This is a genomic window from Thiohalorhabdus sp. Cl-TMA (assembly GCF_041821045.1).
GTDB classification, from domain to species: Bacteria; Pseudomonadota; Gammaproteobacteria; order Thiohalorhabdales; family Thiohalorhabdaceae; genus Thiohalorhabdus; species Thiohalorhabdus methylotropha.
This window is the reverse complement of record NZ_JBGUAW010000007.1, coordinates 1-56,007: the sequence shown is the minus strand read 5'-3', so window position 1 is coordinate 56,007 and position 56,007 is coordinate 1. Positions and strand designations below refer to the sequence as shown.

Annotated in this window: 48 protein-coding genes (1 of these 48 only partly in view); 22 read left to right on the top strand and 26 right to left on the bottom strand. The window is 69.9% G+C overall.

Going from position 1 to position 56,007, the window contains the following annotated elements:
• The 3 genes in view from ACERLL_RS10865 to ACERLL_RS10855 are tightly spaced (at most 32 nt apart) and all read left to right on the top strand, a layout consistent with a single transcriptional unit that may run on beyond the window.
• Positions 1–740 carry the 3' portion of a prolipoprotein diacylglyceryl transferase family protein gene (locus tag ACERLL_RS10865; protein ID WP_373656117.1) on the top strand. The gene continues 70 nt to the left of window position 1, outside the view, so 740 of the gene's 810 nt are visible here — the last part of the coding sequence; its start codon lies off the left edge, out of view; it ends in the stop codon at positions 738–740.
• 32 nt (positions 741–772) lie between these two features.
• Positions 773–1,609 (top strand): thiol:disulfide interchange protein DsbG, encoded by an 837-nt coding sequence (dsbG, locus tag ACERLL_RS10860; RefSeq protein ID WP_373656116.1) that lies wholly within the window; start codon positions 773–775, stop codon positions 1,607–1,609.
• Positions 1,610–1,619: 10 nt separating this feature from the next.
• Positions 1,620–2,216, top strand: coding sequence for a peptidylprolyl isomerase (locus ACERLL_RS10855; protein ID WP_373656115.1), 597 nt, complete (start codon positions 1,620–1,622; stop codon positions 2,214–2,216).
• Between the two features lie 190 nt (positions 2,217–2,406).
• On the opposite strand, the gene ACERLL_RS10850 is transcribed toward ACERLL_RS10855, so the two are convergent.
• From ACERLL_RS10850 to ACERLL_RS10825, 6 genes are all read right to left on the bottom strand, one after another.
• Positions 2,407–4,119 carry a potassium channel family protein gene (locus ACERLL_RS10850; protein ID WP_373656114.1) on the bottom strand — a complete coding sequence of 571 codons (1,713 nt, stop codon included), beginning with the start codon at positions 4,117–4,119 and terminating at the stop codon, positions 2,407–2,409.
• A gap of 34 nt (positions 4,120–4,153) precedes the next feature.
• Positions 4,154–4,537, bottom strand: coding sequence for a DUF6394 family protein (locus ACERLL_RS10845; RefSeq protein WP_373656113.1), 384 nt, complete (start codon positions 4,535–4,537; stop codon positions 4,154–4,156).
• Positions 4,538–4,679: 142 nt separating this feature from the next.
• Positions 4,680–5,492: an adenine nucleotide alpha hydrolase family protein gene (locus tag ACERLL_RS10840; protein ID WP_373656112.1), complete on the bottom strand. Its 813-nt coding sequence runs from the start codon at positions 5,490–5,492 to the stop codon at positions 4,680–4,682.
• Complete coding sequence (locus ACERLL_RS10835; protein ID WP_373656111.1) at positions 5,482–6,627, bottom strand: electron transfer flavoprotein subunit alpha/FixB family protein; 1,146 nt, start codon at positions 6,625–6,627, stop codon at positions 5,482–5,484. Before ACERLL_RS10835 ends, ACERLL_RS10840 begins: the two co-directional genes overlap by 11 nt.
• Positions 6,624–8,597: a DUF3483 domain-containing protein gene (locus ACERLL_RS10830; protein WP_373656110.1), complete on the bottom strand. Its 1,974-nt coding sequence runs from the start codon at positions 8,595–8,597 to the stop codon at positions 6,624–6,626. Before ACERLL_RS10830 ends, ACERLL_RS10835 begins: the two co-directional genes overlap by 4 nt.
• Positions 8,598–8,801: 204 nt before the next feature.
• Positions 8,802–10,853, bottom strand: a complete 2,052-nt coding sequence (locus tag ACERLL_RS10825) for an oxidoreductase (RefSeq protein ID WP_373656109.1) — start codon at positions 10,851–10,853, stop codon at positions 8,802–8,804.
• 446 nt (positions 10,854–11,299) lie between these two features.
• On the opposite strand from ACERLL_RS10825, the gene ACERLL_RS10820 reads away from it, so the two are divergent.
• The gene (locus ACERLL_RS10820; protein ID WP_373656108.1) at positions 11,300–12,406 is read left to right on the top strand and encodes a GlxA family transcriptional regulator; all 1,107 of its coding nucleotides are present in this window, start codon (positions 11,300–11,302) and stop codon (positions 12,404–12,406) included.
• Positions 12,407–12,448: 42 nt separating this feature from the next.
• Here ACERLL_RS10820 and ACERLL_RS10815 read toward each other — a convergent pair whose 3' ends face one another.
• The 3 genes from ACERLL_RS10815 to ACERLL_RS10805 form a co-directional block, all read right to left on the bottom strand.
• Positions 12,449–12,850, bottom strand: coding sequence for a nuclear transport factor 2 family protein (locus ACERLL_RS10815; RefSeq protein WP_373656107.1), 402 nt, complete (start codon positions 12,848–12,850; stop codon positions 12,449–12,451).
• Positions 12,851–12,962: 112 nt separating this feature from the next.
• Entirely contained in the window at positions 12,963–14,204 is a 1,242-nt protein-coding gene (locus tag ACERLL_RS10810) for a glycine cleavage T C-terminal barrel domain-containing protein (RefSeq protein ID WP_474104451.1), read from the bottom strand.
• Positions 14,205–14,406: 202 nt separating this feature from the next.
• Entirely contained in the window at positions 14,407–15,171 is a 765-nt protein-coding gene (locus tag ACERLL_RS10805; RefSeq protein ID WP_373656105.1) for a class I SAM-dependent methyltransferase, read from the bottom strand.
• A 226-nt stretch (positions 15,172–15,397) separates the two neighbouring features.
• Here ACERLL_RS10805 and ACERLL_RS10800 point away from each other — a divergent pair, with 226 nt between their 5' ends.
• The 3 genes from ACERLL_RS10800 (at position 15,398) to ACERLL_RS10790 (ending at position 20,534) form a co-directional block, all read left to right on the top strand.
• Positions 15,398–16,819: an aminotransferase-like domain-containing protein gene (locus ACERLL_RS10800; protein ID WP_373656104.1), complete on the top strand. Its 1,422-nt coding sequence runs from the start codon at positions 15,398–15,400 to the stop codon at positions 16,817–16,819.
• A 343-nt stretch (positions 16,820–17,162) separates the two neighbouring features.
• The gene (locus ACERLL_RS10795; RefSeq protein WP_373656103.1) at positions 17,163–20,177 is read left to right on the top strand and encodes a sensor domain-containing protein; all 3,015 of its coding nucleotides are present in this window, start codon (positions 17,163–17,165) and stop codon (positions 20,175–20,177) included.
• Between the two features lie 198 nt (positions 20,178–20,375).
• Positions 20,376–20,534: a hypothetical protein gene (locus tag ACERLL_RS10790; protein WP_373656102.1), complete on the top strand. Its 159-nt coding sequence runs from the start codon at positions 20,376–20,378 to the stop codon at positions 20,532–20,534.
• A gap of 9 nt (positions 20,535–20,543) precedes the next feature.
• Here ACERLL_RS10790 and ACERLL_RS10785 read toward each other — a convergent pair whose 3' ends face one another.
• A complete protein-coding gene (locus tag ACERLL_RS10785; protein ID WP_373656101.1) occupies positions 20,544–21,830 on the bottom strand; it encodes a two-component system sensor histidine kinase NtrB in 1,287 nt (428 codons plus the stop codon).
• Between the two features lie 202 nt (positions 21,831–22,032).
• Complete coding sequence (locus ACERLL_RS10780; protein ID WP_373656100.1) at positions 22,033–25,086, bottom strand: chemotaxis protein CheB; 3,054 nt, start codon at positions 25,084–25,086, stop codon at positions 22,033–22,035.
• 226 nt (positions 25,087–25,312) lie between these two features.
• Between ACERLL_RS10780 and ACERLL_RS10775 the strand changes: the two genes are divergently transcribed.
• Positions 25,313–25,720, top strand: a complete 408-nt coding sequence (locus tag ACERLL_RS10775; protein WP_373656099.1) for a phosphate-starvation-inducible PsiE family protein — start codon at positions 25,313–25,315, stop codon at positions 25,718–25,720.
• On the opposite strand, the gene wrbA is transcribed toward ACERLL_RS10775, so the two are convergent.
• The 3 genes from wrbA to ACERLL_RS10760 are packed head-to-tail and all read right to left on the bottom strand — an operon-like array spanning position 25,700 to position 28,209.
• The gene (gene wrbA / locus ACERLL_RS10770) at positions 25,700–26,314 is read right to left on the bottom strand and encodes an NAD(P)H:quinone oxidoreductase (RefSeq protein ID WP_373656098.1); all 615 of its coding nucleotides are present in this window, start codon (positions 26,312–26,314) and stop codon (positions 25,700–25,702) included. The two genes, ACERLL_RS10775 and wrbA, sit on opposite strands and share 21 nt — an antisense overlap.
• Before the next feature lie 50 nt (positions 26,315–26,364).
• A complete protein-coding gene (locus tag ACERLL_RS10765; RefSeq protein ID WP_373656097.1) occupies positions 26,365–27,405 on the bottom strand; it encodes a hypothetical protein in 1,041 nt (346 codons plus the stop codon).
• Between the two features lie 30 nt (positions 27,406–27,435).
• Positions 27,436–28,209, bottom strand: a complete 774-nt coding sequence (locus ACERLL_RS10760) for an AMP nucleosidase (protein WP_373656096.1) — start codon at positions 28,207–28,209, stop codon at positions 27,436–27,438.
• Between the two features lie 295 nt (positions 28,210–28,504).
• Between ACERLL_RS10760 and ACERLL_RS10755 the strand changes: the two genes are divergently transcribed.
• Positions 28,505–28,867: a PilZ domain-containing protein gene (locus ACERLL_RS10755; protein WP_373656095.1), complete on the top strand. Its 363-nt coding sequence runs from the start codon at positions 28,505–28,507 to the stop codon at positions 28,865–28,867.
• Positions 28,868–28,963: 96 nt separating this feature from the next.
• On the opposite strand, the gene ACERLL_RS10750 is transcribed toward ACERLL_RS10755, so the two are convergent.
• The 3 genes from ACERLL_RS10750 to hspQ all read right to left on the bottom strand — a co-directional run bounded on the left by ACERLL_RS10750 (position 28,964) and on the right by hspQ (position 31,700).
• On the bottom strand, positions 28,964–30,817 hold the full coding sequence (locus tag ACERLL_RS10750) for a cation:proton antiporter (RefSeq protein ID WP_373656093.1): 1,854 nt from the start codon (positions 30,815–30,817) through the stop codon (positions 28,964–28,966).
• Between the two features lie 79 nt (positions 30,818–30,896).
• Positions 30,897–31,352, bottom strand: a complete 456-nt coding sequence (locus ACERLL_RS10745) for a rhodanese-like domain-containing protein (protein WP_373656092.1) — start codon at positions 31,350–31,352, stop codon at positions 30,897–30,899.
• A 30-nt stretch (positions 31,353–31,382) separates the two neighbouring features.
• On the bottom strand, positions 31,383–31,700 hold the full coding sequence (gene hspQ / locus ACERLL_RS10740; RefSeq protein WP_373656091.1) for a heat shock protein HspQ: 318 nt from the start codon (positions 31,698–31,700) through the stop codon (positions 31,383–31,385).
• 208 nt (positions 31,701–31,908) lie between these two features.
• Between hspQ and fnr the strand changes: the two genes are divergently transcribed.
• Together fnr and ACERLL_RS10730 are read left to right on the top strand one after the other, a co-directional pair.
• Positions 31,909–32,652 (top strand): fumarate/nitrate reduction transcriptional regulator Fnr, encoded by a 744-nt coding sequence (gene fnr, locus ACERLL_RS10735; protein WP_373656090.1) that lies wholly within the window; start codon positions 31,909–31,911, stop codon positions 32,650–32,652.
• A 145-nt stretch (positions 32,653–32,797) separates the two neighbouring features.
• Complete coding sequence (locus ACERLL_RS10730) at positions 32,798–33,868, top strand: thioredoxin domain-containing protein (RefSeq protein WP_373656089.1); 1,071 nt, start codon at positions 32,798–32,800, stop codon at positions 33,866–33,868.
• Positions 33,869–33,893: 25 nt separating this feature from the next.
• On the opposite strand, the gene ACERLL_RS10725 is transcribed toward ACERLL_RS10730, so the two are convergent.
• From ACERLL_RS10725 to ACERLL_RS10715, 3 genes are all read right to left on the bottom strand, one after another.
• Positions 33,894–34,604, bottom strand: a complete 711-nt coding sequence (locus ACERLL_RS10725; protein ID WP_373656088.1) for an SPOR domain-containing protein — start codon at positions 34,602–34,604, stop codon at positions 33,894–33,896.
• Between the two features lie 4 nt (positions 34,605–34,608).
• On the bottom strand, positions 34,609–36,354 hold the full coding sequence (argS, locus tag ACERLL_RS10720) for an arginine--tRNA ligase (RefSeq protein WP_373656087.1): 1,746 nt from the start codon (positions 36,352–36,354) through the stop codon (positions 34,609–34,611).
• Positions 36,355–36,650: 296 nt separating this feature from the next.
• Positions 36,651–37,076 carry a hypothetical protein gene (locus ACERLL_RS10715; protein ID WP_373656086.1) on the bottom strand — a complete coding sequence of 142 codons (426 nt, stop codon included), beginning with the start codon at positions 37,074–37,076 and terminating at the stop codon, positions 36,651–36,653.
• Between the two features lie 99 nt (positions 37,077–37,175).
• Between ACERLL_RS10715 and ACERLL_RS10710 the strand changes: the two genes are divergently transcribed.
• The 3 genes from ACERLL_RS10710 to ACERLL_RS10700 are packed head-to-tail and all read left to right on the top strand — an operon-like array spanning position 37,176 to position 40,023.
• Positions 37,176–38,162 carry a calcium/sodium antiporter gene (locus ACERLL_RS10710; RefSeq protein WP_373656085.1) on the top strand — a complete coding sequence of 329 codons (987 nt, stop codon included), beginning with the start codon at positions 37,176–37,178 and terminating at the stop codon, positions 38,160–38,162.
• 12 nt (positions 38,163–38,174) lie between these two features.
• On the top strand, positions 38,175–38,963 hold the full coding sequence (locus tag ACERLL_RS10705; protein WP_373656084.1) for an HAD-IA family hydrolase: 789 nt from the start codon (positions 38,175–38,177) through the stop codon (positions 38,961–38,963).
• A 1-nt stretch (position 38,964) separates the two neighbouring features.
• Entirely contained in the window at positions 38,965–40,023 is a 1,059-nt protein-coding gene (locus ACERLL_RS10700) for a nitroreductase family protein (protein ID WP_373656083.1), read from the top strand.
• A gap of 274 nt (positions 40,024–40,297) precedes the next feature.
• Here the strand turns inward: ACERLL_RS10700 and ACERLL_RS10695 are convergent, their stop codons facing one another.
• Complete coding sequence (locus ACERLL_RS10695; protein WP_373656082.1) at positions 40,298–41,350, bottom strand: NADP(H)-dependent aldo-keto reductase; 1,053 nt, start codon at positions 41,348–41,350, stop codon at positions 40,298–40,300.
• A gap of 269 nt (positions 41,351–41,619) precedes the next feature.
• Here ACERLL_RS10695 and ACERLL_RS10690 point away from each other — a divergent pair, with 269 nt between their 5' ends.
• Positions 41,620–42,036 (top strand): DUF3579 domain-containing protein, encoded by a 417-nt coding sequence (locus tag ACERLL_RS10690; protein WP_373656081.1) that lies wholly within the window; start codon positions 41,620–41,622, stop codon positions 42,034–42,036.
• A 30-nt stretch (positions 42,037–42,066) separates the two neighbouring features.
• On the opposite strand, the gene ACERLL_RS10685 is transcribed toward ACERLL_RS10690, so the two are convergent.
• Positions 42,067–42,345, bottom strand: a complete 279-nt coding sequence (locus ACERLL_RS10685) for a cupin domain-containing protein (RefSeq protein WP_373656080.1) — start codon at positions 42,343–42,345, stop codon at positions 42,067–42,069.
• A gap of 80 nt (positions 42,346–42,425) precedes the next feature.
• On the opposite strand from ACERLL_RS10685, the gene hisC reads away from it, so the two are divergent.
• Positions 42,426–43,493 (top strand): histidinol-phosphate transaminase, encoded by a 1,068-nt coding sequence (hisC, locus tag ACERLL_RS10680; protein ID WP_373656079.1) that lies wholly within the window; start codon positions 42,426–42,428, stop codon positions 43,491–43,493.
• 221 nt (positions 43,494–43,714) lie between these two features.
• Positions 43,715–44,233 (top strand): outer membrane beta-barrel protein, encoded by a 519-nt coding sequence (locus tag ACERLL_RS10675; protein ID WP_373656078.1) that lies wholly within the window; start codon positions 43,715–43,717, stop codon positions 44,231–44,233.
• Positions 44,234–44,306: 73 nt separating this feature from the next.
• On the opposite strand, the gene ACERLL_RS10670 is transcribed toward ACERLL_RS10675, so the two are convergent.
• The 4 genes from ACERLL_RS10670 to ACERLL_RS10655 form a co-directional block, all read right to left on the bottom strand.
• A complete protein-coding gene (locus tag ACERLL_RS10670; protein ID WP_373656077.1) occupies positions 44,307–44,897 on the bottom strand; it encodes a hypothetical protein in 591 nt (196 codons plus the stop codon).
• A gap of 429 nt (positions 44,898–45,326) precedes the next feature.
• Positions 45,327–45,923, bottom strand: a complete 597-nt coding sequence (locus tag ACERLL_RS10665) for an SCO family protein (protein ID WP_373656076.1) — start codon at positions 45,921–45,923, stop codon at positions 45,327–45,329.
• Positions 45,907–47,385 carry a cbb3-type cytochrome c oxidase subunit I gene (locus tag ACERLL_RS10660; RefSeq protein WP_373656075.1) on the bottom strand — a complete coding sequence of 493 codons (1,479 nt, stop codon included), beginning with the start codon at positions 47,383–47,385 and terminating at the stop codon, positions 45,907–45,909. The genes ACERLL_RS10665 and ACERLL_RS10660 overlap by 17 nt, the downstream gene beginning before the upstream one ends.
• 15 nt (positions 47,386–47,400) lie before the next feature.
• Positions 47,401–47,937, bottom strand: a complete 537-nt coding sequence (locus ACERLL_RS10655) for a cupredoxin domain-containing protein (RefSeq protein WP_373656074.1) — start codon at positions 47,935–47,937, stop codon at positions 47,401–47,403.
• 163 nt (positions 47,938–48,100) lie between these two features.
• On the opposite strand from ACERLL_RS10655, the gene ACERLL_RS10650 reads away from it, so the two are divergent.
• From ACERLL_RS10650 to ACERLL_RS10630, 5 genes are all read left to right on the top strand, one after another.
• Positions 48,101–48,538 carry an Rrf2 family transcriptional regulator gene (locus ACERLL_RS10650; protein ID WP_373656073.1) on the top strand — a complete coding sequence of 146 codons (438 nt, stop codon included), beginning with the start codon at positions 48,101–48,103 and terminating at the stop codon, positions 48,536–48,538.
• 250 nt (positions 48,539–48,788) lie between these two features.
• Entirely contained in the window at positions 48,789–49,175 is a 387-nt protein-coding gene (locus ACERLL_RS10645) for a hypothetical protein (protein ID WP_373656072.1), read from the top strand.
• A 78-nt stretch (positions 49,176–49,253) separates the two neighbouring features.
• Entirely contained in the window at positions 49,254–50,531 is a 1,278-nt protein-coding gene (locus ACERLL_RS10640; protein ID WP_373656071.1) for a TolC family protein, read from the top strand.
• Positions 50,532–50,732: 201 nt separating this feature from the next.
• Positions 50,733–52,772, top strand: coding sequence for an efflux RND transporter periplasmic adaptor subunit (locus ACERLL_RS10635; protein WP_373656070.1), 2,040 nt, complete (start codon positions 50,733–50,735; stop codon positions 52,770–52,772).
• Positions 52,769–55,876, top strand: a complete 3,108-nt coding sequence (locus ACERLL_RS10630; protein ID WP_373656069.1) for an efflux RND transporter permease subunit — start codon at positions 52,769–52,771, stop codon at positions 55,874–55,876. The genes ACERLL_RS10635 and ACERLL_RS10630 overlap by 4 nt, the downstream gene beginning before the upstream one ends.
• Positions 55,877–56,007 lie beyond the last annotated feature (131 nt).

Sequence of the window (56,007 nt, the reverse complement as noted above, 5' to 3'; positions counted from 1 at the left end):
CGGTGCTGCTGGTGAGCGCCCTGCTGCGGCGCCGCGACCCGGGGCTGGGGGACTGGGGGATGCAGGCCATCCTGGTGGGCGGTGTGGCCGCACGGCTCGGGTATGTGCTCACCCACCTGGAGGCGTACGCCGCCGAGCCTTGGAGCGTCCTGTTCTTCTGGCAGGGCGGGTTCGCCCTGCCCTGGGGCGTTTTCGCGGCGGCGCTGTTCGCTTTGTGGCGGTTCCGCGGCACGCGGGAGCGGCAGGTTCGGGCCCAGATTCCGCTCGCCGCCGGGCTGGCCCTTTGGCTCTTGCTCACGGCCGCCCAGGACTGGATGGACGCCGGCTCCGCGCCGGAGCTGCCCCCGGAGCCCCTGCCCACCCTGGCGGGCGGCTCCCGGCCGCTGGGCGGTGCGGACGGGGGGCCGGTGGTGGTGAACCTTTGGGCAAGCTGGTGCCCGCCCTGCCGCCGCGAGATGCCACGTCTGGCCGATGCCGCCCGTGCCCGCGAGGAGGTGGCCTTCGCCTTCGTGAACCAGGGTGAGGCGCGGCGGAAAGTGGCGGATTTCATCGGGCGCTTCGAGCTGGCTCCGCGCGCCGTTTTCCTGGATCATGAGCGGCGCCTGGCCGCCCATTTCGGTGCCGCGGGCCTGCCCGCCACCCTGTTCTATAATGGGCGGGGCAAGCTGGTGGCCTCCCACGTGGGGGAGATCTCCCGGGCGGCCCTCCAGGACCAGCTGGACCGCATCACCGCACCCTGAGCCCCGGGCCCAGGTCATCAACGAGGTGCTTCATGCCTAGACGCTTTCGTTACGCTCGCGGCCCCGCCGTCATTGGCCGCGCCGCGCTTCTGCTCCTGGCCGGGGCGCTGGTATCGCCGGCCGCCGCCGAACCGCCGGGGGACCTGCCCCCCGCGGTCCAGGCCCTGAAGGACCAGGGGCTGCACATCGTCAACCGCTTCGACGCCCCGGGCAACCTGACCGGCTATGCCGCCCGGGCCGGCGGCCGCGAGGTGATCCTGTACGCCACGCCCGACGGTCAGCAGGTCCTGGCCGGCACCATGCTGGGGGCGGACGGCAGCAACCTGACCCAGAAGCACCTCGACGCGCACATGCCGAAGCCCGATTTCGGGGCGGCGTGGGGTAAGCTGGAGGAGGCCAGCTGGGTGGCCGCCGGCGCCGAGGATCCCGAGCGGGTGGTCTACGTCTTCACCGACCCCAACTGCCCCTATTGCCACGCCCTGTGGAAGGCCACGGTGCCCTACTACGAGGAGGGCCTCCAGGTGCGGTACCTGCCCGTGGCGGTGCTGCGGAGCTCCAGTCTCGGCAAGTCGGCCGCCATCCTCCGCGCGGAGGATTCCGCCGCCGCCATCCGCCGCCACGAGCAGGCCTTCGACCAGGGCGGTATCGAGCCCCTGGAAAGCACCGATGGGCCGGCTGCGGAGAAGGTTCGCGCCAACACGGAGCTCATGCAGGAGCTCGGCGTGCAGGGCACGCCAACCACCTTCTACAAGACCGAGGCCGGCGCGGTGAAGACCGCCAACGGCATGCCCAGCCTGGACCGGCTGGCCGAGATCTATCGGCTGCCCAAGCAGGACACTGGGGACCCGGCCCTGAGCCGCTTCCGTTGAGGATCTGGATATGACGAAAAAGCTGGGAACGGGCCTGCTGGCCCTGGCCGTGATGCTCGCGGCGCCGGCGGGCGCCGCCGAGAAGGGGCCGCGGGTCCGCCTGGAAACCACCAAGGGCCCCGTCGTCCTCGCCCTGTACCCGGAACGGGCGCCGAAGACGGTGGACAATTTCCTGGGCTACGTCCGCGACGGCTTCTACGACGGCACCATCTTCCATCGCGTGGTGCCGGGCTTCGTAGTCCAGGGAGGCGGATTCACCAAGGACCTTCGCCACAAGCCCACGCGGGAGCCGATCCCCAACGAGGCGGACAACGGCCTGACCAACGAGGCGGGCACCATCTCCATGGCGCGCACCTCCGACCCGCATTCGGCCACTTCCCAGTTCTTCCTCAACCTAACCGACAATCCGCCGCTGAACCATCGCGCAAAGACCCAGCGGGGCTGGGGCTATGCGGTCTTCGGCGAGGTGGTGGCGGGCATGGAGACGGTGCGGGCCATGGGCAAGGTGCCCACCGGTCCCAAGGGCCGCTTCCCGCGCAGCGTTCCGCGTCAGCCCATCGTCATCGAGAAAGCGACGATAGTGGATGGCGAAGCGGGGGCGGGCTGACGGCGGCCCGCGCGCCAGCCGGACCCAGCGGCCGCCTCCTTCGGGAGGCGGCCGCTTTCGTCTGTAAACACCGCCCGAAGGGTTTGTAGGAAAACCCGGGATCGGGGGCGTTACCCGTGGCGGCGGCCTCCGGCCGCGACGCCGGAAGGGGCTCCCCGAGGGCCGCCGGGGGCGTCGGCGGTCGTCCTTGTCATGCCTCCCCGGCCCGTTCCCGGTTCCGCCGTTCCAGCCACTGCCAGAGCCAGCCGCCCGGCCGTTCCACCCCCGTGCGGACGTAGGCCAGCACGCTGTGGTCGGACAGGATGCGCTCCATGGGCCAGCGCAGCACGTCGCTTCCGCAAAACAGCAGGCGGTCGCCCGGCCGCAGGGGGGTATCCATGTCCGGGAGCAGCCAGCAGTCCGCCCCGCGGTAGAGCAGGAGCGGAACGGCCGGCAGCCACGACTCCCGGTCCCGGGGGTCGGTCAGGAGGTGGCGCAGGCGCAGATCCCGGTCCTCGGCCAGGGCATCCAGGGCGGCCGGGGCGGAATGGCGGGCGAGATCGAGGGTCCAGGTATCGGGTACGGTGTCCTCCATGACCGCGCTCATGCGGCTGATGAGCACATTGGCCCAGTCGTCGTCCTGCGCCGCGGCCAGGCGCAGGAAGTCCGACAGCAGGGGGGTGGTGATCAGGCCCAGCACCTCCCGGGTCAGGATGTTGCTCGCGTTCATCACCAGATCGAGGTTGGCGGCGTCGAAGATGGACTGGTTGTAGCCGCGGTTCTGCCGGGCCACCGTGAACAGCCCGGGATTCATCTGGCGCGCGGTGAGGATGATGGACAGGTTGTTGGCGTCGTTGTCGGTGCCGGCGATTATGCCGTCGGCCTCGTGGATCTTCGCCTTTTCCAGCGTCTCCGCCTCGGTACCCCGGCCGATCACGGTCCCCAGGGGCGCCCCGGTGCCCTCGGGATCCGCCTCCACCAGCACCGCATGCGCCCCCTCCCGGTGCAGCCGGTCCCGCATGGCCTTGCCGAACCGCCCGAAGCCGCACACCACCCAGGTCCCCCGGGGCGGGACCATGGGCTGGGCCACCGGCTGGTGCTCGATCCCGGTGAGCCAGGCGTAGACCAGGTACATGGCCGGCGAGCGCAGCGACATGGCGAAGCGCTCGGCGAAGGTGTCGAAGGGGTTGATGATGTGCTCGGTGCCGAAGGAGGCCAGGTTGGCCTCGGTATCCCGGTAGCGGGCGCGGCAGATCACGGGCACGCGCGGGGCGAGCAGCTTGCAGGCGATGGCGATGGACAGGTTGTCCTGCTCCGACTGGCTGACCGCGATCACGCCCGCGCATTCCCGCTTCTTCAGGCCGGCCATGACCAGCATCTCCGGGTCCGCGGCGTCCGCCTGGATGCCCGGAATCTCCAGGCCGAGCCCCTCCACCTTCAAGGTGTCGATGCGGTCCTGGTCGCGGTCCATCACCACCGGCTGGATGCCCTCGTCGGCGAGGGCCCGGACCAGCAGGGTGCCGCCCTCGCCGTAACCGCAGATGATGTAGAAGGGCTCGGCGAGGCGCCGCACGCTGCGCCGGAAGGTGCTGAAGCCCACCACCCGGCGGAAGGCAGGGTCCTGGAGGACGGCCAGCAGGGCGCCGATGGCGTAGAGCCAGGCGATGACGGTGGCGTAGATGGCGAACATCATCCACAGCCGCTGGGCGCCGGTGAACGCGTAGGGGATCTCGCCGAAGCCGATGGTGGGGCCCGTGTAGGTCACCACGTAGAAGGCATGGAAGAAGTCCATGTACCAGAGGTCGCCCGCATCATCCCGCCCGGGCACCAGGGTCAGTCCCAGGACCGCCACGGCGTAGGTGCCGATCAGAACCAGCAGGGGGGCGCGCATGCGCCGGAACAGCAGGAAGATCACCTCCTGCACGACGCGACCCTCCGCGGTCGGTCCGGCGCGGCCACTAGCGCCGCCCCATGCTGGTCTCCACCACCAGCAGCACCACCGAGACGATATTGGCCAGCAGGGCGCCGCCGGACAGGGAGACGATGGCGGCCATGATGTGCGGCGTCATGCCGTGCGCCGTGGCCTGCGCGGCCCAGCCCCAGACGATGGCGGCGAGGATGAGCTGGACGTCCGCCACCAGGCTGGTGGCCAGGAGCAGGGAGCCGATCTGGGTGCGCTCGCCGAGCTTCATCACCGTGGCGATGAGGCTCACCACCAGGGCGGCGTACAGCTCGTAGACGTTGTGGTGGATGGGGTTGTCGATATCGCCCAGAAAGAAGCCGTAATTGATGGTCAGGGCCAGAACGGTGATGAAGGCGAAGATCGTCTTTTCCAGGTTCATGGGCCTCGCTTTTCCGTATTCCTGGGAAGGGGCGACGATGGAAGCCCCATAGTAGGCCAGCTTTTTCCGCCGCCAAAGAGGGCGGCGGGAAAAGCCCACACCGGACAAAGGATTACGGCGGGTGAGGCCCGATAGGAGCGGCTCAAGGAGCCGCCCGATCCCGGCGCGCTGCTTCTTCCCGGGCCCCATCGGGGGCCGCTCGGAGCACGCCCGCGTCCAGGAGGAAGGCATGGATGGCCCGGGCCGCCTCCGGGGGGGAAGGGGTTTCAAGGGTCCGGCCGTTCCCGCCACCGCCGCCGCGCAGCGCGGCCTGGCGCTCGGCGGCCGTCCCCTCCGCGGCCCGCAGGCGTTTGGGGCGCCTGCGGGCCGGATGGGCTTCGGGCCGATCCGCCGTCGGGGGCGGGACGTCCGGCCGCTGTACGTGGATGGTCCCCCGCCGCGCCGGGCCGAAAGCGGACGGCCGGGGCGCCGGTGCGGCCCGGTCCACGGTGGCCACCACCGGGGACCGGGCCCGGAGGCTCCTCCGGCGGCCTCCGGGCAGGGCCTGCGCCAGGTAGAAGCCATCCGGCTCGCCGGGGGTGATGTCCAGGATGGCGGGGGCCAGGGCGGCCCCCAGGGCGCGGGCCACGGCGTAGGGCAGGTAGCCGGTGGCCGGGCCGTGCTCGGTGCGCTGGGCGGTGAGGATGAGCTCGGGTCGGTGCCCTTCCAGCGTTGCCGCCAGGCAGGGGATGGGATCGGATTCGTCGGGGCATTCCAGGACCGTCAGCGTCTCCACCCCCATGCCGAGATAATCCCGCAGTGCCGGCTCCTCGGGGTCGCCCGCGTGGAGGACCAGGGGGCGGGGCGTCAGGCGCAGCGCCAGCTCCACGGCCCGGGCATCGCCGGGGGCGCGGCGCGGCCGCCCGGAGGCCGGATGCCGCCCGGCGGAGACCAGAACCGCGATCTCAGGGTGCATGGCCTTCCTCCTCCATTAGGTGGAGCAATGCTTCCATCACCGCCTGCACGTCCCCGGCCACGGCGAGGTCGGCCCGCTTCATGATGGGGGCGTAGGGATCGGTGTTCACGGCGACCACCCGCGCGCAGTCCTCGATGCCCTGAAGGTGCTGGGGCGCGCCGGAGATCCCCAGGGCCAGGTAGCAGTGCGCCCCAACCAGGGCCCCGGAGATGCCCACCTGGCGTTCGCGGGGCAGCAGCCCGGCGTCGCATACCACCCGGGTGCCGCCCTCGGCGGCACCGAGCGCGGCGCTCAGGCGGTGGAAGGTGTCCCAGTCGCTGACCCCGTTGCCGGCGGAGAGGATGAAGTCCGCCTCCTCCAGGGGGAGGGACCGCGCATCCACCGGGATGGGGCCCTCATCCACGAGGGCCGTGCCGGGCGCGGCGGCGGGCCGGGGCAGCACCCGGCCTTCCCGAGGCGGCCCGCTGTACGGTTCCGCCCCCTCCGGGGCCAACAGTACGAAGCGGGGCGGGCGCAGGTGGTATTCCCGGCGGTCGCCGTCGCCCCGGCAGATCAGGCGGTCCGCTTCCAGACGCCGTACGTCGGCGGCCAGGCCCTCGCCGCGCTCGGCGGCCACCCGGCGGCCCAGGTCCCCGGCCCCGGGAATCGTGTCGGCAAGGACCACGTGCCAGGGGGTGAGCTCCTCCATGGCCGTCAGGAGCGCCGCGGCACGTGCTTCGGGGTCGTAGGCGTCCTCGGGGCCGGGGATGTGCAGGATCCGGTCGGCCCCGGCCGCGCCCAGCCCCGCTCCCGGAGCGCCGAACGCCACCGCCGCCACGCCGCCGCCGTGGGCGTCGGCGAGGGTTCGGGCTCCGCCGATCACGTCGCGGTCGTGGGCATTGAGCCGCCCCTCCGCCAGATCGGGAACCGCCAGCACCCAGCCGGCCGGAGCCTCCACCGCCAGCGGTCCTTCTTCAGCCCGCCTTACCGGGTCCGGAGCCCCGCTCCGGCGGCCCCGCCGGTTCCGGTCGCTGCGCGGATTCCGGCGTTGCCGACCCTCCGGGGCTCCGGGCTCCTCGGTCGCAGGTTGCCGGCCCCCCTGCGCCCGCCGGGCCCGTTCCGCACGCGGGTCGCGCCGGCGCGGTGTATCAGTCATGACGCCGCCTCCATGCTCTCTTCCTCAACGGCTTCCAGCAGTACCTCGGCGATGTCCGCCACCTCCGGGCCCGGCTCCACCACGCCCTCGAGCATGACCGCGCAGTTGGGGCAGGCCACCGCCACCGTCTCAGCGTCGGTGGCGCGGGCGTGATCCATGCGCACGTCCGGGATGCGCCGTTCGCCGGGGACGTCGGTAAAGGCGGCGCCGCCGCCCCAGCCGCAGCAGCTCGTTCGCAGGCCCGACTTCTCCATCTCCCGCACCTCCACGCCGATGCCTTCCAGCAAGTCCCGGGGGCTCTGGGTCTCGCCGTTGCCCCGGGCCAGGTAGCAGGGATCGTGGAACGTCACCGTGGTGCCGTCCGCACGACGGTTGGGTGCAAGGCGCCCCTCCGCAAGGAGCCGGGCCAGGAAGGTGCTGTGGTGCTCGATGGCGCAGCGCTCGGTGAGGCCGTCGTACTCGTTTGCCAGGGTGTGCAGGGCGTGCGGGTCGGGGGTGAGGATCCGGTTGAATCGGTACTGATCGAGGGTTTCCAGGTTCTTCTCCTTGAGATTCCGGAAGGCGGCCTCCTCGCCGAGTACCCGCGCTACATGGCCGCAATCGCGCTCCTCCGCACCCAGCACCGCGAAGTCCACGCCCGCCAGACGCAGGAGGCGCACCAGGGCGCGCAGGGTGCGCTGGCTGCGCATCTCGAAGGCGCCCTCGCCGGTCCACAGCAGCACGTCGCAGGCGCCCCGCTCGGCGAGCAGGGGCAGATTCAGGTCGGTGGCCCAGTGCAGCCGGCTCTCCCGCGGCCGGCCGTGGAGATTGTCGGTGGCGCGCAGCTCCTCCAGGACCTCGGCGCCCTTGCCGGGCGTGGCGCCCTCCTCGAGGGTCTGGTAGCGGCGCAGGTCCACCACCGCGTCCACATGGCCGATCATCATGGGGCACTCGTGGACGCAGGCCTGGCAGGTGGTGCAGGCCCACAGGGTGTCCGGGTGGATCATGGCCTCCTCGCCGATCAGGGGATGATCGGGGCCGCCCCGGGCCTGGCCGAGGGGGCGGCCCGGGTAGGGGCTGCCCTGGTAGGCGGCGTCGGTGCCGCCCCGCGCCTCTGCAGCCACCAGATCCTGGATGAGCTTCTTGGGGGAGAGCGGCAGGCCCGCCTCGTAGGCCGGGCAGGCCGCCTCGCAGCGGCCGCATTCCACGCAGGCGTCGAAGCCCAGCAGCTGGTTCCAGCGGAAGTCCCGGGGCTCCCGCACGCCCAGGCGCTCGGCCTCCAGGTCCAGGGGCCGGAGGGCCGCCGGGCTGCCGGAATCAGCGTCGGCCTCCCGGAACCGTTCCGGCCGGGGATGGAAGGCCAGGTGCAGGGCGCCATTCGCGGCGTGCTTCAGAGGTCCCCGGGCCAGTCCGCCGTAGAGGTCCAGGCTGCCGTAGAGGCCCACCGCCACCAGGGCCATGCCGAACGGGGAGCCCCACGCCAAAGGCCCGGAGACCCCGGCGAGCGGCAGGGTGGCGATGAAGAAGAAGGCCACGAAAGCCGCGAGTCCCAGGGGCAGCCGGTTGAATCCGCCGCCGGAGAGGCGGGGGGCGCGGTGCTCCGGGCGGCGCCGCCGGCCCACCAGGACGGTGCCCGCCGCCATAACCGTCAGCGCGCCTAGGAGCAGGGCCGCCAGCGGCGCGAAGGCCACGCCGAAAACGTGTACCACCAGGATCAAAACGGAGGCTGCCGTGAAGCCGCCGGCGGTGAGGATGTGCATGGTGGCGATGCGCTGCCCCGTATCGCCGCGCCCGGCCCCGCCCACCGGATCGCGGCTCACCGCCTCGTGGACGTCCACCAGGTAGCGGCGCGGCATCCGGGCCAGCCCCCGCAGGAAATCCACCCGGGCGGGCCGCCCGGTCAGCCAAAGCCGAGCGCGCCAGGCCAGCCCCGCCAGAGTGGCGGCCAGGCCGGCGAGCATGACCAGGGCGGGGATCCAGGGGGCGGTCATGGGTGCGCTCCTGTGGTGTTCTGTGGCCGGAAGGGTCTCGCGCCCAGGGCTGGGGTCCGGCGGAGCCAACGGGGCCTTGCAGGAGCGGCGTCTTCGCCGCGATCTGTTCGGAGAAGCGCAACCGGTCGCGGCCGGAGGCCGCTCCTACACTTACGATCAGCCCGATTCCTTCGCCTCTTTGGCGCCTCGGCGTTTTCTCGCGCCTCACAGGGCCTTGCACAGCCGCAGCGCGTCGTAGATGGCGCCGTGGATGTCGCGGCCCGACACGCAGTCGCCGAAGCGGTAGAGGGTGAAGTCTCCCGGACCCTCGGGCTCCGGCTGGGACTCGGCGGCGAACAAGGCGTGCAGGTCCACCTGGCCCCGGTTGCGGCTCTTGTCCTTGAGCGCGAAGTAGAGGTCATGGGCGGGGCGGGTGCCGTTGTCCACCACCACCTGGTCCACCGCCCGCTCCTCCTGGCTGCCGGTGTACTCGTTGGCGAGCACGGCAATGCGCTGGTCGCCCTCGGGGTAGACCTCCTGCAGGGTGTAGCTGGGGGTGAGCACCACGTCCTTCTCGTAGAGGCGCTGCAGGTAGACGGGCTGAGTGGTGCCGCCCACGTCGCTCCCCACCGCCGGGTCGGGGGAGACCAGCTCCACCAGGGCGCCCCGCTCGGCCAGGTGGTCGGCCACCGTCACCCCCGCGTAGCGGCCGGGCACGTCGTAGACCAGCACGTTCTTCTCCGGCGCCACCGCGCCACCCAGGATGTCGTGGACGCTCGCCACCATGCCCTCGGCGGCCCGCCAGCCGGGCTCGGCGTCCAGGTCCGGAACCCCGCCGGTGGCGAGCAGCACCAGATCGGGTCGGAGGTCGCGGATGCGGGGGGCGTCCGCCTCCGTATTAAGAGCGATCTCCACGTTAAGGCGCTTGAGCTCCAGCTCGAACCAGCGGGTGATCCCGGCCAGACTCTCGCGGGCCGGGGCGCGGGCCGCCAGGTCGAGCTGCCCGCCGAGCCGGGGGCCCTTCTCGAACAGCGTCACGTCGTGGCCCCGCTCGGCGCACACCCGGGCCGCCTCCATGCCGGCGGGACCGCCGCCCACCACGACCACCTGGCGGCGGATGGGCGCCTTGCGGACGGCGTGGGGCATGGTCTGCTCTCGGCCGGTGGCGGCGTTCTGGATGCAGAGCACGTCGAGGCCGTCGTACATGCGGTTGATGCAGTTGTTGGCGCCCACGCACTGCCGGATCCGGTCGGTCTGGCCGTCGCGCACCTTGTTGACGAAGTGCGGGTCGGCGATGTGGGCGCGGGTCATGCCCACCAGGTCCACGTGGCCCTCGTCGATGAGGCGGGCGGCGGAGGCGGGGTCCTTGATGTTCTGGGCGTGGATCACCGGCACGTCCACCTCGGCCTTGATGCCCGAGGCGAGATGGACGAAGGGCTGGGGCGGGAAGGCCATGCTCGGCACCACGTTGGGGATGGTGGCGTAGGTGTCGCCCGCCGAGCCCATGACGTTGAGGAAGTCCACCATGCCGGTGCCCGCGTAGCGCACGGCGATGGCGCGCAGGTCCGCCTGGTCCAGTCCGTCCGGGTGCAGCTCGTCGCCGGGCATGCGCATGCCCACCACGAAGTCGTTGCCCACCACCCGGCGGATCTCGGCAAAGACCTCCAGGCCGAAGCGCATGCGGTTCTCCAGGCTGCCGCCGTAGGCGTCGGTGCGCCGATTGGAGCGCGGCGACCAGAACTGGTCGATGAGGTGCTCATGGGCGGCGGAGATCTCCACGCCGTCGAAGCCGCCGTCCCGGGCGCGCCGCACCGCCTCCGCGTAGTCCCGAATCACCCGCTCGAAGTCCTCCGCCTCCATGGCCTTGCTGTCGGCCTTGTGCAGCGGCTCGGGGCCGCCGCTCGGCGAGAGGAGATGGGGCCAGTCGCCGCCGTCCCAGCGGTTGCGGCGGCCCTTGTGGGTGAGCTGGATCATCATGGCGGCGCCGTGGTCGTGAACGGCACCGGTGAGCTCCCGGAAATAGGGAATCACCCGGTCGCTGCTCACATCCACCGAGCTCCACCACTGACTGGGGTTGTCGATGGACACGGAGGAGGAGCCGCCGCACATGGTGAGGCCGATGCCGCCGCGGGCCTTTTCCACATGGTAGAGGCGGTAGCGCTCCCCGGGCATGCCGTCCTCGGCGTAGACCTCCGCGTGGGCCGTGCTCATGATCCGGTTGCGGATGGTCACGTTCTTGATGGTGAGCGGCTGAAAGAGGCTGTCGAACTGACCCATTGCATTTCTCCCGGAGATGGCTGGGTTGCGCGCGGCGCGGGATTTGCCGCCGGCGACAATTCAACCCTATCCCCGGAGCCCGCGGACCGACCGTCCTCAGGCGACGCGCCCTTGCCGAAATGCGTCACCCGTCGCGCACGTCCGCTTCGCCTGTGGTCCAAGCGGGAAAGGGGGGAAGAGCCGTATTTCCGCCCGGAACCGGGCGGCGGGGAAGGGGGCGGGAAAAACCGCGAAACGCTAGGGGATTGCGGCCATGGCGTGCACGGGCAAGGCCATGTCCCCCTGCCGACAGGGGAGGCGGCATTTTTCGGAAAAGAATGGGAGCTGCGGGGGAAAATGGGCCGGACAGGCGAAAGGCGCAGATTGCGGCTGCCGACCCCCCCGCCGTTTCCGGTCGGCTGAACGGATGAAAACCACCACCCGCGCCTGCGGCGCGACTTGCAAGGATGGCAGAGATGACGGCGTTGAGCGCTCCTTCTTCTTTCGGCTTTTTGGTGGTCCCCAACTTTTCCATGATCGCCTTCGCGGCGGCCGTGGACGCGCTGCGCATGGCCAACCAGCTCACCGGCCGATGCCTGTTCAACTGGTACGCGATCACCAGTGACGGGAGCGCCGTGGAGGCGAGCAACGGATTCCGTCTGATCCCCGAGTACAGCCTGGAGGATGCCCCCAATGTGCCCGTGGTGCTGGTATGCGGCGGCACGGGCATCGAGCGGGCCACCGACCGGCGCCTGACCTCCTGGCTGCGGCGCCTGGCCAGCGGCGGCACGGTTCTGGGAGGCATCTGCACGGGGAGCCATCTGCTGGCGGCGGCGGGCCTGCTGGACGGCTATCGGTGCACCGTGCACTGGGAGTACATCCCGGGCATGCGCGAGAACTTCCCCCGGGCGGACATCTCCCGTGAGGTGTTCGTGGTGGACCGCAACCGCATCACCTGCGCGGGCGGCAGCGCCCCCCTCGACCTGATGCTGCACCTGATCGCCAAGCGTCACGGCCGGGAGCTGGCGGCCTCCATCTCCGAGGAGTTCGTGGGCGAGCACATGCGGGGGCCGCAGCAGATGCAGCCCATCCCCATGCAGCAGCGGCTGGCCACCAGCCACCCCAAGCTGCTGGAGGCGGTGGCCCTGATGGAGACCAACATCGAGGAGCCCATCGATCTGGACGAGCTGGCCGGCTACGTGGGGCTCTCCCGGCGGCAGTTGGAGCGGCTGTCCCGCAAGTACCTGGGCTGCCCGCCCACCCGCTACTACCTGGAGCTGCGCCTGGCCCGGGCGCGCCGGCTGCTGGTCCAGACCGCGCTACCCATCCACGAGGTGGCCCTCGCCTGCGGTTTCGTTTCCGCCCCGCACTTCAGCAAGTGCTACCGGGATTTCTTCGGTCAGCCGCCGAGCGCCGACCGTCGGCGCCGGAACCCCGAGACCCGGCCGCGGTCGTCCGGGGAACCTCCCGAGGACACCGGGGAGCTGCCGGAGGGGCCGCTGGCCGAGTGGGAGCAGGCCGGGGCCGGGCGGAGCGGAGAGCCCAGGGCGGTGCTGACCCCGGACCGGGGATAGGCGGTCGGGTCGCCGCCTCCGATCGGCGGGGGCCCGGCGCGCTCAGGCCGCCTGTCCCCACAGCCCCCACCGTCCGCCGTAGCTGCTGATCCGGCCGATGCGCCCGTCGCGGACATCGAAGAAGGTCCCGGCACCCACCCGGTAGGTCTCCGCCGACGGCGCGGGCCGGTCACCCGGTTCCAGGAAGAAGCCCAGCACCTTGTATTCGGCCGCGGCATGGCGGCCGTCGCGGCTGACCAGGATCTCCAGGTCGTAGACATGCTCGTCGCAGCGGGCGTTCTTGGCGGCCAGGAAGCGGGCGAAGGCCTGCTTGCCGATCTCCCGCCGGCAGGTTTCCACGTCGTGCAGCAGGTCGTCGTGGACCAGGAGGAGCAGCTTCTCGATATCCCGCGCATTGTAGGCACGGAAGTAGCGGCCGAGTAGCTGACGGGTTGATTCGCGCATGGTTCCGGCTCCCCGCCGGGGCGGGACCGTTTCCGGTCGCGGCGTCCGGCCCAGATGGGTGGCGCCCCGCCCGGCGCCCGTTCGGCTTGGCGGGCGGGACCACGAATTCCGTTCAGCTGGCCTTGGGGATCTGTTTCAAGGGGTCCTTGAAGGGCACCTCCGCCACCGCGGCCCGCACGGGCTCGGGGTGCTCCGGCAGGCCCACACGCAGGGGAGTGCCGGGCTCCGCGTGGCTGGTGGGCACCATGGCCAGCCCGATGTTGCAGCCCAGGGAAGGGGATTGGAAGGCGCTGGTGACATAGCCGATGTCCCGGTCCGCCGCGGCTTCGTACACCGGATAGAAGTCCGCCGGGTACCAGCTTATGGGATCGCCTTCCATGGCCACGCCCACCAGCCTGCGGTCCACCCCGCGCCGGGCGATCTCCGCCAGGGCGCGCTTGCCGATGAAGTCTTCCTTGTCGAAGTCCACCTGCCAGCCCAGGCCCACCTCGAAGGGGCTGGTGGAGAGGTCCATGTCCTGCCCGTAGGAGAGGATCCCGGCCTCCAGGCGGCGAATGTGGCTGGGGGCGATGACCCGGATGTGGAGCTCGGCGCCCACCTCCATGAGGGCGCCCCAGACGGCCTCCGCGTGCCGGTCCGCCTCGGGCAGGTAGAGCTCGTAGCCGATCTCCCCGGAGAAGCCGGTACGCGAGACCACTACGTCGATGCCGTCGAAGCGCGTGTGGCACATGTGGTAATAGCGCAGCTCCAGGACCTCGGCGCCCATGCGGCCGAGGGCCACCAGTCGGTTCATGAGGTCCCTGGCCTTGGGGCCCTGGATCTGCAAAGGGGAAACGTCGATCTCGTCGATGGCGACGTTGTAGGAGCGCCCCATGGCGACCCCCCGGGCCCAGGTCAGGACGTCGGAGTCGGAGATGGATAGCCAGATCTCGTCCTCGGCCACCCGCAGGAGCACGGGGTCGTTGACGATGCCGCCGGACTCGTCGCAGAGGAGAACGTAGCGGCATTTCCCCGGTACCGGACATTTCCTGTGCAGGTCCCGGGTAACCAGGAGGTCGGCGAAGTCCAGGGCGTCGGGGCCCTTGATGCGGATCTGGCGCTCCACGGCCACGTTCCACAGTGTCACGTGGTTGGTGAGGTACTCGTATTCCTTGAGGAGACCGCCCTCTTCCAGGGGAATATAGGCGCGCGGATGGTACATGTGGTTGTAGACGGTGGCCGACCAGCAGCCGTGCTCCACGGAGAGATGCCAGAAGGGCGACTTGCGCACCCGCGTGTCTACAAGTAACCGGGTTCCGTTGCTTCCGGTCTGACGCAGGTTGACGGGGACATGACGCGGGGCTGTCTGTGCCATTGTTGCGCTCCTTGCTCCAAGGACGGTGTGGATTGCCGGCCGTCGGGGGCGCGGCGCCGGAGATCCGGGGGATTCCGGCGCTCGCGATGCTCCGGTGCATTCAACAATGGCTGAAGCGCCCGCCGGGAGCCGTTGCGCGGACGACGCCCGCTTGGCTCCTGGCGACACGCGCGTCGGTGACAGCCCCGCACAGGGGGGCGGGCTAGCCGCGCGGCTTGCGGCCCACCTGCTGGATGAGGCGCGCCGCGAGCCGATTGTAGGGCCGTTGGAAGTCACCGAAGCGCTCCACGTCCACGAAGCCCGCGTCCTCGAGCAGATGGGAAACGTAGTCCTGGCGGAGCGGGTACATGCTTCGCTGGAATCGGGCGCCGTCCCGGAAGCGGTACTCGAAGCGGGTCAGGTAGCGGTTGAGCGCCGTGGGCCAGGCCTCCACGTCCTGGCCGCTCTGATAGGGTCGGGAACCGGTCCCGGATTCCAGCAGGGCGTCGTAGTTGCGGTGGTCCAGGATGAGCAGGCCGCCGGGACGCACGGTCCGGTAAAAGGCCTCCACGGCGTCGCGGCGGGCCTCGCTCTCGAACAGGTGGCTGAAGGCGTCCCCCAGGCAGACCACCGCATCGAAGCGGTTCGCCCCCAGGTCGCGGTCCAGCCGCATCCAGTCCGCTACCCGGGCATCGGCCAGGGCCACCCCCTGCTCGTCCGCCGCCTCCCGGGTCTTTGCCACCATGTGCGGGGAGCCGTCGGCGGCGGTGACCGTCAGTCCCGACCGGGCCAGGCCCAGGGCGGTCACCCCGGTTCCGCAGGCAACGTCGGCCACGCTGCGGACATCCTGCCGGTGGAGGAGCCGCTCGAGGAAATCGCCCCCCGAAGCGGCCCGGGACTCCCAATCCACAAGCCGGTCGCGGTAGTCGGCGGACCGGAGGGTATGCTCGCCGGATTGCGGATCCATCTGCAGATTGCGAACGCTCATCGGGCTACTGCTCCTCATTTCCTCAGGGATGCACGGTCCGGTTCCCCGGCATGGAACGGTTGCCACGGACTGCGTATCATCACAGAGTCGGCTCGCTACGCGGAGAGACGGAACAGTTTCGGCGTAGGGCGGCCCGCTCCTGCGCCGGGACGGGCGCCGTGCTTGGCGATATGGGCCCCGGGCCGGCATGCGGCACCGGCCCATACCCTATTGGAGGAGTCTTCGGTTGGCCGGATTCCGCTATGAGGAAGTGGCCGGATCCATTGCCGGGCAGGTGGAAGCGGGTGTATACGGTCCGGGCGACCGCCTGCCCGGCGTGCGCAAGCTGGCCCGCCAGTTCGGCGTCAGCGTTTCCACGGTGGTGGCCGCCCAGCACCTCCTGGAGGACCGCGGGGTCATCGAGGCGCGGCCGCGCTCCGGCTACTACGTGCGCCTGCGCCCCCAGCGGCCCCCGCAGGCCCCGGAGCGGACCCGACCCGAGGGGCAGCCCACCCAGGTCACCGGGCAGGCCCTGGTGCTGCGGGTGGTGCAGGCGGCCAACGAGCCGGACACGGTCCAGCTTGGCGCGGCGGTTCCCCACGCGGAGTTCCTGCCCACCCACGGGCTGCAGCGGGCCTTCTCGGGGGTGCCGCGTCGCTACCCGGGTCGGGCCACGGATTATCTCTTCCCGCCGGGACCCGTGGAGCTGCGCCAGCAGATCGCCCGCCGCATGGCGGATGCCGGCTGCCGCCTCTCCCCCGAGGAGATCGTGGTCACCAACGGCGCGCAGGAGGCCCTGGTGCTTTCCCTGCGTGCCGTGGCCGAGCCGGGCGACGTGGTGGCCATCGAGTCGCCCACCTTCTATGGGCTGCTTCAGGCCATCGAGGGACAGGGCATGCGGGCCCTGGAGATCCCCACCGACCCGGACGAAGGGATCTCGCCGGAGGCCCTGGCCCTCGCCCTGGAACAGTGGCCGGTGGCGGCGGCCATGCTCATGCCCAACTTCGGCAACCCGCTCGGCCACCGCGCCTCGGAGGGGCGCAAGCGCGAGGTGGTAGCGTTGCTGGAGGAACGGGGCGTGCCGCTTATCGAGGACGACGTCTACGGCGACCTGGCCTTCGAGGCGCCGCGCCCCTGGGCGGCCAAGGCCTACGAGGACCGCGGCGGGGTCCTGTACTGCGGCTCCTTCTCCAAGACCCTGTCCCCGGGACTGCGGGTGGGCTGGGCAGCACCCGGCCGCTTTCGGGACCGCCTGGAATATCTGAAGTACGCCGCCAGCGCCGCCACGCCTGCCTTCCCGGGCTTTGCGGCGGCGGATTTCCTGGCGAGGGGCGGATACGACCGCTACCTGCGCCGGGTGCGCGGCGAATACGCCCGCGCCGTGGCCCGGGTGCGCCGCGCGGTTGCGCGCTATTTCCCGGAGGGCACGCGCCAGACGGATCCCGAGGGTGGATTCGTCCTCTGGGTGGAGCTGCCCGCCGAAGTGGATTCCCTGGCGCTCTATCAGGCCGCGCTCGCGGAAGGGATCAGCATAGCGCCCGGCCCCATGTTCTCGCCCACGCAGCGGTTCCGGAATTTCCTCCGGCTCAATTGCGCGCAGCCCTGGAATGGGAACTTCGAGCGGGCCCTGCGGCGGATCGGGGAGCTGGCCCGGGAGCGATCGGGTTAGCGCGCCGCAAGCATGCGGAGCCCGGCATGCGGAGCACCGGTTCTCGACGCGTTCCCGGGTAGAATCCGATTCTTGTGGAAAATGGACTTCCGCTCTATACAGTGTCCGGAAGCTCGATTTGATGTAGTTGGAAAACACAGAGTGGTTCCGGCCGTACGAGTTTTCTCGTATTGTTTCCGATAGGGGGCGAATGTAAAAACCGCCTGACATGCTCGGTTATTCGGTTGATCCCCCATAGATGAATTGCGGCTTCCCGCCCCGAACGATTCTAATAACCCTTCTGCTCCTGACATTGCCGGTCCTGGGGTCCTGCGCGGGGGTTTATCTCCTGTACGAGAGCGGCATGGAAGAGCAGCGCGCCCGGCTCCGGGACATGGTGCGCAGCAGCGCCGCGCTGATCGAGGCGGTGACCGCCTTCGATCGCCGGACCCAGGCACGGCTTCCCGAGGGGCAGCCGGGCGGCGCCGGCCGGGCCACTCTGTCGCAGATCCGGCGGGGACTGGCCCGGCTCGACGGCTTCGGCAAGCGGGGGGAGATTCTGGTCGGCGAGCGTTCCGGAGAGCGACTGGAGATCCCCCTGCGGAGCCCGGAAGCGTCCGGTGCTGCCATCAGTGTCCCCCGGAGCGCCGGGCGGGCGGAGGCCCTGTCCAGGGCGCTTAGGGGCGGCACGGGGGTCATGGTGGGCAGGGATTACCGGGGTGCCCGGGTGCTGGCGGCGTACGCGCCGCTTCCGGGCCTGGATATGGGCCTGGTGGCGAACCTCCCGCTCCGGGAGATCCGGGCGCCGTTCTGGTCCTCCGGCCTGCTGAGCGGGGCCATCGGCCTGGTGGTGGGGCTGGCGGGGGCGGGGCTCTACCTGGCCCAGATCACGCCGGTCTGGCGGCGGCTGCGCTTCCGGGAGCGGGAGCAGCGCAACCTGCTGGCCAACATCCCCGGAACGGTGTTCCGGTGCCGCAACGATCCTGACTGGACCATGGAGCCCCTCAGCTTCGGGGCCGAAGCCTCGACATCCGCCTATCCGGAAGCGTTGCGGTTCCGTCGGCACTATCCCTATGCCCGGCTGATCCACGAGGAGGACCGCGAGGCGGTCTGGGGCCGGGTCCAGGCGGCGGTGGCCGAGGGGGCCCCATACGAAGTGCGCTATCGCCTGCGGGACCCCGAGGACGGGATTCGCTGGATCTGGGAGCGGGGCCGCCCGGTCCCGGACCCGGACAGCGGCGGGACCTTCCTGGAGGGCTTCTTCACCGATGTCACGGAGGCGGAGGAGACGGCCCGCTCCCGGGACCGCCTCGCCCAGATCGTCGAGAGCACCCCGGACTTCGTGGGGATCGCCGATGCCGAGCGACGGTTGATCTACCTGAACCGGGCGGCCCGGGAATTGGTCTCCGGGTCCCCCGACGGGGAGGTGCGGGCCCGGTACCTGGAGGAGCTCCACCCGCAATGGGCCTGGGCCTTCCTGAGCGGGGTGGCTATGCCCCAGTCCGCCTCTGGACGTCCCTGGGAGGGCGAGCTGGCCGTTCTCACGGCGAGCGGCGAGGAGGTGCCGGTAGTGGGGGTGGTGCAGTGCCATGCGGACCACCGGGGGCAGCCGGCCCACTATTCCTGCCATTTCCGGGATGTTACCGAAGAGAAGGTGGTGCACCGGAGCCTGCGGCAGGAGCGGGACTTCAACCGGGCCATGACAGACAGCCTGCCGGGCCTGTTCTACGTCATTGACGAGGACCTGCAGCTCGTCCGCTGGAACCAGAATATGGAACGGGTGACGGGCGCCTCCGGGAAGGAGCTTCAGGAGCGGGGGCCCCTGGCCTTCATCCGGGAGGAGGACCGCTCCGCCATCAGGCAGCGCATGCGCGAGGTCTTCGAGGCGGGGGAGAACACGGCCGAGGCCTGGGTCCTGTCCCGGAGCAAGCCCCCCATTCCCTACCATTTCCAGAGCCGTCGGGTGACGCTCAATCAGCGGCCCTATCTGATCGGCTTCGGCACGGACCTCACGGAGCGCAAGGCCCACGAGGTGGAAGTGGCCCGCCTGTCCTACCGCGACCCCTTGACCGGCCTGGCCAACCGGGCCCTGCTGGTGGAGCGCCTGGGCGAGGAGGTGGAGCGGGCCAAGCGGCACCAACTGGTGGGCGGGCTCCTGTTCCTCGACCTGGACGACTTCAAGCCCGTCAACGACAGCATGGGCCACTCCGTGGGCGATGAGGTGCTGAAGGCCCTTACCGGGCGGCTGATAAGGGAGCTGCGGGCCGAGGACACCATGGCCCGCTTCGGCGGCGACGAGTTCGTGATCCTTCTGCCCCATCTCGGCGATTCCCTGGAGGCGGCGGGCCATGCCGCCCAGCAGGTGGCCGAGCGCCTGCAGGAGGCCATGGAAGCCCCGGTGGCCGTGGCCGACACCAGTCTCCACCTCAACGTCAGCCAGGGCATCTCCCTCTTCCCGGTGGAGGCGGGGGAGCGGGCCGACGAGGTGCTGCGCCGCGCGGATTCTGCCATGTACGAGGCGAAGCAGGCCGGCAAGGGCCAGATCCGATTCTTCCGTCCCGAGGCCCTGGCGGCGATCCAGGAACGGCTTTCCCTGGGGCAGGAGCTGCGGCTGGGCATTCTGAACGGCGAGCTGGATCTGCACTTCCAGCCGCTGGTGGAGCTCGGGGACGGTCGGGTCTCCGGTGCCGAGGTCCTGGTGCGCTGGAATCATCCGGAGCGCGGATCCGTGGGCCCCGACGTCTTCATCCCGCTGGCGGAGCAGAACGGCTTCATCGTCCCGCTGGGCGGCTGGATACTCCAGCAGGCCCTGCAACGGGCCGAGGCATGGCGGCGGCGGGGCATGCTGCCCCGGGACTGGCACCTGGCGGTCAACGTCAGTCCCCGGCAGTTCGCCCATCCCGGGTTCGTGGAGCAGGTGGAGGGCGCCCTGGAATCGTCCGGGCTCCCGGGATGGATGGTGATCCTTGAGATCACCGAGACCGTACTGCTGGAGGACCCCTCCGTGCCGAACAAAATGGCCGCCCTGAACCGGCGGGGCATCCAGTTCGCCGTGGACGACTTCGGGACCGGCTATTCCTCCCTGATCAACCTCAAGCAGCTGCCGGTGAAGACCCTGAAGATCGACAAATCCTTCGTCCAGGACCTGGCCTGGAATACCCAGAGTCGCACCATCACCGAAACCATCCTGCTGATGGCTTCCTCGCTCAATCTGAGTACGGTTGCCGAAGGCATCGAGACCCGGGACCAGGCCGAGCGGGTCAAGGCCTGGGGCTGCGGCTCGGGACAGGGCTACCTGTTCGGGCGACCCATGGCAGAGGAGGATTTCCACGCCTACCTGCGCAGCGGCGCGCCGGTGCTCCCCGGCCTTTGGGACTGACGCGCCGAACGTCGCGGCGCCCGCTCAGAGGAAGGAGGGCTCGGATAGGCACAGCGCCTTGTTCTGCGGGAGCCGTACCCGCGGGGTGGCGCCGTCGGTACCTTATCCACCAGGGAATGGGCGCTCGGGCGCTCACCGAAAAGCGGGTCGAATCAGTACGCAGCGAGAAACGGTTCCCGCGGGCCTGAGCGCCCCTCCATGCGCCTGCGGACGCGGTCCTACGGGGAGGAGGAATACCGCCCGCAGCGGCTGCTGTTGGTGGAGGGAGAGCCGGCCGAGCTATTCGACGACTACCTGCTCAAGCCGCCGACCATGGACTCCCTGCGCCAGGCCCTGGAGCGCATGCAGCGCTCCTGAGGCGGGCGGCTAGTCCGCCGCGGCGTCGGGGTCCTCCTTGGGGCCGGGAACCTTGAAGCCCATGGTGGTGCCCCCTTGCTCGTGGAGTACCGCCCAGAGCGAGCCGCCGTGGCTCTCCACGATGGTCCGGCAGATGGCGAGGCCCATGCCGAGCCCCTCGCTCTTGGTGGAGTAGAAGGGCTTGAACAGGTTCTCCCGGGTCTCCTCGTCCATGCCGCCCGCCTGGTCGGTGACCTCCACCAGGATCTCCCCCGAGAGGCCCCGGCTGGTGCGGAAGCGTACTTCCGGCCGTTTCGCCCCCGTTCCCTCGTAGGCCTCCACGGCGTTGATGGCCAGGTTCACCACCACCTGCTTGAGCTGGGTGGCGTTCCCGGTGACCGGCGGCAGGTCCTCGGCCAGCTCCATGCATAGCGCCGTTTGGTGCTCCTCGGCGAACTTCTTGACCAGCCGCCGGGAGTCCTCGATAACCCGGTTCAGGTCGATGGTTTCCTGAATGGAATCGCTCGGCCGCAGCATCTCTCGCACCGAGCGGATCAGGTCGCCGGCGTAGCCCACCTGCTCGGTGAGCTTGGCGATGGCCTCCCGGGCGCGCTCGTGGTTGGAGCGGGACGCCGAGAGGTCGTTCTGGGCCGCCGCAGCATAGTTGTTGATGGCCGCGAGCGGCTGGTTCAGGTCATGGGCCAGGGTGGAGGCGATCTCGCCCACCAGCGCGGCCCGTGATAGCTGCTCCAGCTCCCGGTAGTGGCGGCGGTTCTCCGCCTCCAGGCGCTTCTGCTCGGATATGTCGGTGAGGGTGGTGAGGTAGGTGGGGGACGATTCCTGGGGCTCGGAGAGGGTGGTGTCCACCCGCACCGGGAGGGTCTCCCCGGAGAGGCCCCGCAGGTGCATCTCGGTGGTAACCCGGGAGCCGGCTCCCGCGACGCGGCGCAGGTGGTTGAACAGGCGGCTGCTGTGGCCGTGGGCGAGGAACGCGGTAAGCGGTCGGCCCAGCAGGTTCCGTCGGTCCTTGCCGAGCATTTCCGCCGCCGTGAGATTGGCCTCCCGGATCAGACCGTTGGGGCTCAGGGTAACGAAGCCCACCGGCGCCGAGTCGTATAGGTCCATGTAGCGGTTGCGCGCCGCCTCCAGGGCCTCCTGGGTCTCGTGGAGCACGGCATTCTGCAGCTCCAGCTCCCGCTGATAGGCCAGCAGGCTGCCCTGGCGCTGCGAATCCGGCCTCTCGGAGCCGGGATCCGAGGAGTCGGGGGTCGCACCGTGGCTCGGGTTTTCGTTCTCCGCGGTCATGCTGTAGGACACTCCTGGGCCTCCTTGCTCCACCCGAGAGCCCCCCTTTCCCTGCAGCGCGGGCGCTTCATGAAGACCTGCGGCTTGTAAAGGTTGCCTGCGTTACCCCCCCTGACCGCCATCCCCGTCGGGGGGATGCCGCCGTGCGGCTTTCGGGAGCGCAATGGGCGCGACGGCGTGACCCGCCGTCGGTCCACGAATCGTCCTTTCATGGTTACGGCCTATTCCTAGATGGAACAGGGTAATCCTGTAGCGCCGCGATGTCACGCTCCATGAGCGAGGCGGCGTACACCTGGCCGGTGGGGTCGCGCAGCGGGATGGCCGAGCCCCAGACCGAAAGGATCTCTCCCTGCTTGGTGAGGCGCCGGGCCGTATAGGAGGAAACCCGCTCGCCCTGGCGCAGCCGTTCCAGCAGCGCCCGGGCGGCCTGGTGATCGTCCGGGGGCACCAGCCCCCACAGGGAGCGCTCGGCGGCCTCGGCCTCGGTGAAGCCGAAGTGCTCGTGGGCGCCGCGGTTCCAGGCGAGGATGCGGCCGGTCAGGTCGGCGAGCACGATGGCGGGGACCGCCTCGCGCGCCACCGCCGCCAGCCGGCGCACCTGCTGCGGGTCGGTCTTGAAGTCCGAGATGTCCGAGAAGATCAGCACGGCGCCCGTGATGCGGTTCTCCTCGGTCTTATAGGGGCGCACGGTGAGCGCGTACCAGTTGCCGCCGTGATCGCGCACCTCCAGGCACTTGGGCCCCACCATGTCGAGCACGTCCCGGATCATCTGGGCGAGGTCGGGAAGCTCCACGTTGGGCCGGATATCGGTGAGGGGCCGGCCCGTGTCGGCGTCGATCAGGTTGAGCAGCTCCTTGGCACGCGGGGTGAAGCGGCGGATGCGCAGGTCCTCGGTCACCATGAGGATGGCCAGGTCGATACTGCGGAGCAGGTTGTGGAGATCGCCGTTGGCCTCGCTCAGATCCTGGTTCCGGTTCTCCAGCTCCCGATTGACGGTGGACAGCTCTTCGTTGGTGGACTGCAGCTCCTCCTTGGCGCTCTCCAGCTCCTCGTTGGTGGATTGCAGCTCCTCGTTGGCCGACTGGACCTCCTCGTTCGCCGTCTGCAGCTCTTCGTTGGTGGTTACCTGCTCGTTGATGATGCTCTGCATCTGCTCCCGGGTGGTGGCGAGCTCGTGCTCCAGCTCGGTGATCCAGCGGTCCTGCTCGCCTTCGGGCTGCTCGCCGAGCCGAACGGGAGCCGGAGGGACCGGGTGGTCCGGCCGGTCGAAGATCACCAGGAAATGGCCCTTGCCGGGATCGGAGCGCAGGGGGCGAACCCGCAGGGAGAGGTAGTGGAGGTCCCCGTCCCGGCGCATCCGGACGTTCCCCTCGCAGACCTCCTGCTCGGCCGCCATGGCGTCGGTGAGGGCCTTGCGCAGCGGCGCCTGCAGGTCCCGGTGGGCCATCTTGTAGAGGTTGCGGCTGGCCCGTCCCGGCGAGGGAGCGATGTACGGCCCGGTCTCGCCGAGGAAGGTGAGGATGTTCATGCCCGTATCCACCACCACGCTCGGCGGCGCATAGTCCGCCAGCAGGTGGTCCGTGGCCTCGCGGTGAAGCCTTCGCTCCAGGTTCTCGGGGGAGGGCGGGCGCTCGGTGGCTTCCGGCGCCGATGGATGGCCGGCGCCGCCGCTGATCGTGGGCATTGGCGTGCGCACGGCCCGCTTGGAGTAGATCTTGCTCGTCTGGTCCACCATCGCGAACAGGTCGGAATCGGTGCCCACCGTCTCGGCGCTGCCCAGCATGAGGAAACCATGCGGCGCCAGGGCGAAATGGAAGATGTTCAGGCACCGGTTCTGGAGCACCGGGTCCATGTAGATGAGCACGTTGCGGCAGCAGATCAGGTCCAGCCGCGAGAACGGCGGGTCCTGCACCATGTCCTGCGGGGCGAAGATGCACAGGTTGCGCACGTTCTCGTGCACCTGGTAGCCGCCGGGAACGCGCACGAAGAAGCGGCTCAGCCGCTCGGCGGACAGCTGGGAGACCACGGATTCGGGATAGATGGCCGTCCGCGCCCGGTCCAGGGCTTCCTTGTCGATGTCGGTGGCGAAGATCTGGATGGGGGTCCGCAGCCAGTCGTCGCCCAGGTACTCCAGCAGGGCGATGGCCACCGAGTAGGCCTCCTCGCCCGTGGAGCAGCCCGGAACCCAGATGCGCAGGGTGCGCTCGGCCTCGCCGTCGGGGGTGATGGCGGGAAAGACGGCGTGCTTGAGGGCTTCGAAGGATTCCGGGTCGCGGAAAAAGCCGGTGACATTGATCAGCAGGTCCTGGAACAGCCGCTCCACCTCGTCACCCTGGGCCTTCAGCAGCCGGACATAGCTGTCGAGCTGCTTGATCTGGTTCAGGGACATGCGGCGCTGAATGCGCCGCTTGATGGTGCTGGTCTTGTAATCGCTGAAGTCGTGTCCGGTGTGCTTCCTCAGGAGCCTGAGCACGCGGTTCAGGGCCTCCTCGGACAACGGGGTCTGCTCGGGCCAATGGCTCCAGAGGTAGGGGTGGCCGGCGATGCGCGCCAGGTTGGCGGCGATCTCCCGGGGCGGGCAGACGAAATCCACCTGGCCGCTGCGCACCGCGCTGCGGGGCATGTCGGGGTGCTCGGCGGAGGCCTCATCCTGGGCGAAGGTGATGCCGCCCCCGGTCTTGATGGCCTTCACGCCCAGGGTGCCGTCGGAGCCGCTGCCCGAAAGCACCACGCCCACGGCGCGGTTGCCTTGGTCACGGGCGAGGGCGTTGAGGAAGCGGTCTGCGGGATTCCGGCGCGTGTGGGGCTGGTCGCGGTCCTCCAGATGCAGGATACCGCCCCGGATGGTCAGACTCCGGTCCGGCGGGATGACGTAGACGTGCCCCGCCTGGACCGGAACGCCCTCGCCGGCGGTCCGGACGATCAGCGGCGTCTGCTGCTGGAGGATGTCCGTGAGGGCGCTGTCATGGTCCGGCGCCAGGTGCTGGACTACCACGAAGCCCATGCCGATATCCGCCGGCAGGTTCCCGAGCAGCTCCTGAACCGCCGGGATGCCGCCCGCCGAGGCGCCGATGCCGACGATTACGGGCGGGCCGTGGTCCGGGGCGGCGCCTCGGGCGTCTTCTCCCGACCGCATGCCCTCGGATGGCGGGCCGCTTCCCGGGGCCGCCGGCTGGCTAGCGCTGTTCAGGGGGGTACCGCCATCGGGATGCGAGGGATCGTGCATGGGGGACGTGGCCATCTCGAGGGTTACGGGGAAGGGACGCATCCCCGGTTTTTCCGGCATTCTCCAAAAAATCCGCATACCGCGAAAGGGAAGCGCCGCACCATCCGGGTGGGTTTCGCGGGCATGGCCGGTGTCGCTCGACGGCGATTCATGCGAGAGGCCCTGGGAGGGAAGGCTTCCCGGATAGGACCGGAATGTAGCCGGAGATTTGATTTTCCGCGGTCGGAGCCCGAAATCCCTGAAGACGCGCAAGGAGGTGCAAAAAGCATTGGAGCAGGCACCCCGGGAGCGGTATCTGATGGCGCTCTACGAGCGGTTCGAGCAGGTGGTGGCCCTGGTGCTCGTGGGGATCATCGCCCTGGAGCGCAAGCACTCCATCTTGCGCTGTGCGGTGCGCGAGGCGAGCCTCATCCAGGTAAAGACCGTCCTGGTATTCGGCATCCTCGCGCTGGCCCGCAAGCTCATCATCCTGGACCTGGAGTCCTCGTCGGCGATCCAGGTGATGGCGCTGTCGGTGGCCGTGGTGGCCCCGGGCGGCGTCTACTGGCTCATGCGGGAGCGGGACGAGCGCAAGGAGCGGCAATCCGCCGCGTCCCGGCCCGAGGAGCGGCCGGGACACCTGCAGCGCGCCTGGCGCCCGACCCGCCCGATAGCGCTATGCGCTCGCCGCCTTTAGGGCCGCCGCCAGCCGGGCCGTGTGGCTGCCCTGATAGCGGGCGATGGTCAGCTCGTTCTCCGAGGGCCAGCGGCTGCCATCGCCGCCCGTGACGGTGCTGGCCCCGTATGGGGTGCCGCCGGTGATCTCGTTCATATTAAGCAGCTCCTGGGCGGCGTAGGGAACCCCGGCAATCACGAAGCCCAGGTGCAGCAGGGTGGAGTGGAAGCTGGTGAGGGTGGTCTCCTGGCCGCCGTGCTGGGAGGCCGTGCTGGTGAACACGCTGCCCACCTTGCCGATGAGGTCGCCGTTCAGCCACAGGCTGCCGGTCTGGTCGAGGAAATTGCGCATCTGGGCGGCCATGTTTCCGTAGCGGGTGGGGGAGCCGAACAGGATGCCGTCGTACCGGGGCAGCTCCTCCACTTCGGCGATGGGCGCCGGCTGATCCAGCTTCACGCCGATCTCGCGGGCCCGGTCCTCCGGGATGAGCTCGGGGACCCGCTTGATCTCCACCTCGGTGTCCGGGGCCTGCCGGGCCCCCTCGGCCTCGGCGTTGGCCATCACCTCCATATGGCCGTACATGCTGTAGTAAAGCACCAGTATCCGGGTCGTCATGGTTCCTTCCCTCGCTTGGTGACAAGACACCCACGGCTGGGGTGGTCCGGCTACTGCCGGTCGAGAACGGCGTTGAAGAAGCGGTCCTCCCCGTCGCTTTCCGCAAGGATCCAGAAGGCCTCCAGGCCGGTTTCCCGGCCCAGGGTCTCGGGGTCCAGGAAGGCGAAGCCCGTGTACCGGCCATCCTCCGCCGCGCAGTTGTCGATGGAGAGGACCACGCGGAACAGGTTTTCGCCCCGGCGCAGCAGCTCCAGCTCGCCCGAGAGGAGGCAGCCGTCCGAGCGGCTGCCGTTCAGGGCGCCGGCGCTGTCCACGGTCAGCGTCAGGGTCCGGTCGCCGCGGGTCATGGACCAGCTGCCCACCAGGTCCGAAACGAGCACCTCCTGTCGGAACAGGTCGCTGAAGCGCAGCTCCAGGACCCCGGGGCGCTGCGTGCCGGAGACGGTGACCTGCAAGCGGCTGCGCGCGATGACGGTGCCGCTGATCTGCCCGATGGCTATGGGCGTGCCCGACACGGGCGAATAGGAGCGGATATCCCCGGTGACCTCCACGGTACGGTTGGCCGCGGTGGTGTCATCCGGAGTGGTGTCGGCGGCGAAGTCGGATTCGGTGGTGAAGCGCGGATCCAGGGCGGAATCGGTTCGCGGGGAAACCGCCGGATCCCCGGTACGGGTCGGGTCGCTGGTCAGGCTGTCGCTGGTGGGCGTGAGATCCGGCACGAAATCCGGGGGCGGGGGGAAGGTCGGTCCGGGCGAGGTATCGAGCTGCTGCTCCAGGGTCCCCGGATCGGAGAAGGTCTCCTGGAGCGGCGTGGTCGTCGTCCGCACCGTGATCTCGCCGGCGTGGGCCAGCTCCGCCGTTGAGCTGAGCACCAGCAGCCGGCCCTCCCAGATCACCGCCGTGGCCGATCGGCCGATGGTCCCGCCCTGGGGGATGAAGGAGCCGGTCCAGATCCCGTTGACGGTCGATTCGGTGGTATCCGCGCCGTCCTCGCCCGTATCGAAGGCCTGGAAGGACCCGGGCTCCACCTCCCCGCAGCTCGCGGTGGCCAGTGTCAGAAGCAGCAGGGGGACGAGGCCCGTGAACCGCATTACGGCCCTCCATGAGCCCGCCGGTACGGCTCAGTATCGGAAATGCTTGATGGGCTCGCCGCTTATCTCGAGCGCTTGCATGGCCTCGATGCCGATGGCCAGGTGGTCCCGCGCCCACCGGCTGGTGACCTCCCGGTCGGAGGCCTCGGTCTTGATGCCGGTCGGGGTGAGCGGCAGATCGGAGACCAGCAGCAGCGCCCCGCGCGCGATCTCGTTCGCGTGACCGACAATGAACAGTGTGGCGGTCTCCATATCCACCGCAATCGGGGTCATCCCTTCCAGTCTGCGCACGAACTGCTCGTCGTGCTCCCACATGCGCCGGTTGGTGGTGTAGACCACCCCGGTGCGGTAGTCGTGGCCCCGGTCGAGGATCTTCTCCGAGACCAGCTTGTGCAGCTTGAAGGAAGGCAGGGCCGGCACCTGCGGGGGGAAGTAGCCGTCGCTGGTGCCCTCGCCGCGGATGGCGGCTATGGGCAGGATGAAATGGCCGATCTCGGTGGACTGCTTGAGGCCGCCGCATTTGCCCAGGAACAGCACGCCGCGCGGATGACGGGCGATGAGGAGGTCCATGATGGTGGCGGCGTTCGCCGTGCCGATGCCGAAGTTGATCAGGGTGACCCCCTGGCGGTTGGTCACCGCCTGCATGGGCCGGTCCAGCCCGTGGATGGGGGCGTCGAACTCCTCGGCGAACGACTCCACGTAGCCGTAGAAATTGGTGAGCAGGATGAAGTCCCCGAACCGGTCCAGGGGCATGCCCGTATAACGGGGAAGCCAGTCGCGGGCGATGGCGAGGCGGTCCGGCATGGGGCAGGGCCTCCGGTGAGGACGGATGCTGTGCGTGCTTCTCCCCCGAACCTAGCGCTTCCTCCTCCGGCGGGAAATCCGGCGGGGCCCGGAGCCTGTCCCCGGGCCTAGGGAAATGTCCCCATGGGCTTCCAAGATCATCCCGATACCCCGCCTTCCGCCTTTGGGCAAGAATCCCGTCTTCAATGCGAACGGGGCTCCGTAATGGCGGGCGGACCGGCGTTCCCGGCCAGCCGCGCTTTTTTCCGGACCTCGTGGACAATCCAAAGCACGGAATTGCGAGGAGGAAGCGGTCGTGGAACATCGTCGCGCCCGGCGCCGGCCCGTCAATCTGCATGTCCTGGTCCGTCACCAGGGCACCCCGGTGGCGTTTTGCTCCACCCTGGATATCAGCCTCGAAGGGGCCCGACTGCATTGCGGCGCCCTGGGCCTGGAGCCGGGAAGCCTGGTGGAGGTGGATCTTTCCCTGCCCGAGGGCGATGACCGCTACATCCGGCTGCCCGCCCTGGTGGTCCACTGCACCGAAGGCCGCCTCGGCGTGCTGTTCACGGGCGTGGACAACGCGGACGTGGACACCCTGAGCGGCTTCCTGCACCACGCCCCGGAGGTAGATCCGGAGCGCCGCGGGGGCGGGACCTGCTATTCCATCTTCCTGTGAAGGGGGTCGCCGCGGAGGACGGCGGCATACCTGGTCCGGGTGGATCCGCCCCCGGCCGCAACGGCATTTACGCACACCGCAGGGTGGCGGGCCCTTTCAGGTTTCCCGGCCTTTGGACCCGGAGGCCTCCCCGGTGGCGAGCCTCGGCTGGGCGTGCTCCTGGCGCCCCGGCCGGTAGCACACCAGCGTATCCCCCGTTTCCGGCTCCAGGGGCTGTTCGGGGGAATTGAAGACCACCATGCCGTTCTCCCGCACCAGCAGCAGGTTCTCGGCATTGACGGGGCAGATGTGGAGGAAGTCGTCGTAGGAGAATTCCTCCGTGAGCCTGGTCTTCTGAAGCTCCCAGCCCAGATAGTGCCGCTCCATCATGCGGTCGAAGGTGGCTTCCTCGCTGAAGGCCACCTGGCCGCGGAACGTGCGGCTGAAGGTGCGCGCCTCCTTCTCCGGCTCGCGGCTCGGCGCCAGCTGGAATACCCGCCCGCGCCCCAGCTCCGGGGAGAGCTGGGTGCACAGCAGAGCGTTGTAGGCGTCGTTGTCCGTGGCGGCCAGCAGATAGCCCGTACCGGTCAGGTCCAGCCGCTCCTGGCCCAGGTCGGAGAGCAGCTCGCCGGACTGGGTCCGGATGCCCGCCATGCGGGCCGGACGCAGCCGGTGCCAGGAGCTGTCGGCCAGGGTCACCGGCACCTCCAGCTCCCGGAGCAGGGTGGCCAGGCGCAGGGTCCAGCCGTGGGCGCCCACGATCAGCACGCCGTCCCGCCGGGCGGCCACGAGGTTCAGCTTCCGGGCCAGCGGCCCGACGGTGAAGCCGTGAAAGAGCACGGTGGCCAGGATCACGCTGAAGACCAGGGGCAGGATCTCCCGGGCGTCCGCGAAGCCGGCTCCCGCCAGGCTGGGGCCGACGATGCCCGCCATGGCGGCGGTCACGATGCCCCGGGGGCCCACGAAGGCCACCAGCAGGCGCTCCTGCCAGCTCATCTGCGTGCGGATGGTGGCCAGCATCACCGCCGCGGGCCGTACCAGCAGGATCATGGCGGCCACGAACAGGGCGTCCCCGGCATCCAGGACCATGAGGGTCTCGGGGTCCAGGTCCGCAGTGAGGACCACGAACAGGCCGGAGACCAGGAACACCACCACCTGCCCCTTGAAGCGTCGCAGCTCCAGGGTGCTGGCGAGGCCCATGTTGGCCATGACCACGCCCATGACGGTGGTGGCCAGCAGGCCGGCCTCCTTCTGGAACAGGTTGGCCACGGCGTAGACCAGCAGCACGGCGCCCAGCATGCCCGGTGCCTTGAGGTATTCCGGCATCCAGCCCCGGGCGATGGCTCGGCCCAGCAGATAGCCCCCGCCGCCGCCCACCACCCCCGCGGTGGCCATGGCGATTGCCAGTCCCTGGACCACCACCAGCACGGCGTTGTCGTTGCCGTACAGGAGGAGGTACTCGAAGGTCAGGATGGCCAGGAGCGCGCCGATGGGATCGTTGATGATCCCCTCCCACTTGAGGAAGGAGGCGGGCCGCATCTTCAGGCGTGCCTGGCGCAGCAGGGGGCCGACCACCGTGGGCCCGGTGGTCACCAGGATGGCGCCGAGGGCGGTGGCCACCGACCAGGAGAGCCCGGCGAGGTAGTGGGCGGCCACGGTGCCGAAGGCCCAGGTGAGGAGCACCCCCAAAGTGATCAGACGCAGGACACCCCGGGCCGTATGCCGCACCTCGTGGAGCTGGAAGCTGAAGGCGTCCTCGAAAAGGATCACGGCCACCGCCAGCCCCACCACCGGTGTCAGTAGGTGGCCGAACTGCTGATCGGGCTGAATCAGACCCAGCACCGGCCCGGCCAGGAGGCCGGCGGCGATCATGATCACGATGGCGGGGAGGTTGAAGCGCCAGGCGAGCCACTGGGCCGACAGGCCCAGGACCACCACCATCATGAGGGCCAGCTCCAGGTGGTTCTCCATTCCGGGGGGCTCCAGCTCGATGGAAGGGGAAAGTGCATTCCGCCGCCGGACCGGGGTGGCGGTCGGCGGCGCGCGCCGGCTACGGGGCGCTCATGGGCGGCTGGACCGGGTGGCCGGCCTCCTTCCAGGCCCGGAAGCCGTCGCTGTAGTTACGGACGTCGGTGTAGCCCATGCGCTCGAGGGTCCGGGCGGCCAGCAGGCTGCGCTTGCCGGTCCCGCAGTACACGATGATGGTGGCGCCGGTATCGGGGAGCTTGCGGGGCGCCCGGAATTCCAGATAGCCCCGGGGGATGGCCACCTCCCGGAAGGGATCGATGGCGCCGGCCGATTGGCGCTCACCCGGAAGCCGCACGTCGAGGAGGACGAAGGACCGGTCGCCGTTCACCAGCGCCTTGAGCCGTTCCGTGCTCACGCCGGGGATCTCGGAGCGGGCCGCCTCCATCCAGGATTCCACCACCCGCGCGGGCTCGGCGGCCGCCCGGGGTGCCGGGAGGCCGGCCGCCGCCAGTAGCAGGAACGGGACGATGCGGTGCATGAGGGCGCGCTTCCTCCATGGCATCCGGCGTCACTCCGCGTCGCCGCGCGGCACGTAGCCGCCGCCGGAGAAGGACTTGAAGAACACTCCCAGCTCCGGATGCTCGATCTGCTCCCCGCTGGGGTCGGGCTCCAGGTTGCGCTCGGCCACGTAGGTGCGGTGGCCGGCGTTGTGGACCAGGACATGATACCAGGGGCGGTCCTTGGGCGGCCGGCTGGTGGCCATGAGCTGGTACCAGGCCTCGGTGCCGTGGAACTCGGGGTCCACGCCCACGATCACCCCCCTGTAATTGAAACGCCGATGGTGGATGAGCTGTCCGACGTGGAACTGTGGAAGATGCTCGCTCATGGTCGGGTCCCTGCATGGCTTGCGTGACAAACGGATCGTTACAAGCTACGGCAAGGGTTGCGGTGGAGCAATCCGGGTGGATTCCGGACAGTCCGCGCGCGTCCGCCGGGGCGATTTCCGAACGAATCGCTCGGTTGATGCGGTACGGGGAAATTGTTTCACTCGGACACTGTCTCAGTCCCAGCTCCCGCCATGAAGGGAACCGTTGATGGGCTCCGACCGCGCCACCCCGGTTGTCGATCTGGAATCCGTGCGGGCGGTCTGCGCGGGGTGCAGCATCCAGGAGCTTTGCCTCCCCTACGGCCTGGATAAGGACGACCTCGAACAGCTCGACCGCATCATCGAGCGGAAGCGTCCGCTGGCCGCGGGGGAGCTCGCCTATGCCGAGGGCGATCCTTTCCGGGCCCTGTTCGCGGTGCGCTCCGGCGTCCTCAAGACCTACCTGCTGGAGGCGGAGGGCGAGGAGCACATCACCGGGTTCCATTTCCCCGGGGAGCTGGTGGGACTGGACGCCATTTCGGGCGGCATCCATGCCTGCTCCGCCCGTGCCTTGGACACCACCAGCCTGTGCGAAATCCCCTTCGACCGGCTGGACGACCTGGCCGGACGCATCGGCGGCCTGCGCCAGCAGCTCTTCCGCCTCATGAGTCGGGAGATTCATCAGGACGACCGGGAGCGCCGCAACCAGGCTCAGGCCGTGGCCGATCCCCGCCTCGCCGCCTTCCTGTTGGATGTGTCCGGACGGCTGTCCAAGCTGGGGTTCTCGGCGACGACGTTCCGTCTCAAGATCTCCAACCGCGACCTGGCCAACTACCTAGGTCTTGCGCCGGAAACGGTGAGCCGGCTGTTCCGCCGCTTCCGCGAACGGGGCCTGGCCACCGTGCAGAGCAAAGAGGTGCGGATCCACGATCCGGAACGGCTGCGCGCCCTCGCCCGTTCCCTGGAGGAATGAGGCGCCGCGGCTCCCCAGACAATCGCTGATGGCGCGGGCCGCTATCCGATTCTGATAGGCTGGTTGCCGGGGCCGCCCTCCCGGGGCGGCATCGAGGGGCCGAGCGCATTCGGCCAACGAGCACAGTGCATTACGGGAGAGACCATTGCGAAAGAGGGGCTGGATAGGGTGGCTGGCGCTGGCCATCGGACTCACGGTTCTGGCCGGGCCGGCCGCGGCCTATGACGAGCTGGCGGTGGAGGAGAAGGCGCTGCGGGTGGTGGACGCCCTGCTACCTCCGGACATCGAGACGCGCAAGAAGTCCATGGGCGAAGCCCCCGTTGAGGGCTGGGTGAAGGCGGTGTTCGAGGCCCAGTCCCAGCGTGGCTGGATCCCCATCGAGCTGTACATCCGCGAGGGCGCCGACTACGCCTTCATGGGCCAGATGTATCAGCTCGACCCGTCCATGGATGCGCGGGACAAGGCCCGCAAGGCCATGGAGAACCGCCTGCCGCCGCGTTTCGACCGCAAGCTCCTGCAGTCCGGCGATACGCCCCTGGAAGGCGTGAAGGAATTCCTCTTCGAGGTGCAGGTCCCGCAGCGCGGCGCCCAGCCAGTGGCCGCCTACGTGGGGGACGGCTTCGGGGTGGTGGGCCAGCTGTTCGGCCCCGACAACCAGAACCTCACCGAGGTGGCCAAGCAGAAGTGGGCCGGCGGCCAGGTGTCCTGGAAGGAGCTGGTGAAGGGGCTGAAGCCGGTATACGGCTCCGAGGGCGCCCCCGTCCGCTTCGCCATGTTCACCGACCCCGATTGTCCGGCCTGCCAGCAGGCCAAGCGGCGCATCGATACCCTGATCGAGAAGCACCGGGAGGACCTCTCCGGCTACCTGCTCTGGTTCCCGCTGGAGATGCACAAGCACGCCCGCCCCAAGGCCGAGGTCCTGGCCTGCTCCACTCCGGAGCGGCAATCGCGCATGTTCGACGCCCTGAAGGGCAGTGAGCCGGGCGACGTGGAGGACGTCTACGCCACCCTGCAGGAGGAGGGCGTCGAGGTGCCCGAGCGGGTGCGGGAATGCGTGTCCTCGGGTAAGGGCGAGGAGTGGCTGAAGCGGGTCCGGGAGTTCGCCAACAAGATGCAGGTGACTTCCGTGCCGTCGGTCTATTACGACGGCCGCCTGTTCAAGGGCTTCCCCGAGCAGGAGATCCGCGAGGCCCTGCGCTCGGGGTCGGGCTCCTGAATGGGCCGCCGCGTCCCGGCGCTGCTCAGGGGCGCATGACCAGGGCGTCCATGCCGTCCGCCGCAAGCCGGCGGCGGACGGTCTCGGCCGCCGAGCGCTCCGCGTAGGGGCCCAGCCGCACCCGGTACCAGGTTCCCTGGGCGTCCAGATCGGCGCGCACCACCTCCGCCTTGAGGCTCTTCAGCGCCAGGCGGGCCTTCAGGGATTCGGCGGCCTCCGCATCACGGAAGGAAGCCACCTGGACCAGATACGCCCCGTCCTCGGAAACCGCGGGCGGCCCATCCGGAACGGGCTCGCTCTCCGCGTTCTCCGATGGCTGCGAAGGCCGCCGGCGCTGCTGCGTCGGCGGCTTTTTTTCAGAGGCCTCCGGGGCGGGCGGCTCCGGGACCTCCACCTCCATCTTCGGCAGCAGGGTGTAGAAGCGGTAACCCGACTCCTCCCGGTCGGCGTCCCGCTCCCGCGGAGCCGGGTCCGCCCGCGGTTCCGGAGGCGGGGTGTCCTCCGGCTCCGGGGGCCGGTCGGGGCTGGAAGGTCCCTGCTCCTCCGCCGGCGGGGCGGGTGTTTCCCCATCGTCGCCGCTGAGCAGGTAGAAGGGCAGCAGGATCAGCAGGCCCAGGCCGATGCCGCCGGCGAACCACAGCAGACCGTGCAGCAGGCTGAGCCGGGAATTGCGGCGCCGGGAGCCGCGCCGGCCGCGGCGCTTGGGGGCGGGGCCGCGTTTCGAGGAGCGGGCCATGGGCTTACATCCTGTCCGGGGCTTCCACGCCTAGCATGTGGAGTCCGTTGCCCAGGACCCGGCGCACCGCCTCCACAAGGGCCAGCCGGGCGCGCAGCAGCGCGGGGTCGTCCACCAGGACCCGGTGGCTGTTGTAGAAGGTATGGAACTCCGCGGCCACCTCCTGGAGGAACCGCGCCACGCGGTGCGGCTCCCGGCCGAGGGCCGCCGCCTCCACGGTCTCCGGGAAGCGCTGCAGGCGCCGCAGCAGCCGCCCCTCCTTCTCCTCCGCCAGCAGGGAGACATCCGCCTCCGCGAGCTCCCCGGCCTCGGGGGCGGGAGCGCCGGCCGCCTCCAGCTTGGCGCGGATGCTCTGGATGCGGACGTGGGCGTAGTGGATGTAGTAGACCGGGTTGTCCTCGGTCTCCTGCTTGGCCACTTCCAGGTCGAAGTCCATGTGCTGGTCGGAGCGGCGCAGCACGTAGATAAAGCGCGCCGCGTCGCGGCCTACTTCGTCCACCAGCTCGCGCAGGGTCACGTACTGGCCGGAGCGGGTGGACATGGCCACCTTCTCGCCGTTGCGGAACAGGTTGGCGAACTGCACCAGCTGGATCTCCAGGCCCGCCGGGTCCAGGCCCAGCGCCTGCATGGCCGCCTTCACCCGGGGCACGTAGCCGTGGTGGTCGGCGCCCCAGATGTCGATGAGGTGGTCGTAGCCGCGGGTATACTTGGACCAGTGGTAGCCGATGTCGTTGGCGAAGTAGGTGGCCACCCCGTCGGCGCGGATCACCACCCGGTCCTTCTCGTCGCCGAATTCGGAGCTGCGGAACCAGGTGGCGCCGTCGGCCTCGTACAAGTGGCCGTTCTCCCGCAGGTGCGCAAGCGCCTTCTCCACCGCTTGCTGGTCCACCACCTCCTGCTCGTGGGCCCAGGTGTCGAAGCGCACGCCGAAGGCGTCCAGGTCCGCCCGGATCTCGCCCAGGATGTGGTCCAGGGCGCGCCGGGTGACGGCGCGGAAGGCCTCCTCGCCGATGCGCTCCCGGATGTCGGCGATGTGGCGGTCCATGGCCTTCTCGGGATCGCCTTCCTGGTCGGCGTAGACGAAGCCGCAATCCAGCGCGTCGCCGAATTCCGTCCGCACCTCGGCGGCGATATCGCGGATGTAGGGGCCCTGGTAGCCCTTCTCCGGGAACGGACCCTCCGTGCCTTGGACCAGGTCCCGGTAGCGGTTCATGACGCTGGCGGCCAGAATGTTCATCTGTCGGCCGGCGTCGTTGACGTAGTACTCCCGCTCCACCCGGAAGCCGGCGGCGTCCAGCACCCGGGCGAGGGCGTCGCCGTAGGCGGCGCCGCGCCCGTGGCCCACGTGCAGGGGACCAGTGGGGTTGGCGGAGACGAACTCCACCTGCACCCGCTCGCCGCCGCCCGCCCGGCTCTTGCCGTAGTCGGCGCCGGCCCGCAGCACCTCCGGAACCACGCCCTGGAATACCGATTCGGCCAGGTGGAAGTTGATGAAGCCCGGCCCGGCGATCTCCACCCTGGCCAGCGCATCGGTCTCCGGCAGGGCCTGCACCAGCGCCTCGGCCACCTCGCGCGGCGGCTTGCCGGCGGGCTTGGCGAGGCGCATGGCCAGATTGGTGGCAAAGTCGCCGTGTCCCTCTTCCCGGGGGCGCTCCACCTGGATCTCGGGGGCGGTGTCCGGGGGGACCAGGCCCTGTTCCTGAATGGTCCCGAAGGCGGCCTGGAGAAGCTGCACGAGTCGCGCGTTCAAAAGGATCTCCGTCACGGTGGGCGGGGGATTGCAACGGCCCGGAGCCGGGACCGGCGGGTCCCGGGGCGGGGGTCGAGCTCGGCCGGAAACCGGGCCCGGACCGCGGTGCTCGCCCGGCGCGCCCGCGTTCCGAAGCGGGTCGATCCGGGAGCGGTCGGGGCCTCTGCCGGGGTGAATAGGATAACCGAATCCCGCTGCTCGCCCCAAGTCGGGGAGCGGGCAAAGGGGGCCGTGTCCTGGTATCCTCCCCCGACTTTGCGGGCCTCGGCCGCTCCCCGCCGACGGCCGGGGCGGGATCAAGCCTCGGGGCGCGGGCCCCGGTGCATGAGGGACCGGGCGCGGCCGTTGGCCGGCCAGACCCGATCCCGGTCCGCCGCCACCGTGAAGGCGTAGGTCCGCTCCGCCCCGTCCTCGCGGCGATAGGTGCGGACCACCCGGAAGCCCCCCTCGGCGAGTGGCCGGACCGACCAGCCGGCATCCCGCCATCCGGTGCGGGGCTCGATCTGACCGAGCACGCTGCCCACGGTGCGGCCGCCGTACCGGAAGGGGTCGGCGGGCGCGGTGCGCACCGCCCGGATGGCGGCCTCCCGGGGCGTCGAGTCCTCCGGCGCGGGGAGATGCGGTCCGCCTACCAGCTGGTGGAGCAGGACCAGCAAAAGAACCGCCGCGCCCAGGACGGCGGCGGGAATGAGCCAATTACTGCGCTGGCTGGGGTCGGCCATGGCCGGGCAAGCTCCTGGATCCGGATGGGAAAGGGGCGGAGCACCGCCCGCCCCGGAAGGCCCCTAGCCTAGCCTCTGATGCCAACGCGGGGAAACTGGATGTCCATCGCCCTCGATCTGACGATCGCCTTAGCCGGCCTGCTGCTCCTGGTCTGGGGCGCGGAGCGCTTCGTGCACGGCGCCGGCGGCCTGGCCCGCAGCCTAGGCGTCTCCACGCTGGTCATCGGCCTCACCGTGGTCTCGCTGGGCACCAGCGCGCCCGAGCTGCTGGTGAACCTCACCGCCCAGCTCACCGGCGTGCCCGCCATGGCCTTCGGCAACGTGGTGGGGAGCAACATCGCCAACATCGGCCTGGTGCTCGGGATCTCCGCGGTCCTGCTGCCCCTCACCGTGCACTCCAAGGTACTGCGGCGCGAGTTCCCGCTGCTGCTGGGCGTGACCGTTCTGCTGGGCGCGCTGATCATGGACGAGGCGCTGCAGCCGCTGGAGGGCTTCCTGCTGACACTGGGGCTGGCCGCTTACGCCTATTGGATCCTCCGCGACTCCCGCCGCTCCAGCGGCGACCCCTTCCTCGAGGAGGTCACCGAGGACGTCCCCGAGGCCCTGCCCCTGGGCAAGGCCCTGCTGTGGCTGTTCCTCGGGCTCGGCGCGCTGATCCTCGGCAGCCGGGGCCTTGTGTACGGCGCCACCGAGGTGGCGGAGCTGGCGGGCATGTCCGACCTGGTGATCGGTCTTACCCTGGTGGCCTTCGGCACCAGCCTCCCGGAGCTGGCGGCGAGCCTCGCCGCGGTGGCCAAGAAGGAGGACGACCTGGTGGTGGGCAACGTGGTGGGCTCCTGCCTGCTCAATATCCTCCTGGTACTGGGTCTGCCAGCCATGATCGGCGGCATGCCCGCCGGGCCCGACGCCATCGTGCGCGACCTGCCCGTGCTCATCGGCCTGACCCTGCTTCTGGGCCCGCTTTTCATCAACGGCCCGCGCGGCCTCTATCGGATCAATCGCCTGGAAGGTGGAGTCCTGGTAGCGGCCTACGTGGCTTATATATCCTGGATAATCCATTCCTCGCTGACGGGAGTGGCTGCATAGATAGGAGCGATCATGAGCGGCTTGAAGGCGCTGATCTTCGACGTGGACGGCACGCTCGCGGAAACCGAGCGCGACGCCCATCGGGTGGGCTTCAACCAGGCCTTCGAGGAGGCCGGACTGACGGACCGCTGGGACCCCGACCTGTACGGGGAGCTGCTGGCGGTGCCCGGCGGCAAGGAGCGCATCCGCCACTACTGGACCGCCCGCAAGGGCGAGCCGGAGCCCGACTGGGAATGGGTCAAGGGCCTGCACGAGCGCAAGGCCGAGGTCTACACGGAGCGCATCCGGGCGGGCCTCGTGCCGCCGCGCAGCGGCATCATGCGGCTGCTGCGGGAGGCCCGGGAGGCGGGCGTGCGGCTGGCCATCGCCACCACCACCACCCGCGCGCCGCTCATGGAGCTCCTGGCCCACACGCTTTCCCCGGAGGCCGCCGACTGGTTCGAGGTGATCGTGGCCGGGGACGAGGTGGCCGCCAAGAAGCCCTCTCCGGACGCCTACGACAAGGCCCTGGCCGACCTCGGCCTCTCCGCGACCGAATGCCTCGCGGTGGAGGATTCCCCGCCGGGCGTGGAGTCGGCGGTGGCCGCCGGAATCCCGGTGGTCGTCACCACCAGCGAGTACACCCAGAACCGCGAATTCCCCGGGGCCCTGGCCGTGTACGACCGGCTGGGCGAGCCCGATAGCGAACCGGCCCGGCTCCTCTTCGGGGGCGCGCCACTGCCCGGCCACGGTGCCGTGGACCTGGCCTACCTGCGTGATCTGTTCGCCGACCGGGTCACCAACCGGGAAACGGAGGCCTGAATTGGCGGAAGAGGACGGCCTGCCGCCGGACCCCCGGCAGCTTCTGCACGACGCGGAGCCCGGGCGGCGGCTGGACTACCTCGTGGGCAGGGCCGGCATGGCGCCGTCCCCCTACAACACGCAGCCCTGGCGCTTCCGCAGCAAGGATTCCGCCGTGGTGGATCTGCAGCGGGACGTCAGCCGACGCCTACCGGAAGCGGATCCGGAGGGGCGCCTTCAGTTCCTGGCCCTTGGCGCGGCGCTGGAGAACTTCCTGATCGCCGCTGCGGACCTGGGACACGCGCCGACTCTCGAATGGTTTCCGGAAGGGGAGGAAGGGGCCACCGTGGCCCGCATCCGGTTGGGGGAGCCGGGGGCGCTCCCCGATCCGGACCCCCGGGTGGAGCTGCAGGCGCTCCGGCGCACCGCGCACGGCCCGCTGCACGGCACCGCCGACACCGCCATGCGCGAGATGGTGGGCTCCCTGGAGCTGGAAGCCGTCCGGCTGGACTGGGTGGCGGAAGCCGGGCGCGAAGCCGTGGCGGATCTCGCCGCCGAGGCCGTGGGCGACCAGTGGCGGCGGCCCGCCTTTCGCCGCGAGCTGCTGCACTGGCTGCGCAAGGACACCGCCGCGCTGGAGGAGTATCGGGACGGCATGCCGCTCCTGCGGCGGCGCCGGGTCCCCGGCTGGCTGGCGGAAGCCGTGCGGCGGGCCATGCTGCGGATGCCCGGGCTGTTTCACCCGAAGCGCAAGGCCGCCCGGCGCATGCGCAAGGCCCCGGCACTGCTCGTCCTGGCCACGGAGCGGGACGATCCCCGGGGATGGCTCGCCGCGGGCCGGGCCTATCAGCGCCTCGGCCTGGAGCTGGCCCATGCCGGGGTGGCTCTCGGTCCCGAAGCGGTCCTCACCGCCGATCCCGGGGTTCGGCCGCGGACCGCCGAACTGCTCGGCTGCGAACATCCGCAGCTGGTGATGCGCGTGGGCAGGGCCCGCCCCGGCCCCCCCCTACCGCGCAGGCGGCTGCACCGGGTCCTCAACCCGCCCGCCCCCAACTTCCCCCTCTATCCGCGGACCGACTGAGGCCCGCCCCGACCGCGGCCTCTGCGGGGGAAATAGGCCCCCGATGCGAGCGCTTTGGCTTGCTCCGGGGGCTTGGCGACTGCCCCGGTGGGCAGAAGCGATTCCTCGCGGCCGGAGGCCGCTCCCACAGGGCTCCCTTGCCAACCGGCCCCCTTCGTGGGAGTGGCCCCCGCCCGCGACTAGCCGAGTCGGGGAAAGGCGTCGCGACCGGAGGTCGCTCCCACAAAACGACGAATTTGGCCGGAATGCCCCTCCGGGGCGGCCATGCCGGCCTTCAGAGCGCCGGGTTGGTGTAGCGCCGGTGGATGTCGTCGATGGCCTGCAGCAGATCCTCGTCCAGGGTTACTTCGGTGCTGTCGAGGTTGGCGTCGAGCTGCTCCATGGTGGTGGCGCCGATGATGGTGCTGGCGGTGAAGAACCGCTGGCGGACGAAGGCCAGGGCCATCTGCGCGGGGTCCAGGCCGGCCTCGCGGGCCAGGTTCACGTATTCCCGGCAGGCGGGCTCCACCCCGGGCTTGGCGTAGCGGTTGCCGAACTTCGGGTAGAGCGTCAGCCGGGCGCCTTCGGGCTGGCCGCCGTCCAGGTACTTACCGGTGAGGTGGCCGAAGGCGAGCACGGAGTAGGCCAGCAGGCCCACGTTCTCACGGTAGCTCACCTCGTCGAGGCCGTTCTCGAAGGCGCGGTTGATCAGGTTGTAGGCGTTCTGCACCGACAGCGGACGGGGCAGGCCGTGCTCCTCCGCCATGCGCACGAACTGCATGATCCCCCAGGGCGTCTCGTTGGATAGGCCGATGTAGCGGACCTTGCCCGCGTCCACCAGCTCCTTGAGCACCTCGAGCTGCTCCCGCACCGGATGGGCCTCCCAATCGCGCTCCGGGTCGAAGCGCGCCTCGCCGAATTTGGGCACGTTCCGGTCCGGCCAGTGGATCTGGTACAGGTCGATGTAGTCGGTCTGCAGGCGCTCCAGGCTGCCCTCGATGGCCCGCTCGATGTTGCTGCGGTCCACCACCGGCAGCTCGTCGCCGCCGCGGATCCAGGGCAGCATCTGCGAGCGGCCCACCACCTTGGTAGCCAGCACGATGTCGCCGCGCTTTCCGGGGTTCTTGGCGATCCAGTCGCCGATATAGGATTCCGTGCGGCTATAGGTCTCCGCCTTGGGCGGAACCGGGTACAGCTCGGCGGTGTCGATGAAGTTGACCCCCCGTTCCAGGGCCCGGTCGATCTGGGCGTGGGCCTCGTCGCGGGAGTTCTGGTCACCGAAGGTCATGGTGCCCAGGCAGATGTCGGATACCTGGAGGTCACTTTCGCCAAGCGGGCTGTAGCGCATGATGGCTCCTGGGTTCGCGGACCGCGCCGGGCTGGCTCCGGCGCGGTCCGATGGCTCTTTCTTATCGGGAATCGAGAACGGGGCTCGGCCGGCTGCTTGCCGCCCGTGGAAGGAGGCTTACCCCATGCGGGTTAGGTCGAAATTGAATAGAGAACCACTTAATGCTAATATTGAAAATTCTAATTTATCCACCCTAAATCAACCATGAGCTCCCTGGGCAGTGCTCTATCCGGTGCTGCGCGGGTCTCGAACGTTCTGGATTTAAACAAATGGCTGTTAGCATTGCTACCTCGTCGGAAACGGAGCAGCGGGAAGCGCAGGCCGATTTCCTGCCGGAAATGAGCGATAGCGAGGGCGAGCCCCGAGGCGCCGCCTCCAAGGACGAGATGATCGTAATCGAGGGCGTCACCCTGAGCGGCGGCAAGTTCCGGCCCAGCGACTGGGTGGAGCGGTTCGCGGGCAACGCCGCCTCCTTCGGTGAGGATAACCGGCTGCACTATTCCCCGCACATCAAGCCCACCGTCTATAACGGCGTGAAGGGCCTGCTCGTCGACCCCGAGCTGCGCAACTACCGCCCGGAGCTGTTCCAGCAGCTGGTGAAGTTCGTCAACGCCAACGAGCTTCGCATCCCGGACGCCAAGGGCGTGCCCGAGCTGGAGCAGTACAAGGAGCAGAACGAAGCGTAGGACCCGCCCCGCGCAGGCCCTGCCGCCGTTTCACTCCTCGCCGAGCCGGTAGTGCTTGCGCACCGCTTCGTGGATGTCCCAGGTGCAGCGCATGCCCCGCGGGAGCGTCACCAGATCGCCTTCGCCGAAGGTGACCGGCGCTCCCGTTTCGGGCTCCACGGTTACGCGGCCCGCAATGAGGTAGCACACCTCCTGCTCGTCATAGGTCCAGGGGAAGCGGGATTCGCCCTTCTCCCAGAGCGGCCAGTCACGGACCCCGAGGTCCTGAAGCTCTTCCTCGGTGGGCCGGCGAACTTCGATGCTGTGCATGGCTATCCTCGCTGGACAGTGGGGGTCTTGCAGCTTCCCGCGGAAAACGGACCGTCAGTGTAGGGTAGGGCAGAGAAGGCATGTCAATTTCCCATCGGGCCCGCCCCGAGATCCAGGCCATGGCCGGCTACCAGCCCGGGGAGCAGCCCGCGCCCGGCCAGCGCGTCATCAAGCTCAACACCAACGAGAATCCCTACCCGGCGCCCGAGGTGGTCCTGGCGGCCATCCGTGAGCAGGTGGCCGGACCGGCGCTGCGCCGGTATCCGGTGCCCGATGCGCGCCCTGTGCGCGAGGCCGCCGCCCGGGCCTACGGCCTGGAGCCGGACCAGGTGGTGGTGGGCAACGGCTCCGACGACCTGCTCACCATGCTGCTGCGGACCTTCGTGGCCCCGGGTGCCAAGGTGGTGGCCCCCGCGCCCACCTACTCCCTCTACGGGACCCTCACCGCCATCCAGGGTGGCACCTACCGCGAGGTGCCCTGGGGGGTGGGGGGGTCCCTGCTGATCCGGGCCATCGCCGACGCGGACCCCGCCCTGGTGCTCATCACCCGGCCCAACGCGCCCTTCGGCTTCGCCTGCGGCCTGGACCAGGTGTCGGCCCTGTGCCGGGCGGTGGATGCGCCGGTGGTGCTGGACGAGGCCTACGCCGACTTCGCCGACGACAACGGCCTTTCCCTGCTCGCCGACCATCCCAACCTGATCGTCACCCGCAGCTTCTCCAAGGGCTTTTCCCTGGCGGGCCTGCGCCTGGGCCTGGGCTTCGCTCACCCCGAGGCGGCGGCGCAGCTCCACAAGGTGCGGGACTCCTACAACGTGGACGCCCTGGCCCAGGCCGCGGCCACCGCCGCCCTGGACAACCTCGACGCCTATCGCCCCAACCTGGACGCGGTGATCGGCGAACGGACCCGGCTCGCCGCGGCCCTGCGCGAGCGTGGCCTCGGCGTGGCCGAGAGCCAGGCCAACTTCCTGTTCGCCCGTGTCCCCGACGGCGACGGCCGGCCCTGGTACGAGGCACTCAAGGCGCGCGGCGTGCTCATCCGCTACTTTCCGGAGCCCGAGGAGCTGGCCGACGGCCTGCGCATTAGCGTGGGCACTCCCGAGGAGAACGACGCCCTGCTGGCGGCCCTGGACGCCGTCTCCGCAGGCTGACGGGCGCTCCCGCCGCCCCCTCTTCCGACTCGCTGCCGTCCCCCCTTCCCAAACCCGCCGAGTGCCCGGGTGTCGCCGGTCAGCGGCAGGTGATTCCGCCCGCGCAAGGTGTCATGATGGATTGCTGCCCCGGGACACTGTCCCGGTAACGGAAGGCGGCCGGGCATCCGCCCGGCCGCGTCGGACAAAGCATGAAACGCACGAGAAAAAGGGAGTGGATAGTGATTAGACGAACGCTTGGCGCGGGAGTCCTCATAACCGGGCTGGCGGTGGGTAGTCCGGCGGCCGGGGCGCAAAACCCGGGATACCTGGGCGCCGGCCTGGCGGTCCAGTCCGTGCCCGGGTTCGACGACGGCGTGGCCATGTCCCTGAAGGCGGGCGTGCGGATGGACCGCGTATCCCCCGGCTTCGGGCTGGAAGGCGAGCTGACGCACTCCCTCTTCGAGCCGGAGCGGGACGGCTTCCGCGGTGGCAATGGAGATGTCAGCTTCACCACCCTGGGCGGCTACGCCACCTACATGGTGCCGCTGCCCGACCGCCGGGTCTCGCTGAAGGGCCGCCTCGGCCTGCTCTGGGAGGACATCAATCCGGAAGGGGACGACGGCAATAGCGAGATCGGCCTGAGCTGGGGCCTGGGCGGACAGTACCGCTTCAACAGCCAGGTCTCCGGGTTCGTGGAGTACACCCGGATCGAGGCGGACCTCTCCCACCTCACCGGCGGAATGCTGCTGCACTTCTAGAAGCGCCTCCGGAGCGCGGCCGGGGCCCGCCCCGGCCGCTCCCTGGTCCTCTGGATCGCCCTCTCCCTTCCCGCTAGTCCGTTTCCCGGGCCAGGCGGCGGCCCAGCCCTCCCAAGAAGGTCCAGCCCACCCAGTACAGCCCCAGCAGCGCGGCGATGCCCAGGAGCACCCGGCCGAGCAGGTCCTGCTGGTCGAGGAGGTAGCTGTTGCAGAGCCGCACCGGCGATTGGATGTAGACCCAGCCCATCACCCCCAGCATGGGCAGGAGGTTGGCCCACAGCGCGGCGCGGCCCAGGCCCGGCAGGCGCGGCCAGCTGCGGCCCAGCGGGACGCCCGCCAGAAGCGGCACGCTCAGGAGCTTGGCCGCCTCCCAGGCGGGATCCTGGAGGGCCGCGTCCAGGGAGCGGGGCAGCAGCCAGAAGGCGAGGGTGAAGGCGGCCAGCAGCACGCCGGGCGCCCCGAAGCGGTTGAAGCCGGCCAGCTCGTCCGCCCGCACCGGTCCGGGCACCCGGCCCAGCCACCAGCCCGCCGCCACCAGCAGGGGCAGCTGGACCGCCATGTGCCCGGCGAGCGTGGCCTCCAGGCCGACCCGCAAGGGCGGCAGGGCGAGCAGAGCCCACAGGCCGAGCCCGGCCGCCAGGGCGTTGCGGGAAGCGCGGGTCATGGGGCCGCCTTCCGGGGCTCCCAGCCCCCGAACCGGGCCCCGTGGGAGCGGCTTTCAGGCGGCGACCCCCTATCGGGGAAAGCAAGCGCCGGGGTGCTGCCGGGTATCCAACGGGCGCGCTCCTTCGAGCATGTCGCGACCGGGAGGTCGCTCCCACGACGGCCAACCGGTTTTCCGCGGGAGCAGCGGCCACCCCGGACCGCGGGGACCGGAGGAACTGGGCGGGGACGGGTCATGGGGCCGCCTTTCTCTCCATGGTCTGCGGGGATTCCGGAATCCCCGGTGTCTGCCCGAATCGAGGTCCAGCCGTTCGGGCTTCGCCCTGGCCGAACAGCGCCCTGTGGGAGCGACCTCCCGGTCCCGACTTCTCGGAGGGTCCGGCGGGCTGGGCACCCGGGAGTCGGCGGGGGCGAATGCGGCATGCAAGAATCACAGGCGCGCCTCCACCGCCGCCGCCACCCGCTGCGGCTTGTCGTCGGGATAGATGCCGGTGAGCCGGCCCGCGCGGTCGATCAGGTAGAAGGCGCCGTTGTGCCGGAAGCCGTCCCGGCCGTCGGGCAGGACCACCACACCGAAGGTATCCAGTATCCCCTCAAGGCCCTTCCGGGGCCGGGCCACCCACCAGTGGCCGGGCCGCGCCCCGTACCGGCCCGCGTAGGCGGCCAGCCGGTCCGGCGTGTCGTGCTCGGGGTCGAAGCTGAGGCTCAGCAGGTGGACCTCAGCGCCCGCCGCGCCCTCGGGCAGCGCGGCGCGGATCCGCTTCATGCGCAGGCCGAGCATGGGGCACATGGTGGTGCAGCGGGTGTAGATGAAGGTGGCCACCACGAGCTCGCCGCGCAGATCGCGGAGCCGGGCCTCCGCCCCCGACTGCAGCTGGAGGCGGAGGTCCGGCACCGCGCGCGGGTGCTCGGACACGGCGATCCGGCGGGCGGTCTCGGCCGTCAGGGCCCGGAAGCCGTCGGTTCCCCAGAAGAGGGCGGCCGTCCCCAGGACGGCCGCCCCGATGGCGCTAAGCCACGCGCGCATCCGACGCCTCCTGCCGCCCGGCCAGGAACTGGCCGAAGAAGCGTGCCACCAGCACGGTGGTTGCCAGGAGCACCAGCGCGGCGAACAGCGCGCCCCACTGGGCATAGGGCACCCAGGGCTCCAGGTACTCGGCGAAGCGCCGCGGCGCGCCCTCGCGGCCGCCCATGAGGAACATGCCCACCAGGCCCAGGCCGCCCAGGGCGTACAGCCAGAAGGCGGGCCCGTCCAGGAAGCTGCTATTGCCGTTACCGTAGGTGCGGGCCATCCAGATCATGAAGCCCAGGGCCATGGCCATGACGCCGAGCAGCAGATAGAAGTGGAAGTGCCCGGGCACCCACAGGGTGTTGTGCATCACCTCGTTGACCACGATGGTGGCGTCCACCATGGCGGGGATGGTGCCGGCGGCCCAGCCGAAGGCGGACAGGGTGAGCAGCCCGGAGGCCAGGTCCCACCGGATGCCGCTGCGGTAAAGGATGGTGATGGCGCCGTAGGCGGTCACCACCAGCACCGGCAGGCCGCTGGTGTAGGAGATGATCTGCCCCATGACGTGCAGCCACTGGGGCTGGGCGAAGTCCATGAGGATGTGGTGGGGGTAGACGATGACCACCATGACCGTGGACGCGGTCCAGGCGCCGAGGAAGGCCTTGGTGCTGGATTTCCAGGGCCGGCCGGTGTAGCGCGGCAGCAGGGAATAGACCGCGATCACGGACATGTAGATGGTGGCGTTGATGAACACATGGCCGAAGAAGTAGATCATGTTCTTGGCCAGCAGCGGGTCCACCTGGAAGGCCGGGAAGTACAGGTTGATCAGGCTCATCACCACGATGGCCGCGCCCGACACCAGCCCCAGGATGTTGACGATCAGCACCATGGTGGAGGCCACCACCGGCGCCGGCGGCGCGTTGCCGTCGTTGCGGCCGAAGAGCTGCGGCCAGCCCAGGGCCTTGCCCAGTCCGCCGTAGCGGGCGACGATGCCGCGCGCCGTGTCCAGGTGCAGCAGCAGGAAGCCCACGCCGATCAGCAGCAGGCCCGTGAGGAAGGCGGCCGCGCCGGTGGTGGACCACATGCCCATGGGCTTGGCGGGCAGGGGGTAGAGGAAAGTCCAGCCGCCCGCGTAGCCGCCCGCCAGGACGCCGCCCAGGATCAGCACCACGCCGATCAGGAACAGCACCAGGTTGGTCCAGGCCACCGGCAGGGACAGGTGCACGTGCTTGCGCAGGAAGTACCACATGATGCCGGCGCCGGCGAGTCCCGCTAGGCCCACCATGCCCGTGCCGTGCAGGGTGAGGATGCGGTAGAACCAGTCGGGGGCGACGCCCAGCAGGTCGCCCTGCGCGAGGCGCATAATCAGGCCGAAGGCCATCATCAGCAGCAGCAGAATCCCGGCGGTGCCCATGTAGGCCAGCACCACCTGGCGCTCGGGACGCCCGAGCTCGGTGTCGGGCTGGTACGGATTGCTCATGGCTTTTTCCTCCCTTCAGCCTTCGCGGGCCGTGACCGTGATCTGCGCGGTCATGTTGTGGTGGGCCAGGCCGCAGTACTCCAGGCACATGACCTTGTAGGTGCCCGGCTCGCGGAAGGTGTGGCGCAGCTTGTTGGTATAGCCGGGCATGGCCTGGGTCTGGGCCACCACCTCCCGGTCGGCGTTATAGATGGCGAAGCCGTGGTTCACGTCCGCGGAGGTGATGCGGAACTCCACGGTGCGTCCGGCGGGAACCTCGGTCCGGCTCATGTCCCAGTACCACTGGTGCCCGGTTACATCCACGGCCACCGCCGGGGACTGCTCGGCCTGGCCGTGGGTGGCCGCGTAGGGCAGGCTCGCCAGCGTCTCCACGGACAGCCAGCCGCCTACCGCCACCAGCGCCCAGAACCAGAACGCCCGTACCCGGTAGAAGCGCTTCTGGACGGGCCCGTATTCGGTGGAATCGCTGGAGCGCAGGAACACGAAGAGGAACACCGCGGCGATGAACAGGATCCCCAGCAGGGATACCTGCCACGCGATCTCCTGGTGCATGGGGGCCTCCTCCGTTAAAGTTGCATTGTTAGTACAACTTTAAATTTGACCGGTTCCAAAAGCAACCCCTAATAGAGGAGGTGTCCAAGGCGGGCAGGGCGCGCGTCCGCCTAGCCGACGGGCACCGGAGCGATTAGAATGTCGGTTCTGGAAGGGGAAGAACATGCGTCTGACGCGACATACCGACTACGCCCTGCGGGTGCTCATGTACCTGGGGGCACGCAATAACGAGCTGGCCACCATCACCGAGGTGGCGGAGGTCTACAAGATCTCGCGCAACCACCTGGTGAAGGTGGTCAACGTCCTGGGCCGCGAGGGCTACCTGCAGACCGTGCGTGGCAAGGGCGGTGGCATCCGCCTGGGCATGCCCCCCGAGCAGATCGGGGTGGGCGCGGTGGTGCGCGTCATGGAAGAGAACCTGGACATCATCGACTGCGTCGGCACGGAATGCCCCATCATCGCCCCGTGCCGGCTGCGAACGGCCCTGGGCGAGGCGCGCGACGCCTTCCTGGCCGTCCTGGACAGCTATACGCTGGCGGATCTGGTGGTGCAGCAGGAGCAGATCCTCCACGCGCTGTTCGACCAGGCACCGGCGACCTGAACGTTCTGGGCTCCCCGGTCCGACCAGTCGGGACCGGAGGTCCCTCCCACAGGGGCCTACTCTGGATGGGGAGCCTTGCAGGGAAAGAAGCCGCGCCCGGCGGCAAGCGGCCACCCACGGCGGCCCTGCCCCTGGTGGGAGCGCCCTCCGGCCGCGACGCCTTTTCCCGAAGGGGCGCTCTTGGCTAGGATGCCGTTCCGGACCCAATCAGAGCCATGCTCTGTCTGAAAAAGGAGCAGACCCCGAAGCCATGAACCTCCGCCCCGCCGATTCCCGCGCCCTTCCCCGGCGCTGGCTGACCGTCCTCTGGGCCCTGGCCCTGCTGGTGGCCGGGGCGCCGTGCACGGCCATGGGCACGGGGATGGCGGAGCAGGCGTGCGCCCACTGCGCGCCCGGCGACCAGGGGCATCACGGCGGCGGGCATCATGGCGACGACACCTGCTTCCACTGCGACCTGGAAGCCAACCGCGCCGCGCTGGACAGCAACGGCCCAGGCGTTCTGCCGGCGGCCCTGCCGGCCCACCCGGCGCCCAAGGCGGCGCCCGCCCGGCTCCCCGAATCCCGCGCCGGACCGGCGCCGAGCCGTGCAACCGGACCCGTTCCCCGCTATCTCTCCCTTCGCCGCTTCCTGATTTGATCCGAACCGCTCCGTAGGGCGCCGGCGTCCGGCAGGGCGCCGGCGGTATGCGTCCTGTCCTTGCTCAGGAGCGGTTCCGTGCGTATTTCCCTGTCGTTGTTCCTGTGCCTGTTCGCCGGGTCCCTGGCCGCCGCGCCGGCGGCGGGTCCCGTGCTTACCCTGGAGCGGGCCGAGTCCCGCAGCCTCCAGAACCATCCCTCCCTGGCCGATCTGGAGGCGCGCATCCGTGGCGCCGAGCGCCGCGCCGTGGCCGAGGGCACGCTTTCCGATCCGCGCATGTCGGTGGGCCTATCCAATGTGCCCACGGATACCTTCGCCCTCGACCAGGAGCCCATGACCCAGGTGCAGGTGGGCCTCCACCAGGACTTCCCGGCGCCCGGCACCCTGGCGCTGCGCGAGCGCCGGGCGCAGGAGAAGGGCGAGGCCTACCGCTGGAAGCGGGCCGATACCCGCGCCGAGCTGGTGCGCCGGGTGCGCAAGGCGTGGCTGGAGCGTTTCTATCTGGACCGGGCCTTGGCGGTGGTGGAGGAGAACCTGGCCCTGTTCGAGGAGCTGCTGGCCATCGCCCGCTCCCAGTACCGGGTGGGCAAGGGCCTGCAGCAGGAGGTGCTGCTCGCCAATCTGGAGCGCGACAAGCTCCTGGACAAGCGCGCCGAGCTGGAGCGCCGCAAGGCCACCGCCGATAGCCGCCTGGCCAACCTCCTGGCCGGGCGGGAAGGCCGCTTCCGGTTGCCCGACGCCCTGCCGGAGCTTCCCGATCCGCCCGCCCGCGAGGCCCTCGCGAAAGGTCTGGCGGACCACCCGAGCGTCCAGTCCATGGAGGCCCGCATCCAGCGGCGCCGCACGGGCGTGGACCTGGCGGAGAAGGCTTACTACCCGGACATGGGCGTGGATTTCGTCTATGGCCACCGGCCCGGCAGCGAGCCCGACGGCGGCGCCTGGGCGGACTTCGTCACCGCCCGCTTCCGCATGTCCCTGCCCATCTTCAACCAGGCGAAGCACGACGGCATGCTCGCCGCCGCCCTTGCCGAGCGCGACGCCCTGGAGCGCCAGCGGCGGACCATGCTCCTCGACCTGCGCAGCACCGCGCGATCCAAGCGGGCGGCGCTGGAGGCGGCTCGCGAGCGGGTGGCGTTGTTCGAGGACACCATCCTCCCCGAGAGCGAGCAGACCGTGGAGGCCTCCGTGGCCGCCTACACCACCGGCCGCCTGGGCTTCCTCGACCTGGTGCGCGCCCGCATCGAGGACTTCCAGCACCAGCTCGACCTCTGGCGGCTGCGCGTGGACGCCGAGCAGGCCAAGGCGGACCTGCTGTACCTGGCCGCCGGGGGGAAGGGAGCCGGTCATGCGGATTGAGGCCGGTTTCGAGCGTCGCGGCCGGGATCGTCCTCTAACGGTATCGGCGCCTCCCGTGGGAGCGGCCTCCGGCCGCGACGCCTTTCCCATGGGTGGCTCTCGAAACGGAAAACGGATCGTCGCGGCTGGAAGCCGCTCCCACGGCGGTCTGGCTCCATCAACGCCCGCTCCGGACAACCCGATTCGCCAAGGAAGCACCCAATGAGCTCGACTCTGAAATCCACCCTCCTCCTGGTAATCGGCGTGGCCCTGGGCGTTGGGGCACTCTACGGGGTGGGCGTTTACCAACCCACCTGGCTGGGCCTGGAAACCGGCGGCGCCGCATCCGGCGGCAAGGGCTCCGGAGGCCAGGCCGCCAACAGGGACGACGGCGGCGAGGAGGAACGCGAGGTCCTCTACTGGGTCGCGCCCATGGACGACTCCTACCGCCGCGACAAGCCCGGTAAGTCGCCCATGGGCATGGACCTGGTGCCCGTCTACGCCGACGAGGCGGCGGGCAAGCCCGGCACGGTGGAGATCAGCCCGGAGGTGGTGAACAACCTGGGCGTGAAGACCGCCCAGGCCGAGCGCCGCACCCTGAACCGCACCCTGCGCACGGTGGGCACGGTCACCTACGACGAGCGCAAGGTGAGCCACATCCACACCCGGGTGGAGGGCTGGGTGGAGAAGCTCTACCTGGACGCCGAGGGCGACCGGGTCTCGGTGGACGAGCGCATCCTGGAGATCTACTCGCCGGAGCTGGTCACCGCGCAGGAGGAATACCTGCTCGCCCTGCGCCGCCAGCAGCGCCTGGGCGGCTCCGGGGCCGTCTCGCCCATGGAGGACATGGTGCGTCAGGCCCGCGAGCGGCTGCTGTTCTACGGCATCGCCCCCGAGGAGATCGAGGAGCTGCGCCGCACCGGCGAGATCCAGCGCACCGTGGTGCTGCGCGCGCCCCACGCCGGGGTGGTGACCCGGCTCGGCGTGCGCGAGGGCATGCGCGTCACCCCGGAGAAGAACCTCTACACCGTGGCGGACCTGTCCACCGTGTGGGTCATGGCCGACGTCTACGCCTACCAGGCCGAGTGGGTGGCGGAGAATGACCCGGTAACCCTGGAGCTGCCCTTCTACCCGGGCCGCGAGTGGCGGGGCAAGGTGGACTACGTATACCCCTACATGGACCCGGACACCCGCACCGTCAACGCCCGCCTGGTCTTCGACAACCCCGACGGCACCCTCAAGCCGCAGATGTTCGCCAAGGCGGTCATCCACGCCGACCCGCAAAAGGACGTCATCGCCGTGCCGCGCGAGTCCGTGATCCGCACCGGCAAGCGTGAGGTGGTGGTCACCGCCCTCGGCGAGGGCCGCTTCCGGCCGGTGAAGGTAAAAACCGGCGTGGAGTCCGGCGAGTGGGTGGAGATCCGCAAGGGCCTCGCCGCCGGGCAGAAGGTGGTCACGTCGGGGCAGTTCCTGCTCGACGCCGAGAGCGACTTCGGCGCCGCCATGGAGCGCATGGATTCGGGGGAGAAGAAGAAGGACATGGAGGGGATGGATCACGGGGACACGAACAGGGGGCGGAAGGACGGCTCCGGTGACTCCATGAATCACGGCGACATGGACCAAGAGTCCATGGAGGAGGATGCCGGTTCCCCCATGGACCATGAAGGCCATTCCATGGAGGAGAAGACCTCCCTGCTGGGCGCGCCCGGCCTGGATGGGGGCGGAGAGCCGGGCAAGTGGGGTGGGAAATCGAAGCGTCGCGGCCAGGAGGCCGCTCCCACAGGGATCCCCTCCCAGTGGGGAATCCTCGACAAGGGGACGGCTCGGCTCGCCCCGGATCGGGCGCCCAAGGCCGCAATCCCTCCCGTGGAGGAGGCCTCCGGGGAGCACGCCCCGGTAACGCCCCCCGTGGGAGCGGCCTCCGGCCGCGACGCCTTTCGGTTGAATCGTTCGGGGGCCTTAACCCGGCCTATTGCGGTCGGAAGCCGTCGCGGCCGGGAGGCCGCTGCCACCAAGGCCTCCTCCGGGTGGGCAATCCTGACCAAAGGGATGGCTCAGCGCGATCGGGATCGGGTGCCCGCTGCCGCAATGCCTCCTGTGAAGGCGGCCTCCGAAGAGCACGCGCTGGTAATGCCCCCAGTGGGAGCGGCCTCCGGCCGCGACGCCTTTCGGTTTGGGATTCGGGAAAGCTTAGGGTTTTCTGTCGCGGCTGGAAGCCGCTCCCACAGGGGGGCTGATGCCGGCCCGGAGGCCCATTCATGATCCGCCGCGTCATCGAATGGTCCCTGGCTAATCGCTTCCTGGTGGTGGTCGGTGCGCTGCTGCTCCTGGGCTGGGGCATCTTCGCCATGCTGCGCACGCCCCTGGACGCCATTCCGGACCTCTCGGACGTCCAGGTGATCATCAAGACCGAATACCCCGGCCAGGCGCCGCAGGTGGTGGAGGACCAGGTCACCTACCCGCTCACCACCACCATGCTCTCCGTGCCCGGCACCAAGGCGGTGCGCGGCTATTCCTTCTTCGGCGACTCCTACGTCTACGTGGTCTTCGAGGACGGCACCGACATGTACTGGGCCCGCTCGCGGGTGCTGGAGTACCTCAACGAGGCCGCCTCGGAGCTGCCCGACGGCGTCCAGCCCTCCCTGGGGCCCGACGCCACCTCGGTGGGCTGGATCTACCAGTACGCCTTAGTCGACCGCACCGGGCAGCACTCCCTGGCCGAGCTGCGCTCCCTGCAGGACTGGTTCCTCAAGTACGAGCTGCAGACCGTGGAGGGCGTGGCCGAGGTGGCCGCCGTGGGCGGCATGGTGCGCCAGTACCAGGTGGTGGTGGACCCGGAGAAGCTGCTCGCCCTGGAGATCCCGCTGTCCCGGGTGAAAAAGGCGCTCCAGCGCGGCAACCAGGAGGCCGGCGGCTCGGTGGTGGAGATGGCCGAGGCGGAGTACATGGTGCGCGCCCGGGGCTACGTGGACTCCCTGGACGACCTGCGCACCATCCCCGTGGCCGTGGACAGTGACGGCACGCCCATCCACATCCGCGACGTGGCCGAGGTGCGCTTTGGGCCGGAGCTGCGCCGCGGCGTGGCGGAGCTGAACGGCAACGGCGAGGTGGCCGGCGGCATCATCGTCATGCGCTACGGCGAGAACGCCCTGGCCACCATCGACCGGGTGAAGGCGCGCCTGGAGAAGCTCAAGGACGGCCTGCCGGAGGGCGTGGAGATCGTGCCCACCTACGACCGCTCCGGGCTGATCACCGACGCCGTGGACACCCTGCGCGATCGACTCATCGAGGAGCTGCTGATCGTCGCCGCGGTGGCGCTGATTTTCCTGTTCCACCTGCGCTCCACCTTCGTGGCGGTGGTGGCCCTGCCGCTGGGGATCCTCGGCGCCTTCGTGGTCATGTACTACCAGGGCATCAACGCCAACATCATGTCCCTGGGCGGCATCGCCCTGGCCATCGGCACCATGGTGGACGGCGCCATGGTCATGATCGAGAACGCCCACAAGCACCTGGAGCGCGACCCGGAGGCGGAGCGCTGGGAGGTGGTGCGCCGCACCGCCGTGGAGGTGGGCCCGGCGCTGTTCTTCAGCCTGCTCATCATCGCCCTGTCCTTCGTGCCGGTGTTCGCCCTGGAGGCGCAGGAGGGCCGGCTGTTCGCGCCGCTCGCCTTCACCAAGACCTACGCCATGGCCATCGCCGCCGGGCTGTCCATCACCCTGGTGCCGGTGCTCATGGGCTACTTCATCCGCGGCCGCATCCGCGGCGAGTCGGAGAACCCGGTGAACCGCGCCGTGACGGCCGCCTACCGGCCGGTGATCGGCGCCGCCCTGCGCTTCCCCAAGACCACCGTGGCCCTCACCGTGGCCGTGCTCGCCTCCACCTACTACCCCTACAGCAAGCTCGGCACGGAGTTCATGCCGCCGCTGTGGGAGGGCGACCTGCTGTACATGCCCACCACCGACCCGGGCATCTCCATCGGCAAGGCCAAGCAGCTCCTGCAGCAGACCGACAAGATCATCCAGTCCTTCCCCGAGGTGGAGACTACCTTCGGCAAGGTGGGCCGCGCCGAGACCGCCACCGACCCTGCGCCGCTGACCATGATCGAGACCACCATCACCCTCAAGCCGAAGTCCGAGTGGCGGGAGGGCATGACGGTGGAGAAGCTGAAACGGGAGCTGGACCGGGCCATCGACATCCCCGGCCTCACCGACGCCTGGACCATGCCCATCAAGACGCGCATCGACATGCTCGCCACCGGCATCAAGACCCCGGTGGGCATCAAGGTGGCCGGCCCCGAGCTCGCCGGCATCCAGGAGCTCGCCGGGCGCATCGAGCAGGTGCTCGCCGAGGTGCCGGGCACGGCGTCGGCCTACGCCGAGCGCACCGCCAGCGGCCGCTACGTCTCGGTGGACGTGGACCGCGCGCTCGCCGCCCGCTACGGCCTGAACGTCGCCGACGTGCAGGAGGTGGTGCGCACCGCCGTGGGCGGCATGAACGTCACCCAGAGCGTAGAGGGCCGCGAGCGCTACCCCATCAACCTGCGCTACCCGCGCGAGTACCGCGACCGCCTGGAGGAGCTGCGCCAGGTGCGCGTGGCCACGCCGACGGGCGCCCAGGTGCCGCTGACCCAGGTGGCGGACATCCGGGTGGAGACCGGCCCGCCCATGATCAAGAGCGACAACGCCCGGCTGAATGGCTACGTCTACCTCGACATCCAGAACGTGGACATCGGCACCTACGTGCAGCGCGCGAAAAAGGCGGTGGCGGAGCAGGTGGACATCCCGCCCGGCTACTCGCTCACCTGGTCCGGGCAGTACGAGTACATGCAGCGGGCCATGGCCAAGCTGCAGCTCCTGGTGCCGCTGACCCTGGTGATCATCGCGTTGCTGCTGTACCTGAACTTCCGCCGCCTCACCGAGGTGGCCGTGGTCCTCGGCACCGTGCCCTTCGCCCTGGTGGGGGGCTTTTGGCTGTTCTACCTGCTCGGCTACGACCTCTCCATCGCCGCGGGGGTGGGCTTCATCGCCCTGGCCGGCGTGGCGGTGGAGATCGGCGTGGTGATGCTCGTCTACCTGAATCTGGCCGTGCAGCGCTACCGGGAGGAAGGCCGACTGGAAGAGGAAGGCGGCCTGCGTGAGGCCATCATGGACGGCGCCTTGCGCCGCATCCGCCCCATCGCCATGACCGTGCTCGCCACCACGCTGGGCCTGCTGCCCATCATGATCGGCCACGGCACCGGCTCGCAGGTCATGAAGCGTATCGCCGGGCCCATGGTGGGGGGAATGGTGACGACCACTATCCTGACCTTGATTGTGATTCCGGTGGTTTATCGGTGGGTGCAGGGGTGGCGGGTAAGGCAGAGATAGCCGTAAGGGTTGAGTCAGAGGTTCAGGGCCGGGTCGGACGGGGCCGATCCTTATATGTCGGGACTCGGGGGATTATGTGGCTTCCTCCGAAAGCGGTCGGGGTTTGACTCGTAGTAGGCCTTGAGGACCTC

Excerpts from the sequence above, each read along its gene's own strand:
- dsbG (WP_373656116.1), top strand. The coding sequence starts at position 773 with ATGCCTAGACGCTTTCGTTACGCTCGCGGCCCCGCCGTCATTGGCCGC.
- ACERLL_RS10855 (WP_373656115.1), top strand. The coding sequence starts at position 1,620 with ATGACGAAAAAGCTGGGAACGGGCCTGCTGGCCCTGGCCGTGATGCTC.
- ACERLL_RS10845 (WP_373656113.1), bottom strand. The coding sequence starts at position 4,537 with ATGAACCTGGAAAAGACGATCTTCGCCTTCATCACCGTTCTGGCCCTG.
- ACERLL_RS10840 (WP_373656112.1), bottom strand. The coding sequence starts at position 5,492 with ATGCACCCTGAGATCGCGGTTCTGGTCTCCGCCGGGCGGCATCCGGCC.
- ACERLL_RS10835 (WP_373656111.1), bottom strand. The coding sequence starts at position 6,627 with ATGACTGATACACCGCGCCGGCGCGACCCGCGTGCGGAACGGGCCCGG.
- ACERLL_RS10830 (WP_373656110.1), bottom strand. The coding sequence starts at position 8,597 with ATGACCGCCCCCTGGATCCCCGCCCTGGTCATGCTCGCCGGCCTGGCC.
- ACERLL_RS10825 (WP_373656109.1), bottom strand. The coding sequence starts at position 10,853 with ATGGGTCAGTTCGACAGCCTCTTTCAGCCGCTCACCATCAAGAACGTG.
- ACERLL_RS10820 (WP_373656108.1), top strand. The coding sequence starts at position 11,300 with ATGGCAGAGATGACGGCGTTGAGCGCTCCTTCTTCTTTCGGCTTTTTG.
- ACERLL_RS10815 (WP_373656107.1), bottom strand. The coding sequence starts at position 12,850 with ATGCGCGAATCAACCCGTCAGCTACTCGGCCGCTACTTCCGTGCCTAC.
- ACERLL_RS10810 (WP_474104451.1), bottom strand. The coding sequence starts at position 14,204 with ATGGCACAGACAGCCCCGCGTCATGTCCCCGTCAACCTGCGTCAGACC.
- ACERLL_RS10805 (WP_373656105.1), bottom strand. The coding sequence starts at position 15,171 with ATGAGCGTTCGCAATCTGCAGATGGATCCGCAATCCGGCGAGCATACC.
- ACERLL_RS10795 (WP_373656103.1), top strand. The coding sequence starts at position 17,163 with ATGGAAGAGCAGCGCGCCCGGCTCCGGGACATGGTGCGCAGCAGCGCC.
- ACERLL_RS10790 (WP_373656102.1), top strand. The coding sequence starts at position 20,376 with ATGCGCCTGCGGACGCGGTCCTACGGGGAGGAGGAATACCGCCCGCAG.
- ACERLL_RS10780 (WP_373656100.1), bottom strand. The coding sequence starts at position 25,086 with ATGCGTCCCTTCCCCGTAACCCTCGAGATGGCCACGTCCCCCATGCAC.
- wrbA (WP_373656098.1), bottom strand. The coding sequence starts at position 26,314 with ATGACGACCCGGATACTGGTGCTTTACTACAGCATGTACGGCCATATG.
- ACERLL_RS10765 (WP_373656097.1), bottom strand. The coding sequence starts at position 27,405 with ATGCGGTTCACGGGCCTCGTCCCCCTGCTGCTTCTGACACTGGCCACC.
- ACERLL_RS10760 (WP_373656096.1), bottom strand. The coding sequence starts at position 28,209 with ATGCCGGACCGCCTCGCCATCGCCCGCGACTGGCTTCCCCGTTATACG.
- ACERLL_RS10750 (WP_373656093.1), bottom strand. The coding sequence starts at position 30,817 with ATGGAGAACCACCTGGAGCTGGCCCTCATGATGGTGGTGGTCCTGGGC.
- ACERLL_RS10745 (WP_373656092.1), bottom strand. The coding sequence starts at position 31,352 with ATGCACCGCATCGTCCCGTTCCTGCTACTGGCGGCGGCCGGCCTCCCG.
- hspQ (WP_373656091.1), bottom strand. The coding sequence starts at position 31,700 with ATGAGCGAGCATCTTCCACAGTTCCACGTCGGACAGCTCATCCACCAT.
- fnr (WP_373656090.1), top strand. The coding sequence starts at position 31,909 with ATGGGCTCCGACCGCGCCACCCCGGTTGTCGATCTGGAATCCGTGCGG.
- ACERLL_RS10725 (WP_373656088.1), bottom strand. The coding sequence starts at position 34,604 with ATGGCCCGCTCCTCGAAACGCGGCCCCGCCCCCAAGCGCCGCGGCCGG.
- ACERLL_RS10715 (WP_373656086.1), bottom strand. The coding sequence starts at position 37,076 with ATGGCCGACCCCAGCCAGCGCAGTAATTGGCTCATTCCCGCCGCCGTC.
- ACERLL_RS10710 (WP_373656085.1), top strand. The coding sequence starts at position 37,176 with ATGTCCATCGCCCTCGATCTGACGATCGCCTTAGCCGGCCTGCTGCTC.
- ACERLL_RS10705 (WP_373656084.1), top strand. The coding sequence starts at position 38,175 with ATGAGCGGCTTGAAGGCGCTGATCTTCGACGTGGACGGCACGCTCGCG.
- ACERLL_RS10695 (WP_373656082.1), bottom strand. The coding sequence starts at position 41,350 with ATGCGCTACAGCCCGCTTGGCGAAAGTGACCTCCAGGTATCCGACATC.
- ACERLL_RS10690 (WP_373656081.1), top strand. The coding sequence starts at position 41,620 with ATGGCTGTTAGCATTGCTACCTCGTCGGAAACGGAGCAGCGGGAAGCG.
- ACERLL_RS10685 (WP_373656080.1), bottom strand. The coding sequence starts at position 42,345 with ATGCACAGCATCGAAGTTCGCCGGCCCACCGAGGAAGAGCTTCAGGAC.
- hisC (WP_373656079.1), top strand. The coding sequence starts at position 42,426 with ATGTCAATTTCCCATCGGGCCCGCCCCGAGATCCAGGCCATGGCCGGC.
- ACERLL_RS10670 (WP_373656077.1), bottom strand. The coding sequence starts at position 44,897 with ATGACCCGCGCTTCCCGCAACGCCCTGGCGGCCGGGCTCGGCCTGTGG.
- ACERLL_RS10665 (WP_373656076.1), bottom strand. The coding sequence starts at position 45,923 with ATGCGCGCGTGGCTTAGCGCCATCGGGGCGGCCGTCCTGGGGACGGCC.
- ACERLL_RS10660 (WP_373656075.1), bottom strand. The coding sequence starts at position 47,385 with ATGAGCAATCCGTACCAGCCCGACACCGAGCTCGGGCGTCCCGAGCGC.
- ACERLL_RS10655 (WP_373656074.1), bottom strand. The coding sequence starts at position 47,937 with ATGCACCAGGAGATCGCGTGGCAGGTATCCCTGCTGGGGATCCTGTTC.
- ACERLL_RS10650 (WP_373656073.1), top strand. The coding sequence starts at position 48,101 with ATGCGTCTGACGCGACATACCGACTACGCCCTGCGGGTGCTCATGTAC.
- ACERLL_RS10645 (WP_373656072.1), top strand. The coding sequence starts at position 48,789 with ATGAACCTCCGCCCCGCCGATTCCCGCGCCCTTCCCCGGCGCTGGCTG.
- ACERLL_RS10635 (WP_373656070.1), top strand. The coding sequence starts at position 50,733 with ATGAGCTCGACTCTGAAATCCACCCTCCTCCTGGTAATCGGCGTGGCC.
- ACERLL_RS10630 (WP_373656069.1), top strand. The coding sequence starts at position 52,769 with ATGATCCGCCGCGTCATCGAATGGTCCCTGGCTAATCGCTTCCTGGTG.